The sequence below is a fragment of the Deinococcus sp. LM3 genome, assembly GCF_002017875.1.
GTDB lineage: Bacteria > Deinococcota > Deinococci > Deinococcales > Deinococcaceae > Deinococcus.
In genome coordinates this window covers 1-57671 of the sequence record NZ_MUFV01000002.1, presented here as the reverse complement: position 1 = coordinate 57671, position 57671 = coordinate 1, and the positions used below count along the sequence as shown (strand labels likewise).

Genomic DNA, 57671 nt, shown 5'->3' with positions numbered 1-57671 from the left:
ACCGTGCCGCTGGGCCGCTCGCTGGGCGCGGCGCTGGCCGGCGAGTACCACGACGCGCCCACCAGCGATGGCGCGCGCAGCACGCAGGGACAGGTCAGCGCCGCCCTGAACGTGAACCTGCAACCCGTCACGCTGGGGCTGGGCGTCCGGCAGCAGTTCGGCGCGACCACCGGTACCAGCCTCACCGCCAGCGCCGGGTACCACGCCGCGCCGCTGGACGTGGACGTCACGCACGCCCAGCCGGTCGGCGGAAACGCCAGCCCGCAGACGACCCTGAGCGCCCGCTACGCCCTGACGACGCAGGTCGCCGCGACGCTGGGCGGCGCCGTCACCTGGCCCGGCGGGAGCGCCACGCCGGGTCAGGCACTCAGCTTGGGCCTGGAATCCCGGCTGGGCGGCACGAACCTGAAAGTCGCCTACGAACTGCCCACCGCTGGCGGCGGCGGCAACCGCGCCCGCTTCGGCGCGGACACCACCCTGCCGCTCGGGCCGAACCTCAGCGCCTCGCTGGGCGGCGGCCTGCTGCAGGAACTGCCCGGCGCGGGCCGACCCGACCCGGCGCGTGAATTCAACCTGAACGCCGCGCTGCGCTACCAGGACACCCGCCTGAGCGCCTCGGCCGGCAGTGACTTCGCCGTCAAGAACGGGCAGCTGCGCACCGTGCTGCGCGGCGGCGCCGCCCTGCGCGTGAACGATCAGGTGACGCTCAGCGCCAGCGCCCTCAGCGAGTTCGGCCCGTCACGCGGGGACCGCCTGACGCTGGGCGGCGCGCTCCGCAAGAACCAGTGGCAGGGCCTGCTGACCGGCAGCTTCGAGCGCGGCAGTCTCAGCAGCGCCGGGAACGGCACCCTCAGCGGCAGCGCCGAACTGGCGTACCACGCCGCCACCTGGGCCGTGCGCGGCGGACTGGCGGCGCGCGCCACGCCCGGCGATCCCGGCAGCCTGACCGTGCAGCCCAGCCTGAGCGGGTCGTACTACCTGGGTGACCGCTTCGCGCTCGGCGCGGCCCTGCACACCCAGGTGCAGCCCCTGAGCGGCGTGGTCCGCACCGCCACCGGCGTGGAGGGCAGTTACCGCGCCCTGCCCGGCACGTGGCTCACGCTGGGCTACAACCTGACCGGCTTCGACTCCATCAGCACGCAACCCACCCGGCGCGGCGCGTACCTGCGGCTGGACCTGAGCGCCGACGAGCGCCTCGGCGACCTGCTGAGCGGACTCACGAAGACCCCCGCACCGACCCCTGCACCGCAGCCCGGCGAACCCTCTCCCACTCCCCCCACCGAGGACACTCCCTGATGCGCGCTCCCCTCCGTCTCCTGTCCCGCCGCGCCCTGCGCCTGATCGTCCCGGCGCTCGCCGCGCTGGCCGGGACCGCCGCCGCCGCCCCGAGCTACTGCACGGCCATCTACGCCACCGCCAACCCGAACGCCAGTTCTGGCGGGAAGTCCCGGCACCTGTTCCTGAACACCGTCAGCGGCACCACCGCCGCGTACGACCTGATCAACGACGCGCCCGTGGGGACCGGCACCGCCTACCAGTACAACGCGAGTTCCATCAACCCGGTCGACGGCCTGCTGTACTACGTGGAACGCACCACCGGCACCCTGCTGAAGTACAACCCGGTCACGCGGCAGACCACGCGGGTCGGCCAGAGCCCCGACCTGGTCAACAACAACAACACCTTCGGGTCGCTGGTGGGCAGCGCCATCGAGGAGACCGGGCGCATGTACGTGTACCACAGTTACGGACTGGTCTCGGTGTTCCGCACGTCGGACGGGGGGGTCATCTCGCGCCCGACGCCCATCACGTTCCCGCCCTCGTTCGTGAAGAGCACCACCACCAACGGGGACATCGTGCTGGGAGCGGGCAACCAGCTGTACATCATCGTGGAAGGCAGCCTGAACGGCGGCGCAGTCGGCAGTCACCTCGTCGCCATCAGCGACCAGCTGGTCGCGGACCCCGCCCGGATCGTGCCCATCCGCGTGGGCGGCACGCCACTGAGCACCGTGAACGGCCTGGCGATCGAACCGTTCCGGACCCTGCCGGACGGCACCACTGTCGTCGGCGAGACCTTCTACCTCTCGACGAGCAGCGCCGTGTACACCATGACCTCGGACGGGCAGGCCACGAACATCGAGAACGGCAACCAGGGCATCGTGGACCTCGCGTCGTGCAACGTCATCCCCGACCGGCCCACCCTCAGCAAGGTGTTCGAACCGCCGTTCGTCAGCGCCGCCGGCGGGACCAGCCGGCTGACCATCACGGTCGGGAACAACAACCGCGGCCCGATCGCGCTGTACACCGACCTCGTGGACCGCCTGCCCAGCACGCCCGCGCAGATGACCTTCGCGGCGACGCCGAACATCAGCGGCACCTGCGACAACAGCCGCATCGTCCTCAGGGACACGACCCCGCCCGAACTGCGTTTCCTGGCCGGGTCGTACATCCCGGTGGGCGGCTGCACCCTGCAGGTGAACGTGACCGTTCCGCAGCCCGGCACGTACCGCAACACCATCGTGGGCAGCACCGTCATCACCAGCGCGGACGTCGTGCAGGAATCCGCGACCGCCACGCTGTACACCGCGCTCGTCGTGACCAAGACCTTCGACCCGCCGCTGCGCCTGCCGGGGCAGACGACCACCCTGACCGTCACGCTGACCAACCCGAACAGCGCCGACACCACCAGCCTGAACTTCGAGGACCGCGTGGCCGAGACGACCGGCGTGACCGGCCTGACCCTGGGCAGCGTGCAGAGCAACTCCTGCGGCGGCACGGTGGGCACGGCCGGAGGCGTCCTGAGCGTCGGCGGCACCACCCTGCGCGCCGGGGCGAGTTGCAGCGTCCGCCTGCCCGTGACCCTGCCGGCCAGCCTGCCCGGCGGGACGTACACGAACACCATCCTGCCCACGCAGGTGAGTGCGACCTTCAACGACGGCGTGCGGACCTCCACCGTGTACGGCGCGCAGACCGCGACGGCCAGCGTGACCGTCACGCCGTTCGCGCTGGTCAGCAGCGCCCTGCGGACCACGCAGAGCCCGTCCACCGTCACGAACCCGCACCGTCTGACGCCCGGCGTGACCGGCCCCGTCACGTTCAGCCTGACCCGCCCGCCCGGCGCGCGCTTCCAGTACCTGCTGTGGCACGACGTGAACGGCGACGGGCAGGTGGACCCCGGCGACGCGGCGATCATCCCGGCCGGACAGACGACCGGCACCCTGACCGTCACGGACGCCTTCCCGAAACGCCCGGACGGCACGCCCGCCGACGTGAACCTGCTCGTGCAGGTGCTCGTCCCGCCCGGACTGGCGCAGGGCCTGACCGAGACCGTCACCCTGGCCGCGCAGCAGACGACCGGCGGCGCGACCCGCACGGCCTCGCTGACCGACACGACCGTCATCGGGCAGAGCGGCGGCGAGGGCGGCAGCCTGACCCTGGTCAAGTTCGTGCGGAACGTCACGGCCGGCGGTCCGTTCAGCCTGAACGCCAGCACCGGCGGCGTGAACGAGCAGCTGGAGTACTGCATCAACTACCTGAACCAGGGAACCGGCACCCTGAGCGAGGTCGTGATCACCGACCCCATTCCGTTCTTCACGCAGCCCCTCGGGGACGGGTACGGCCCCGGTCAGGGCGTGCGGCTGGTGCGCGGCGCGTCCGTGCAGGCCGGGCAGACCACCACGCCCGGCACGGACGCGAGCAACCTGAGCAGCGCCGCCGACACCGACGCCGGAACACTGGGCAGCAACCGCCTGAGCGTGACGGTCGGCACGCTCGGCGGCGGCGAGCAGGGCAGCGCCTGCTACCGCGTGCAGATCCGCTGAGGCCGCTCAGCTCATACGGACTCCGATTGAAGGGGCTATAAAGACCCTTCAATCCGAGCGGATGCGAGTGGGAGCGGGGCGGGTTCCGGACGTGGAGCTGGCAATCCGGTGAAGTCCCGGATTGTCAGCGAAACAAACGGAATCCGTATCAGCTGGCGTTCTCGTTCATCTGCGCCTGCAGCTGCGCCAGCAGTCCCTCGCGCGGCAGGTCCGGGTGCTGCTGCCGCACGAGGTCCAGCAGCCGCTCCAGGCGCGCGCCGTCCCCCGCCAGCCGCGCCAGCACCTGCTGCTCCAGCGCCGACGGCGCCTCACGCGGGGCGGCGCTCAGTTCCGCGTCACCGGCTGGAGGCGCGGGGGCTCGCCTCGCCCGCCAGAACATCAGGACAGCCAGCAGGGCGATACCAGTCAGGGCGGACAGGAGCAGCAGTTCCACCCGCCCAGCATAGGGCAGCGCCGCGTATGACGGCGCCGTAACCGGGCGGCCTCCGCTGCCGGGTTACGGCCGGAGGGCCGGGCGACCACCCTCCCCACCGGGTGGGCCGGAGTGCCGGTTTTTTCGCAGTGGGCGCGGCCCGGCGGGTGCTACCTTCGCGCACCGATGGCCCGAAGAAGCAAAAAACGCAAGGACTGGCGGCAACGTGATGACCGCTGGGTGGTGCACCTGTCGAACGTGCTGCTGTGCGTGAACGTCCTGCTGCTGTTCGCCCTGATCCGCCCCGGCAGCTGACGCCCAGGCCGTCAGGGAAGGCGGCGGGCGGCTTTCATGTCGTACATGCGGGCGTCACTCAGGTGAATCAGGTCACCGGCCGTCTGCGCCTCGTCCGGTGCGCGGGCCACGCCGGCACTGGCAGAAGCGCCGCCGAATCCCGCCTGCTGCACCGACCGGGCCGCGCGGACCACGCCGCCGAGCGCCCAGGCGATGGCAGGCACTCCGGGCACGATGACCATGAACTCGTCCCCGCCCAGCCGGAACACCGACGCGCCGGGCTGGAAGGTCGCGCGCAGCGCCGACGCGAAGGCGCGCAGCAGGGCGTCGCCGCGCGGGTGGCCCTCGGTGTCGTTGACGCGTTTCAGACCGTCGAGGTCCGTGGAGATCAGCAGGCACGGCCCGGCCTGCAGGGAATCCCGCAGCGCCCGTTCGAACGCACGGCGGTTCCCCAGGCCCGTCAGCGGGTCCGTGGCCGCCTCGGTCTGCAGGCGTTGCAGGGATTCCAGACGGCGGTGCGCGACCTGCACGGTCCGCGCGGCGGCGAACAGCATGTCACGTTCGCTGTCCGTCCAGACGGGCGGATCCGAACGGTACACCGTGAGGATGCGCGGGCCGGTCACGGCGTCCAGCGTGACGGGCATCATCGCGGCGGCCTGCAGGCCCAGGGCGCGCACCGCGCCGGGCAGCTGCTCCCCGGACAGGAAGACGGCCTGACCGGCCAGCAGCGCCTGCCCGTACCGGTCCGAGTCCGGAATGCCGCGTTCCTGAAAGGCCTGCAGGGCGGGCGGCGCGTCACCGTGCGTGACGATCAGCCGGAACCAGCCGGGCACGTGCGTCCACAGCGCCGCCCAGCCGGACCCGAAATGCGTGACGATCAGCGCCAGGACGTCCTGCGCGGCGCGGCTGAGGGTCTGCTGGTCGTCCAGCACCCGCGAGAGCTTCAGCAGGGTTTCCGCCTGCCGCTGCGCCGTCTGGGCCGCCTGCCTGGACTCCAGCAGTTCCGTCACGTCGTAGCCGATGCCCAGCACGCTGCCCGGCCGGTCCGGGGGCGGCAGCGGCAGGTACCAGGACTCGAAGGTGCGCGGCCCGACCTGCACGAGGTCGTTCACGGTCTCCCCCTGCTGCGCGCGGCGCACGAGATCCGGGACCCTGGGAACGCCGCTGAGCAGGTCGTGGATGGACCGGCCTTCCAGCTGCCCGGCCCGCAGGTGCAGCGCCGCCAGTCCCCGCCCGGCGGCCAGTTGCACCGTGCCGTCCGGATCGGCCGCCCACAGCAGCAGCGGCGCGGTGTTCAGGGCGAGCTGCAACTGACGCTCCAGCGCCTCGACCGTGCGGCGCTGCTGCCGGCGCACCTCGATCTGCCGCAGCAGCTGACCCAGCGTCCGGAGCAGCGCCTGATCCTGCGCCGTCCAGGGCCGCTGCGGGTCCTGCCGGACAGCCAGCCACTCGGCACTCTCGCAGCAGGGCACCGTGAACGCCAGCGTCACTGCTCCCTCCGGCAAGGGAGCGGCGCTCAGCTCGGCGCAGACGGCCCACAGCGGCCGCCCGCCGCCTGACTGGACGATCAGATCGGCACGCAGCGCCTCACCGAGCAGGGTCGCAGCGGCGGCCTGAATATCGGTCAGGTCAGCCGGACCGTCCAGCAGTTCACCCAGCTGCGCCAGCCGCTCCAGCACACCGGGCGTCCCGGTCGGCAGGGCCTGCGATCCGGGATGCTCGGCGCGACCGGAACCGTTCATCTCTACGGCTGACAGTACGCCCTGACGGACTGGCGCGCGCAGAGGGACGCTTCATGCTACGGCGGGTGCAGCCCCCAAGGTTCCGTGAGCGTACAGCGCGGAAACTGCACACCCTGGCCGGGACCGGTCGGTTAGACTCGTCGTGGTCCTTTTCCCCGTGATGGGCGTCTGGCCCGACTGTCCGGACAGGGAGCGTGTCCCTGGTCGCCGTTCCTTTCTCGCGAGGCCACCTGATGAGTAACGAATCTTCACCGAACTGGGAGACGGGCCTGACGGCCCTGGAAGCCCTGCACGACCCCGGTCAGATTCAGCAGCAGGTCCTTCTGGACATCCTGCGGTACGCGGGAGCGTGGGGCGGCCTGCTCGCCATGACCGGCCGGGACGGCGGGCCCTTTCAGGTGCTGTGCACGCAGCACGTCCCTGCCGCGGTCCTGAACCGCCTGCCGGAGATCACCCTCATGGACGGCAGCGCCTTCGCGGCCGCCATGCACGCTGACCGGCCCTTCCGGCTGGGCGACACGATCAGCGTCCCGCTGACTGCCGCCCCCCAGGCAGGCGACCTGAGCGGGACGGTGATCGTGCCCGTGCATGACCGGGACGGCCCGGTGGCGCTGCTGGCGCTGTACGCACCTCACGGCCTCGGGGACGCGCAGCTGGCCGGGCTGCAGCGGCTGGGCCGTCAGGTGCTGCCGGCCCTGCAACGCGCGCAGCTGCTGCGGGCCCTGCGCAGCAGTGAGGCGCAGGCGGCGACCATGCTGGAAGTCCTCGAGGAAGGCGTGATGCTGGTCGACCTGAGTGGCCGCCCCGTTCAGGCGAACGCCGCCGCGCACCGCATCACGGGCCTGACGGACCTGCGGGAGTTCCCGAACGTGTTCGACCCCGCGTGGAAACTGATGGACCCGGCCGGATTCCCGCTGCCCACCGGGGCGTACCCGGCCGTGCAGGCCCTGCGGACCGGCGTCACGGTGCACGACACGCAGGTGCTGTTCACGCGGCCGGACGGCGAGTGGATCATCGCGTCCCTGAACGCCATTCCGCTGCTCGAAGGTGGGCAGCAGGCGGGAGCGGTCGTGTCGTTCACGGACGTGACCGCCAGTTACCTGCTGCAGCGGCAGCTCGAAGCGCAGGCGCTGCACGACCCGCTGACCGGACTTCCCAACCGACGACAGGTGACGACTCTGCTCAAACAGCTGTGCGGCGAGCGGCCACCGCCGCCCACCGCCGTGATGATCCTCACCCTGCACAACTTCCCGAATCTGCTCGACCGGATCGGAAGGCAGGGCGCCGACCGCCTGATCCAGCTGGTCGCCCAGCGACTCGAAGACGCCGTGAGCGACCGTGGTGTGGCCGCGCACCTGACGGAACACGAGTTCCTGCTGCTGCTCACCCGGCCCGGCCCGCCGGAACCCGCCGGCCCGGAGTTGCTGTCAGGTCCGGAGTCGCTGGTGGGTCCGGAGTCGCCGGGTGAAACGGACCGGTCCGACGACCCGGCCGGCCAGTGGGCCGCGCAACTCCTGGACCGCCTGAACGGCACCTTCGACCTGGACGGACAGGCGGTGCACGTCACGTTCCGGCTGGGGTACGCGCTGCATCCGGAAGACGGCCGAACCCCGGCCGAGCTGCTGCGTCACGCCGACCTCGCCCTCAAGCACACCGGGCACAGCCCCGCCGCGCGCCGCTTCGAGCCGGTCATGGCCGCCGACGTCGAGCGGCGACTGCGGCTGGAAGAATGCCTGCAACGCGCCGTGGCGACCGGTACGCTCAGCGTCCACTACCAGCCGGTCATGGCGGTCCCGCAACGCGAGATCCGGTCACTCGAAGCCCTGCTGCGCTGGCAGGACCCCGTGCTGGGCACCGTCAGTCCCGCCGAGTTCATCCCGGTCGCCGAGAGCAGCGGCCTGATCAACGACCTGGGCACGTTCGTGCTGCGCGAAGCGCTGTGTCAGGCGGTCCGCTGGAACGCCCGCCGCCGCGCGCCCCTGAGCGTGAACGTGAACGTCAGCGTCACGCAGTTCAGCAGCGGCACCTTCCCGGACGTGGTGCGCGACGCCCTGCACCGGACCGGCGCGGACCCACGCTGGCTGACCCTGGAAGTCACCGAGGCGGTCGCCGCGCAGGACCTGCCCAGCGTGACGCGGCAACTGCACGCCCTGAAAGCGCTGGGGGCCCGCATCGCCCTGGACGATTTCGGCACCGGGTACTCCAGTCTCGCGCTGCTGAGCCAGCTGCCGATCGACTTCCTGAAACTCGACCGGCTGCTCGTCCAGGGCGTGCATCTCGACCCGCGCCGGCAGGTGCTGCTGCGCAGCGTCGTCCACCTGGGCCTGGAACTGGGCTTCGTGGTCGTCGCAGAGGGCGTCGAGCTACCCGAGGAACTCAGCTTCGTGCAGGCCTGCGGCTGCGCGCACGTGCAGGGCTTCCTGCTGGCCCGCCCGCAGTCCCCGCAGCAACTGAACCTGAACGCGCCCCACCACTGATACGGACTCCGATTGAATGGGCTGCAAAGCCCATTCAATCCGAGCGAAGCGAGTGGGAGCGGGGCGGGTTCCGGACGTGGAGCCGGCAATCCGGTGAAGTTCCGGATTGTCGGCGAAACAAACGGAATCCGTATGAACCGGCCGGGTGACCCCGCAGGCCACCTCGACCGGCGTGCGGGTCATACGGACTCCGATTGAATGGGCGGCAAAGCCCGTTCAATCCGAGCGGACTCGTAGAGCTGCGCAGCAGAGCGAGTAGGAGAAAAACGGGCTCCGGGCGTGGAGCTGGCAGATCGGTGGTGTTCCGATCTGCCAGCGAAACAGACGGCAGTCCGTATCAGTTCACGGGCAGGTCCGGAAGGCGCAGCACCTGTCCGTCGGCGGCGCGGGCGGTGAGACTGCCGGTGCCGGCCTGCACGGTGACGGTCCCGGCGGGGACGCGCAGGAACCCGTACTGGCCTGCTCCGTCAGTCTGGGTGCGGGCCACGACCTGTCCGTCGGCGGCGCGCAGCGTGACCTCGTGTCCGCCGGGGGGCAGGTCACCGCTGACGGTCACGCGGCCGCTCAGGGCGCGCAGCTGACGCGGGTCGGGCTTCGTCCAGGGGACGGGCCGTTCGAAAGGAGCGCCGGGCGCGGTGAGTCGGGCGGCCAGTTCCGGGAACACCTGCGCCTGCGTGCGCTTCCCGGCGTTCACGTCCAGGTCCGGCGTGCGGTACGAGTACCCGGCCCAGCCATCCAGGCCGGCGTCCAGGGTCTTGCGGACCTGCGTGACGCTGCTCGCCTGATCGTTCAGGTAGATGGCGGCCCCGCTGACCTGCGCGGCGTGCGGGTACGCGGCGCGCAGCCGGGCGGCGAAGGCGTTCCACTGCCCGAACCACAGCGCCTGATCCGGCACGAAATCGCGCTTGTAGTTCATCATGACGTTCAGGTCCAGGTAGCCCTCGCGGACCCAGGTGAGCCAGTCCTGCTGCACTTCCAGGGCGGTGCGGGAGGCGGCGAAGGCGGCCTCGTCGGCCGGGCCGGCGCCGTAGGTGATGGTGGCGGCGTTCACGCTGATGTCGGGCCGGACAGCCTTGACCGCCAGGGCGGTTTCGCGCACGAGGTTGGTGACCTGCTGCTGCCGCCACGCGGTCCAGCTGGGATCGCCGGGGTCGGGCGTGCCGGTCTGGCCGGTCTCGGCGCGGTAGCGTTCGAGCGCGGTCGGGTTGTAACCCCACTGGCCGGGACCGCCGGCCGGGTTGTAGTCCGGGTAACGGACCCGGTCGAACTGCACGCCGTCCACGGGGTAGTTCCGGGCGACCGAGACGTACATCTCGCGGATGTACGCGGCGGCGTCCGGATGGCCGGGATCCATCACCCAGTCGGCGCCGCCGCGGGTGCTGCCGTCGGCCTTGACGGTCAGCCAGAAGTCGCGCCCGCTGGCGGCGGGGCCGTGCGCGTGGAAGGCGTGGGCGGGATCGCGGGGCGGCGTGGCCGAGTTCCACAGGGCGGTCGTGATGATCCAGGCGTGCACCTGAATGCCGTGCGCATGCGCCTTGAGCAGCAGGTCGTCGAGCGGGTCGAAGCCGGGTGGGACGGCCGGGTCGTCGGTGCGGGGCATGGCGGCCCGGTTGCAGTAGCAGTCGCCGCGCCGGCCGATCTGGGCGAACAGGACGTTCACGTTCATGGCGCGGGCGTCGCGGATCAGCGTGTCGATCTCGGCGGGGGTTTTCAGGCCAGGGCCGAAGGCGTCCACCCACAGGCCGCGCAGTTCTCCGCGCGGGGCAGTCGGGGCGGGGTCGCTGGTGCCGGCGCAGCCGGCGAGCAGCACCGGAGCGAGCAGCAGCGCCCCGGACAGCAGCGCGGTGGTCCTGATGGAAGCGGGCAGGCGGCGGGCGGGGACGGGCAGTGCGGAGGCGGGTCTGGGCATACGGGCGCTCCTCGGGTGGGATCAGCGGGCGTAGAGGTGGTGGGGCCGCAGGGTGCGGGCGTGCGCGCGGGCGGCGGCCTGCCACGCGGCGGCGGCGTGCAGGGCCGCTCCGGGCGTGGCGGGCAGGTCGCCGGACGGGACGCCCAGGAGTTTCTGCAGCCAGTCGGCGTTGCGGGCGGCGCCCTGTTCTTCCAGGGCGGTCAGCAGGGCCAGCCCGAGCGGCAGCAGGTCGCCGGTGGGGCCGGTGCGGTGCAGGTGCACGCCGGCGCAGCGTTGCCCGGCGTGTTTGCTGGTGGTGGGCGTGAAGTGGGCGGGGCGGGCGGTGACGCCCAGGTTCAGGGCGTTCAGGCGCGCGGCGAGGGCCTGGGCGTCCAGGCCGGGCGCGCCGAACAGCCGGAACGGGAGGGCAGTGCCGCGTCCCTCGCTGGCGTCGAGGGCCTCCACGAGCGCCCCGGCGGGGTACAGGGCGGTCGCGTCGAGGTCCGGCAGGTTCGGGCTGGGCGGTACCCAGGGCCGCTGCGGGTGCCAGGCGTCCGGGGCGTCGGTGGGGATCACGTGGACGGGGACGCCCTCGGCGGCGGCGAGGACGCGGGTGACCTCGCCGATGGTCAGGCCGTGGCGCAGCGGCAGCTGGGCGCTGATGCCCACGTACGATTCGAAGGCCGGGTCGAGCAGCGGCCCCTCGACCGTGAAGCCCAGCGGGTTGGGCCGGTCGAGGATCACGATCCGCAGCGGGCGGAGGCGCGCGGCGCGCAGGACGTCACGGACGGTGCTGACGTAGGTGTAGAAGCGCACGCCGACGTCCTGCAGATCCACGATCAGGGTGTCGAGGCCCGCGAGGCGGCGGGCGGTCTCCTCGGCGCTCAGGTGGTACAGGACGGTGGTGGGCAGGCCGCTCGCGGCGTCCCGTTCGAGTTCCGGGGCCTCGCCCGGGGCGCCGCTGCCGTCCACGCCGTGTTCGGGACCGAACAGGCGTTCGGGGGTCAGTCCGGCGCGGGCGAGGGCCACGGCGGCCGGCGTGAGGTCACGGGTGACGCCGCTGGGGTTGGTGAGCAGTCCGGTGCGGCCCCACCCGGCGGCCTGCCCGGGCCGGGCCAGCAGGTGCTCCAGCCCGACGCGCGGACCATCCGGAGGGGAGGCGTGCATCTGCGCGGCGTTCACCGCTCGAAGACGGAGTAGTTGCTGCTGATGACCGCGCCGCCCCCGACGTAGTAGTTGCCGATGCGGGCGTGGAACGCCGCGACCGAGTCGGGCTTGGCGATCAGGATGACCGGCAGGTTCTTCGCGAACAGCAGTTGCCACTCGTTGTAGAGCTTGCGGCGCTGCGCCTGGTTCCCGAGCGCCTCGGCCTGCGCGAAGATGTCGTAGGTGCGCCGCTCGCTGGGGGTCATGGCGGCGAGGTTGGGCACGCCGCCCTCCTGCGCGGGTTGCAGGCTGCGGCGCCAGTAGTGCAGCGCGCCGCCGGGCTGCCAGATGTCCTTGCGCAGCTGCGGGTCCGGCTGGTCCCCGAAGGTGGACAGCACCGATTCGAAGTTGCCGCTCAGGGCGGTGGACAGGACGGTGCTGCCCGTGATGCCCTGCAGGTTCACCTTCACGCCGATCCGCGCGAGGTCGCTCTGGAGGATCGTGCCGATGCCGGGCATGGTGGCGCTGTCGGCAGCGTGCAGAACGTTGAATTCGACGTTCGGGCCGCCGCCGGGGAAGTTGCGGATGCCGTCGCGGTTGGTGTCGCGGTACCCGAGGCTGTCGAGGCGCACGGCGGCCTTCTGGAGGTTGTAGCCGCCCAGGTACCCGCGGGTGTTCGTGTACCACTCGCTGATGGGGGCGACGCCGTGACCGGGCAGGCTGGCCAGCCCGTTGAAGACCGTGTCGATGATGCGTTCGCGGTTCACGGCGAACTGCATGGCCTCGCGGAACCGCAGGTCGCTGAAGGCCTTTTTCAGCCAGGGGTCGCGGCTGTCCTGGTTCAGCGCCCAGTGGACCGGGGGGTTGTTCAGGCCGACGCCACGCACCACGCGGAAGTTCGCGCCGGCCACCTCCTGGCGTTTCAGGTCCGGGAACTGCGCGCCGGTGATGGGCGCGGAGTCCAGCTGCCCGGCCCGGAACGACGCGATCTGCGCGTCCGGGCTCTTGATGATCAGGTACTCCAGGCGGTCCATGTACGGCAGTTGCGTGCCGGCCGGGTCGCGCCGCCACGAGTGCGGGTTGCGGGTCAGCGTGACCTTCTGGTCGACGGTGTAGCTGCTGAGCATGAACGGCCCGGTGCCCACGATGTCTTTCAGGGGCGTGTTCGTCGCCCAGGCCTTCATGAAGCCGTCCGGGTCGCGCTGCGGGTTGAAGCGCGCGAGTTTGTGTTGCGGGAGGATCGGCACGAAGGTCAGGGCCTGCAGCATCGCGCCGTACGGGCGGGGCGCGCTGACCTTCACGGTGTAGGCGTCCACCTTCGCGAAGGTCAGGGGGTCCCGGCCGACGCGGAACACGGCGGACTGGTTGGCTTTCAGGCCGGTGTTCGCGGCGACGTCGTTCAGGGTGAACAGCACGTCGTCGGCATTGAAGTCCTGGCCGTCGCTCCATTTCACGCCGCGCCGGAGTTTCAGGACGGCGCTGCGGCCATCCGGCGCGAAGGTCCACGATTCGGCCAGGGCGGGGTACAACTTGTTCGTCTGGGGGTCCAGGGTGATCAGGCGGTCGAGGACGTTGTTCATGACCGTGTACGAGTTGTTGTCGAGCACCGCGAAGTAGTTGAAGCTCTGGGGGCTGCTGACGAGCGGCAGGGTCAGGGTGCCGCCGCGTTTGCCGGTGGTCTGGAACAGCGAGGCGGGCACGTTGGCCTTGCCCTGCGCGGCGGCGGTAGGCAAGGCGGCCAGGGCGAGGAGTGCCGTGAGGGCGCTCAGGTGGGCGGGCAGGGAGCGGGTGGGCATGGTCTGAACCTCCAGGGGGAAGTGGAAAAGTAGAGAGCGGGAAGACGGGGGAAGTCGGGAGGAGGGGGACCTTGCCGGCACCCTCGGCGGGCGCCGGCGCTCGGTCAGCGGCTCTGGGTGTCGGCGGCGTCGCGCAGGGCGTCGCCCATGAAGTTGAAGGCCAGCACGGAGATCACGATCAGCACGCCGGGCAGCAGCAGCCAGGGGTACAGGTTGAGGGTCTCGAAGTTCTGCGCGTCTTTCAGTAGCAGGCCCCAGCTGGTCATGGGTTCCTTGATGCCCAGGCCCAGGAAACTCAGGGCGCTCTCGCCCAGGATGTAGCCGGGCAGGGCCAGCGTGGCGGTCACGATCAGGAAGGAACTGAGGTTGGGCATGATGTGCCGCAGGATCACGCGCAGGTCGCTGCTGCCCAGCGCGCGGGCGGCCTGCACGTAGTCCACGGTGCGGGCACTCATGACCTGACCGCGCACCACGCGGGCCAGTCCGGCCCAGCCGATCAGCGCGAGAACCGCCACGATGCCCAGGTACACCCAGGTGCTGGGCCAGCGGGCCGGGATGATGGTGGACAGCGCCAGCAGGATCGGCAGGCGCGGGAAGGACAGCAGCACCTCGACCAGCCGCTGGATCAGGTTGTCGACCCAGCCGCCGAAGTAACCGCTGACGCCGCCCAGCACGATCCCGATGGAGAACGAGATCAGGATGCCGATCACGCCGACCGTCAGGCTGACCTGCGAGCCGACCAGGGTGCGGGACAGCAGGTCCCGTCCGAACTTGTCGGTGCCGAGCGGGAAGTAGTAGCCGCCTTTCACACCGAACAGGTGCCACTGGCTGCGGAACACGCCCAGGAAGTTGTACGCGGATTCGGCCGCGTCGTCGCCGCGCACGAACAGCAGGATCGGCAGCGGGCGGCTGCGGTCCTCGCTGAAGGTGCTCAGGAACGTGACGGGATCGCGCTGCTTCGTGAAGCCGTACACGAACGGACGCATGAGTTTGCCCTCGTGGACGATGTGGATGGGTTGCGGGCGCTGGTAGGGGTACTCCTCGTGCTGCGCGGTGATGGAGTACGGCGCGAGGAACCCGGCGAGCAGCGCCACCGTGTACAGGGCGGCCAGCACCCAGGCGCTCAGGACACCCAGGCGGTTGCGGCGGAAGCGGCGCAGGGCCATGCCGAGCGGCGTCTGCCGGACCTCCTGGGGCGCGCTCAGGGCGGTCATTCGAACCTCACGCGCGGGTCGGCCCAGGCGAGCGCCAGGTCCGAGAGCAGGTTCCCGATCAGCAGCAGCAGCGCGCTGAACAGCAGCAGGGTCATGGCGACGTACTGGTCCTTGTTCAGCAGGCTGTCGTACAGGAACGGGCCGATGGTGGGCAGGTTCAGGACGATGCTGGCGATGATCGTCCCCGAGATCAGGCTGGGCAGGCTCAGGCCCGCGAGGCTGATCAGCGGGTTGACGGCGTTGCGGACCGCGTGTTTCCACAGGACCCGCCGTCCGGCGAGGCCCTTGGCGCGGGCGGTGCGGACGTAGTCCTGGCCGATCACGTCGAGCATGGAGGCCCGCATCTGGCGCATCAGGCCCGCCACGCCTTCCAGGCCGATGGCGATCATGGGAATCCACAGGTGGCCCAGCAGGTCCATGACCTTCGCGCCGCTCCAGGGGGCGTCGATGAACTGCGGGCTGAACAGGCCCCCGACGTTCGTGCCGCCCATGTTCAGGACGAGCGCGATCAGCAGCAGCGCCACCAGGAAGTCCGGCGTGGCGAGGCTGACGTACCCGAAGAAGTTCAGGGCGACCGAGCGTTTGCTGTAGCGGTTCAGGGCGGTGTAGATGCCCAGCGGCACGGCGATCGCCCAGGAGACGATCAGGGTCAGCAGGGCCAGGAACACCGTCCAGCCGAGCCGCTCCCAGATCAGGCTGGAGACGGGGCGGCCGTTCACGAAGGAGTACCCGAAGTCGCCCTGCGTGACGATCCCCTTGATCCAGGTGAGGTACTGCACCCACAGCGGCTGGTCCAGGCCCAGCTGGCGGGTGACGCTCGCCACGGTTTCTTTGGTGACGCGCGGATCTTCGAGGTACTGGTCGAGGAACGAGCCCGGTTGCAGCTGGATCACCGTGAAGCACACGACGCTGATCAGCAGCAGGGTGGGAATCATGCCCAGGATGCGGCGCAGGGTGTACGTCAGCATGGGCGGGCGCGGCGCGCGGGGGGCCGTGAAGGCGGGACAGGGTGGATCAAGGGCGGAACTCCCGGTGGTGGAATGAAGGCGTGAGTGCGTGCCGGGGCGGGCCGTGTCATACGGACTCCGATTGAATGGCTTGCAAAGCCGTTCGATCCGAGCGGATGCGAGTGGGAGTCAAGCGGGTTCCGGACGCGGAGCTGGCAATCCGGTGAATTTCCGGATTGTCAGCGAAACAAACGGAATCCGTGTCAGGGCCTGCCCCGCCCGCCGGTGCCGGGGGGCGGCCCAGTCAGGAGAACGGGCCGGTCAGGAGAAAGGGGCCGGGGATGGAGGCCGGGTCACTTCTGGTAGATCAGCGGGACGGGGTTGTAGCCGGGGATCACGCCGAGGTTGTAGATGTAGTTGCCGTATTTGTTGCTGACCGCGCCGATGTTCTCGGGCTTGGCGATGGGTGTGACCGGGAGGTTCTGCGCGAACAGCAGCTGCCAGCGGGTGTACAGGGCCTTACGGGCGCTGGCGCTGGTGGTGGTGGCGGCATCCTCGAAGATGGTGTAGATCTCCTTTTCCCAGCCGGTCATCTTCGCGACGTTGGGTTTGTCGCCGTCACGGGCGGGCTGGAGGCTGCGGTGCCAGTAGTACAGCGCGCCGCCGGGCTGCCAGATGGGTTTACGCAGTTCCGGGTCCGGCTGGTCGCCGAAGGCGTGCAGGATCATCTCCCAGTCGCCGCTCTGGCCGGTGGAGAGCAGTTTGCTGCTCAGGATGCCGCGCAGGTTGACTTTCACGCCGACCTTGGCGAAGTCGCTCTGGATGATGGTGGCCATGGCGGGGTAGGTGCTGGAGTCGGTGCCGTAGGTCAGGTCGAATTCCAGGGGCCTACCGTTCGGGAGCAGGCGGATGCCGGCGCTGTTCTTGCTCTTCAGGCCGAGCGCGTCGAGGGCCTGTCCGGCGGCCGCCACGTTGAAGCTGCCGAGCTGCGGTTTGGTGTTCGCGTACCAGTCCTTGTTGACGGGCGCGACGCCGTGACCCGGCAGGCTGGCCAGGCCGTTGTAGACCGTGTCGATGATGCGTTCGCGGTTGAGCACGCCCTGCATGGCGCGGCGGAAGCGTACGTCGCTGAACAGTTTCGCCAGGGCGGGGTCCTTGGCGTCGAAGTTGTACGCGACGAAGGGCGGGCTGCCGAACAGGGCGGTGGAGCGCGTGACGCGGAAGGGCGCGCCGGACACTTCCTTCTGTTTCAGGTCCGGGAACTGCGCGCCGCTGATGTTGAGCTGGTCGAGGTTGCCGGCCAGGAACTGCGCCACCTGCGCCTGCGGGTCGCGGATCACCAGGAATTCCAGGCGGTCGAGGTACGGGAGTTTGGTGCCCTTGCCGTCCACCTTCCAGTAGTTGGGGTTGCGGGTCAGGGTGACCTTCTGCCCGGCGGTGTACGTGGCGAGCCGGAAGGGGCCGGTGCCGACGACCTCGCTCTCGGCGACGTTGGTGGGCCACGCGCCGTTGATGTCGCTGGCCTTGGCACCGCCCTCGACGGAATACTTCAGCAGCTTGTGCTTGGGCATGATGAACGAGCGCATCTGCAGCAGGAACGCGGGGCTGGGGCGCGGCAGTTCGAACCGGACCGTGTACTGGTTGACGCGGCTGATCTCGACGGGTTTGCCGTCGAGTTTGAAGCTCGCGGCGTCCCCGGCGCGCGCCTCGGGGTTCATGATCATGTTCTTGAAGGTGAACACGACGTCGTCGGCGTCGAAGGTCTGACCGTCGCTCCACTTGACGCCCTGGCGCAGCTTGAAGGTGTAGGTCCGGCCGCCCTCGCTGACCGCGTAGCTCTCGGCGAGTGCGGGCTCGAGTTTGTAGGTGGCGTAGTTGAATTCGAGCAGGCCGTCGAACAGCTGCTGCGAGATCAGGCCGAGGTTGTTGTCGATGACGCCGTAGTAGAACAGGCTCTGGGGGCTGTCGCCGAGCGGCAGGGTGTACGTGCCGCCGGGTTTGCCGTCGGTGACGCCCAGGCTGCCGTAGCCGCTGACCTTCTTGGGCGCGGCGAGGGCGCCGCCGAGCAGGGCCAGGGTGACCAGGGACAGGGCGGCGGTGCGGGCGGGGCGGTTGGATCGGGTCATGGAATCCTCCGGTGCGTGGCGTTCGGCCGGCCGCCTGGGTGGGGCCGTGTCAGGGGAGTATGAGGCGGGGCGCGGAAGTGGGTTGTTTCTTACCCTGCTAGCCTAATACCACTTGTTGTCCACTTGCAACCCTGTTGCAAATTGGTATGAGGGTGGTATGTTCGTGGGGATGCCAGAACCCATCTCCACCTGGGCCATCCCGCTGGACACCGGGAGCGCCACACCCGTCTACGTCCAGGTCGCCCAGGGCCTCGCCCACCGGATCGAGAGCGGCCAGCTGCGGCGCGGCAGCGCCCTGCCCGCCGAGCGCGACCTGGCCGCCACGCTGGGCGTCTCACGCGTCACGGTCCGTCAGGCGCTCGCGCTGCTCTCCCAGCAGGGCCTGCTGTCCCGCCGGCACGGCAGCGGCACCTTCGTCACGCCGCCCGCCCAGCCCGGCGACCTGCCCAGCCGCCCACTGTCGCTGCTCGCCTCGTTCTCCGAGGACGTCCGCTCGCGCGGTCAGACACCCGGCGCGCGGGTCCTGAGCTTCGAACGCGCCCGCCCCACCGCCCACGAGGCCATGAGCCTCGCCCTGTCCCCCAACGAGACCGTGTACCGCCTGCGCCGCCTGCGCACCGCCGACGGCGAGGCGCTGGCCATCGAGGACTCCACCCTGCCCGCCTCGCTCGTCGGGGAACTCGACGAGCGCGCCGTGCAGGACGCCAGCCTGTACGCCCTGCTGCAGGCGCGCGGCCTGAGCCCGGTCCGCGCGATCCGCCACCTGCGCGCCGTGAACGCCGACCTGCACCTCGCGCCGCTGCTGGGCGTCAGCGTGGGCGCGGCGCTGCTCGCCACCGACCGCGTCTCGTGGCTCGAGGGCGGCCGCCCCATCGAGTACGCCCGCGCCCACTACCGCGGCGACCGCTACGACTTCGTGATGGAACTGCGCGGAGACGCCCGGTGAACTCCCGCCCGCCGCGCGTGCTGGGCCTGATGAGCGGCACCAGCGCCGACGGCATCGACGCCGCGCTGCTCGAACTGCCCGGCTGGCCCGCCCTGGGCGGCGTGGGCGGCGCGGAACGCGGCGGGTCCCCCATGCCGGCCCTGGCCCGGCTGGGTGACGCCCCGCGCGGGCAGGTGATCGCCCACACCTTCACGCCGTACCCGCCCGCCCTGCGCGGCGCCGTGCTGGCCGCCATGCGCGGCGAGGCGAGCACCGCCGACCTGACACAGCTGCACTGGCAGCTGGGGGAGGCGCTGGCCGCGGCGGCCGCGCCGCACGCCGCGCAGGCCGACCTGATCGCCAGCCACGGCCAGACCGTGCAGCATCATCCCCGGCCCGACCCGGCGCGCGGCTGGGCGCGGCCCGCCACCCTGCAACTCGGCGAGGCCGCCGTGATCGCCGCCCGCACCGGCCGCCCGGTCGTCTCGGACTTCCGGCCCGCCGACCTGGCCGCCGGGGGCGTGGGCGCGCCGCTCGTGCCGTTCGCGGACTGGGCGCTGCTGGCGCAGCCGGGCGTGACCCGCGCCGTGCTGAACCTGGGCGGCATCGCCAACGTCACGCTGCTGCCGGGCCTGGACCCCGGCGCGGTGCAGGCCTTCGACACCGGCCCCGCCAACTGCCTGCTCGACGAGATCGCCGCCCGCGCCGGACAGACCCACGACGAGGGCGGCGCGCTGGCCGCCGCCGGGCAGGTCCACGCGCCCACCCTGGACCGCTGGCTGGCGCACCCGGAACTCGCGCAGCGGCCCCCCAAGGCCACGGGCCGCGAGGTCTGGACCCTCGACCGCCTGGACGCGCCGCCCCTGAGCCTGCCGGACCTCGCCGCGACCGCCACCGCCCTGAGCGCCCGCTCGGTCGCCGCCGCGCTGCGCTTCCTGAACGCCCCGCCCGGGGAGGTCGTCGTGGCGGGCGGCGGCGCCCGCAACCCGGCGCTGATGCGGGCGCTGCGCGAGGCGCTGCCCGTCCCGCTGCGCACCTTCCGGGACGTGGGCTGGGAGGACCGGGGCTTCACGGACGCCACCCGCGAGGCCGCCGCCTTCGCGTTCCTGGGCTACGCCCACGCTCAGGGCTGGCCGAACACCCTGCCGCACACCACCGGCGCGCGCCACGCCGCCCTGTGCGGCAAGTGGACGCCCGCCCCCCCTCACGCCCCCGCAGGAGACCGCCCATGACGCACGCTGACGTTCCCTCCCCCGATCCGACCACCCAGCCCGGCGGGGCCACGGCCGACCCGCGCCGCACCGAGGGCGTCCACCCGGACCACCCGGACCTCGACCGGCTGCCGCTGGGCGACCTGCTGGACGTCCTGACCGACGATCAGCTGGGCGCCGTGCAGGCCGCGCGCCGCGCCGCGCCCGCCCTGGCCGGCGCCGCCGCCGCCGCGCTGCCCCGCCTGGAACGCGGCGGGCGGCTGGTGTACGCCGGGGCCGGCACCAGCGGCCGCCTGTGCGTGCTGGACGCCACGGAACTCACGCCCACCTTCTCGTGGCCGCCCGAACGGGCCGTGCCGCTGATCGCCGGAGGGGAGCGCGCCATCCGCAGCGCCGTCGAGGGCGCCGAGGACGACCGCGCGGCCGGTGAGCGCGACGTGCGGGCCACCGGCATCGGCCCGGACGACGTGCTGATCGGCGTGGCCGCCAGCGGCACCACGCCGTACGTGCTGGGCGCGCTGCACGCCGCGCGGCAGGCCGGGGCGCTCACGATCGGCCTGTCGAACAACCCGGACACGCCGCTGCTGCGCGAGGCCGAATGCGCCGTGCTGCTCGACACCGGCCCGGAAATCATCAGCGGCAGCACCCGCCTGAAAGCCGGAACCGCGCAGAAGATCGCGCTGAACAGCCTCTCGAGCGCCCTGATGGTCCGGCTGGGCAAGGTGTACGGCAACCTGATGGTGGACCTGCGCGCCAGCAACGAGAAACTCGAGGGCCGCGCGCTGCGGCTGGTCATGTACGCCACGCGCGCCCCGGAACCCGACGCCCGCGCCGCCCTGCTGGACGCCGGGGGTCAGGTGAAGGTCGCGGTGGTCGCCCTGCGCCTGGGCGTCAGCGCCGCCGAGGCGACCCGCCGACTGGACGCCGCGCACGGTCACGCCCGCACCGCGCTGGGCGAGGCCTGACGTGATCGTCCCGGCCCGCACCCGCGCGCTGCTGGACGCGGCCGTGCAGGACCCGCAGGGCCCGTCCGCCGCCGCGCTCGGCGTGGTGAGCGCCGCCGGGGAGCGCGTCACGCTGCACCTGGGCCGCCCCCGCCACGCGCCCGACGCCCCCCCGCTGAGCGGCGGGGACTGGTGGGACCTGGCCAGCCTCACCAAGCCGCTGCTGACCGCCCGTGAAATCCTGCGCGCCGCCGGGGACGGCCTGCTGGACCTCGACGACCCGCTGTCCCGGCTGCTGCCGGACCTGGCGTGGATGCAGGACACGCCGCTGCACGGACGCACGCCCCGCCAGCTCCTGACGCACACCGCCGGGCTGGGCGCCTGGACGCCCCTGTACACCTGGGGCGACCCCGGGACCATCCGCGCCCGCTTCCTGCAGGAACCCTGGGAGGTCACGGAGCCCGGCCCGGTCCGCTACTCGGACCTGGGGTACGTGCTGCTGGGCCGCGTGCTGGAACGCGCGCGCGGGCAGCTCCTGAGCGACTTCACGCTGGACGCGGGCCTGACCTTCACGCCGGACCCGGCCCGCACCGTCTCCACCGAGGTCTGCGCGTGGCGCGGCCGGCTCCTGACCGGCGAGACGCACGACGAGAACGCCGCCGCGCTCGGCGGGGTCGCCGGGCACGCCGGGCTGTTCGGCACACTGGACGGCGTGCTGGATCAGGCCGAACGGCTGCTGCGCGGCGGGTGGCTCCCGGCCGCCGCGCAGGCCCTGGCCCTGCGCCCGCACGCGCCGGAACGCACCCTGGCGTTCGTGCACGCCTGCCCCGGCTGGAGCGGCGGCAGCCTGTGCAGCCCGCAGGCGGCCGGGCACACCGGCTTCACCGGCACCGGCCTGTGGGTGGACCCCGGCCACGGCCTCGCCTGGGTGCTGCTCACCAACCGCGTTCACCCGACCCGGCACACGCCCTTCGACATTCAGGGCCTGCGCCGCGCCGTGGGCAACACCCTCCAGGCAGCCCTGGCCGCGCCCTGAGCGCAGCGCATACGGGAGCGGGCATACGGGAGAGGGAGGCCACACCGGCGCGTGTGACCTCCCTCTCCCCCGCTGCTTGCGTCCGTCTTCAGTCGGCGGCGTTCACGGCCTGGGGCACGCCCTTCACGAGGGGCAGGCCGTCGGCGCCGAGGGGTTTTTTCAGGATGCCCAGCATGACGGTGCTGACCACGGTGCCGGCCAGGATGGCGACCACGTACATGGGCAGGTTCGTCACGGCGTTCGGGATGAACAGCACGAAGATCCCGCCGTGCGGGGCGCGCAGCAGGCACCCGGCCGCCATGCTGATCGCGCCGGCGGCGGCGCTGCCGGCCATCAGGGCCGGAATGACGCGCAGCGGGTCACGGGCCGCGAAGGGAATGGCGCCCTCGGTGATGAACGACACGCCCAGCACGCCGGCCGCCTTGCCGGCCTCGACCTCGTCCTTCGTGAAGCGGTTTTTGAAGACCAGCGTCGCCAGGAACAGCGCCAGCGGCGGGGTCATGCCGGCCGCCATGACGGCCGCGATGGGGCCGTACACCTTGGCGCCCAGCAGGCCGGTGCTGAAGGTGTACGCGGCCTTGTTGATCGGGCCGCCCATGTCGAAGGCCATCATGGCGCCCAGCAGCGCGCCCAGCAGGCCGGCGCTGGTGTTGCCCAGGCCCTGCAGCCAGGTGGTCAGGCCGGTCAGGGCGGCCGCGACAGGCTGGCCGATCACGAACATCATCAGCAGGCCCACGGCCAGGGTGCCCAGCAGCGGCAGCAGCAGCGTGGGTTTCAGGCCCTCGAGGGTGCGGGGCAGCCGGATGGAACGGGTCAGCCACAGCACGACGTACCCGGCCAGGAAGCCCGCGATGATGCCGCCCAGGAAGCCGCTGCCGGTCAGGCCGGCGAGGAAGCCGCCGATCATGCCGGGCGCGAGGCCGGGCCGGTCGGCGATCGAGAACGCGATGTACCCGGCGAGGACCGGCACGAACAGACCGAACGCGCCGTTCGCGCCGATCTTGAACAGGGTGTTGCCGAGCGTGCCGGCGTACTTGTCCTCGTAGATGAAGATGCCCTGATCCCCGAACTGGAATGAGCCGATGGCGAACGCCAGGGCGATCAGCAGGCCGCCCGCGACCACGAACGGAAGCATGTGCGACACGCCGGTCATCAGGTGCTTGTAGAAGGCGGGCACGCCCGCGTTCTTGCTGGCCTTCGCGGCGGCGGCCTGCGCCACGAAGTCGGGGTTGCCGGCCGCCGCGCCGCCGCCGGCCGGCCCGCCGTGCACGGTCGCCTGGGCGAGGGCGGTCGTCACGACGGCCGCGCCGTCACGGATGGCGGGTTTGGTGCCGGTCACGTACACGCGCTTACCGGTAAAGCGGCTCAGGTCCACGTTCGTGTCGGCGGCAATGACGACCAGATCCGCGCGGGCGATGTCGTCGGGTGTCAGGGCGTTGCCGGCGCCGACGCTGCCCTGCGTCTCGATCTTGACGGTGTGCCCGAGTTTCTTCGCGCCGCCTTCCAGGCCCTCGGCGGCCATGAAGGTGTGCGCGATCCCGGTGGGGCAGGCGGTGATGCCGACCACGTGCAGCGGGCCGCCCGTGGAGGCCGTGGCGGGAGCGGGCGTGGGGGCCGGGGCGGAGCTGCCGGTCGCGGCGCGGGTGATCAGGGCGGCGGCGTCCGCGATGACCTCGCGGGTGCTGGCGCGGATGATGATCTTCCCGGCGAAGCGCCCCTCGTCGACGTTCACGTCGGCGGCGAGGATCACGGCGTCGGCGGCGGCGATCTCGGCGGCGCTCAGGGCGTCCTGCGTGCCGACGCTGCCCTGCGTCTCGACCCGCAGGGTATGACCGGCGGCCTGGGCGGCGCGGCGCAGCGCCTCGGCGGCCATGAAGGTGTGGGCGATGCCGGTGGGGCAGGCCGTGACTGCGACGATGTTAGCCATGGGGGAACTCCTGTGGACGGAACTGGAAAAGGGGCGGGGCAGGCAGACGGGAGGATCAGGCGGGCGTGACCTCGACCTGCGCGGTCAGGTCGGCCAGTTCGGCGGGGGCGGGCAGGTGCGGGCCGAGGCGGGTGATGGTCCCGGCGCTGAAGCCCGTGGCACGCCGCGCGGCGCCTTCCAGGCTCAGGCCGCTCAGGTGGGCGCTGACCAGTCCGGCGACCATGGCGTCCCCGGCGCCGACGGTACTGACGACCGTGACGCGCGGCGGCCGGGCGAACACGGCCCCGGCGTCCGTGACGATCAGCGCGCCGCGTTCGCCCTGCGAGACGGCCACGATCCGCGCGCCGCGTTCCAGCAGGGTGCGGGCGGCGGCGAGGATCCCGGCGTCGCCCGTCAGGGGGCGGCCCAGCGCGGCCTCCAGTTCGTGGATGTTGGGTTTGATCAGGTCCGGCAGAACCGGCGCGGCCAGCGCGGCGGTCAGGGCCGGGCCGCTGGTGTCGAGCGCGACGAACACACCGGCGCGGCGCAGCCCGGCCGTCAGGGTGGCGTAGTGGTCGGCGGGCACGCCGGGCGGGAGGCTGCCCGCCAGCACGACCACGTCGGCGTCGGCACCCAGGCGGGTGAGGACCGCGCCCAGTTCGGTCAGCGTGTCCGGCGTGGCGCTCAGGCCCGGCAGGTTGAGGTCGGTGGTTTCCTGCGCCGCGCCGTCCACGAGTTTGATGCCCACGCGGGTCGCGCCGCTCACGCGCACGAAGGCGTCGGTGACGCCCTTGTCGCGCAGCAGGGCCTCGAAGGGCGCGGCGTTGTCCTGTCCGAGCAGGCCGGTGGCGGTGACACTCAGTGGTTCGCCCGGCCCGGTGCGGTTGCAGTCGGCCCGGCTCCAGTCCGCAAGGATGCTGGCGACGTTCACGCCCTTCCCCCCGGCGGTCTGGTGCAGCTCCTGCCCGGCGTTCACCTGCCCGCGCTGCCAGCCGTCGGCGCGCACGGTCAGGTCCAGCGCCGGGTTCAGCGTGAGGGTCACGACCCGGCCGGGGCGGGCGGTCATGCGCGGCCCTTCCCGGTGCCGGCGTGCACGAGGGCGCGCACGGCCTCGGCGTTCGGCTGGCCGAGTGCCTGGGCGGCCAGGGCGCGCAGGGCGGGCAGGTCGTGCTGGCGCAGCGCGGCCTTCACGGCCGGAATCTGCGGCGGGCTGACCGACAGTTCCCGCACGCCCAGTCCGGTCAGGATCAGCGCGCCGACCTCGTCCCCGGCGGCGCCGCCGCACACGCCGACCCACCGGCCGTGCGCCTCGGCGGCGTCCACGGTCAGCTTGATGAGTTGCAGCACGGCCGGGTGCATGGCGTCGGTCTGGCGGGCCAGTTGCGGGTGCAGGCGGTCCATGGCGAGGGTGTACTGCGTCAGGTCGTTCGTGCCGACGCTGAAGAAATCCACCTCGGCGGCCAGCAGCGGCGCGAGCAGCGCGGCGGACGGCACCTCGATCATCACGCCGAGCGGGATGCGGCCCACGCCGAGTTCCTCGCGCACGCCGTCGAGCAGGGCGCGGGCGCGGCGGAAGTCCTCGAGGGTGCTGATCATGGGGAACATGACGTGCACGTTCGGGTGGTCCTTGGCCACGCGGGCGACGGCGCGCAGCTGCGGCATGAACAGGTCCGGGCGTTCGAAGCACAGGCGGATGCCGCGCAGGCCCAGGAAGGAGTTGTCCTCGCGTTCCAGGCCCAGGTACGGCACTTCCTTGTCGCCGCCGATGTCCAGCGTGCGGATGATCAGGGGCCGTCCGTCCATGGCCTGCGCCATGGCGCGGTACTCGCGTTCCTGCTCGTCCTCGGTCGGCACGCTGTCGCGTTCCAGGAACAGGAACTCGGTGCGCATCAGGCCCACGCCCTGCGCGCCGGCGTCCAGCGCGGCGGGCGCGTCGGCGGCGCGGTTGATGTTCGCGGCGATCTCGACGGGCGCGCCGTCACGGGTCGCGCCGGGTTCGTGGCGGGCGGCGCGGGCGCGGTCACGTTCGGCGTTCAGGACGCCCTGACGGTCCCGCGCGGACTGCAGGTCGGCGTCGCTGGGGTTCAGGTACAGGCGTCCGGCGCTGCCGTCCAGGATGGCGGGCGTACCGTCGGGCACGTCCAGCAGGCCGGTCCCGGCAGCGACCACGGCGGGCAGGCCCAGGCCGCGCGCGATGATGGCGGTGTGGCTGGTCGGGCCGCCCTGCGCGGTCACGAAGCCCAGCAGGGCGTCCGGGCCCAGGCGGGCGGTGTCGCTGGGCGTCAGGTCCGGGGCGAGCAGGATGGCGGGGCCGCCCTCGTGGGCGCGTTCCTCACCCAGGCCCAGCAGGTGGCGCAGCACGCGGCGCTGCACGTCCCCGAGGTCCACGGCGCGGGCGGCGAGGGTGGGGTCGTCCAGGCGTTGCAGCTGCGAGACGCGGTCCTGCGTGACCTGCTGGTACGCCCAGGCGGCGCCGCGCCCGTCGAGGATCAGCGCGACGGTGTCCTGCACGATGCCCTCGTCGGACAGCAGTTCGCGGTGCGCCTCGAAGATGGCGGCCTTGTCGGCGCCGTAGCGTTCGCGGGTGGCGGCGATGGTCTGGTCGAGTTCCCGCCCGGCCGCCGTGAGGGCCTGATCGAGCTGCGTGGCGGCCTCCAGGGGTTCGCCCGGCGTGTCCGTGACGGTCAGTGGCCGCGCGGCGTACTGGCGGGTCTCGCCGATCACCAGACCGTCGGCGGCGGGGACGCCCTCGATGGTCGCGCCGACGTGGGCAGGCTGCCAGTCGGGTTCGCGGCGCGCGGCGGGCGCGGCGACCGGGGCGCTCAGGTCGTCGCCCAGTCCGGCGCGGATGGCATCGGTGACGGCGCGCAGGGCCGCCTCGCTGTCGGCGCTGACGGTGAAGGTCGCGCCGCGCGTCAGGCCCAGGCTGAGCAGTTCCATCAGGCGCAGGGCGTCGGCGCGGCGGTCGCCGTGCGTGAGCTGCACGCGGGCGCCCAGGCGGCGGACCAGGGTGGCCAGGGCGGTGCCGGGGCGGGCGTGCATGCCCTGCGGGTTGGGCAGCGTGACCTGCGCGCTGAACGGCAGGGCGGGCGCGGTGGCCGGGGCGGGCTGGGCAGGCGCCACCGGGGCGGACTGGCCGGTCAGGGCCTCGCGCAGCTGGGCCGGGTCGCGGGTGACCGACAGCCGCTCGACGAGGGCGTCGTCGGACAGAACGCGGGTCAGGCGGCGCAGGATGTCCAGGTGCTCGTCGCTGGCGGCGGCGATGCCGATGACCAGCCGGACCTGTTCACCGCCCTCGCCCCAGACGACGCCCTGCGGGAGTTGCAGGACCGCCAGTCCGGTGCGGTGGATCAGGTGGCGGGTGTCGGGCGTGCCGTGCGGAATGGCGATGCCGCTGCCGAGGTAGGTGTTCGCCTGGGTCTCACGGGTCAGCATGCCCTGCAGGTAGGCGGGGTCGGTGTAGCCGGCGCCGCTGAGGAGGGCGGCGACCTGGGTGATGGCGTCTTCCTTGCTGGTGGCGTGCGCGCCCAGCTGGATCAGCCTGTCGGGAAGTTCGGTCATGTGTCCTCCTTCGGGTCGGGCCGCCTGCCGCGCGGCCGCACTCAAGTTCTGGTGATTCCTGACGAATCATGATTAATTTTGAGCAATTCAGAGCATACGACCCGGCCGACCCGGCGGACAAGTGGCCTGCACCACCATTGCCCAGACAGCCCGCAAAACCCGACAGCAGCGACCTCTACCAGCCTGCCAGCCCACGCCGCCCGCCTGACCGACCTGAACAGAACTGCTCAGCACTGCGCTACAGTGGTCACCGATGAACGCACCACTCGCGGAGGACCGCCTCCAGCGCATCCTCGACCTGCTCGCCCGGCACGGCAGCCTGCGCACCACCGCCCTGACCGAGGCCCTCGGGGTCAGCGGCGCCACCACCCGCCGCGACCTCGACACCCTCGAACGGCGCGGCCTGATCCGCAAGATGCACGGCGGCGCCGCCCTCGCCAGCCAGGATCAGGGCTACCAGGACCGCGCCGCGCTGCACCAGGGCCGCAAGACCGACCTCGCCCAGACCGCCCTGGGCCTGATCCGCCCCGGCCAGACCGTGTACCTCGACGCCGGCACCACCGCCCGCAGCGTCGCGCAGGCCCTGCGCCGCACGCCCGAACTGACCCGCACGCTGCGCGTCGTCACGCACGGCATCGACGTGGCCTACGAACTGAACGGCGAGTGCCCGCTGTACGTCGTGGGCGGCGAGGTGTACGGCAGCACCTTCAGCCTCACCGGGCCCGACGCGCTGGACACCGTCCGGCGCTACCGCTACGACCTGTTCCTGGTCGGCTGCACCAGCATCGATCCCACGCGCGGCCCCACCAACAGCAACCTGATCGAGGCGCAGCAGAAGGCCGCCATCATCGCGCAGTCCACCCGCACCGCCCTGATCGCCGACAGCAGCAAGTGGGGCCCGCCCGGCTTCGCCACCTTCGCCCGCTTCGACCAGCTGCGAGACTGGGTCACCGACCACGCCCCCGCCGACGCCCGCACGACCTTCGAGGCGCACGGCGTGCAGGTCCACCAACCCCAACCCCGATAGTCCCGTGACTGCACCGCCCTGATGCGGATGGCCCCTGGGGGGCCGGGGGCCAGCGGCTAGCGGACCTGCGTGCGGAAGCACACGCTGCCGCCCGCACCCGCCGCGAGGTTCGTGGTGTACGTCAGGCCACTGGCGCTCAGGCTGGCGGCGTCGGCGTCGGCGGCGGCCGTCAGGTCCGTTCCGGCGGGCGTGGACTCGCCCGACTGCACCTGCTGCGCCGAGAGACGCACGCCCAGTGGCGCGCCCTCCGGGGCCGGCGAGGTGCCGTACGCGGCCGGCAACGCCAGCGAGTTCGCCGGGATCGTGTCGCGCAGCGTGAAGTTCGTCGCGACGTACCCGCCGTCGTTCCGGAAGGCGATGCAGTACTCCAGGATGTCGCCCGGCTGCCCGCCACCCTGCGTGCCGAAGGGCGTGGCGCGCGTGACGTTGCGCACCCATTTCTGCAGAGGCACGCGCGGCGGCGAGAACACCGTCACGTCCTCGGCGCCGCTGCCCAGCGGGTCGAAGGTCGCCGTGGCCGTTCCGGCCGCCGAGGTCCGCGCCGGGTCGAGGTAACTGGCCTGCGCGGCATTCTGGTACGTGGCCGGGGCCGGCGAGGCGAGCGTCACGTCGAAGGTGACGCTCACGCTCGCCCCGGCCGGCAGGGTGAACGTCCCCCACGCCGGGGCGGCGCTGCCGGGCGTGGGGTCCGTGACGACCGTGCGGGTCGCGCCGCCGTCCAGCGTGACCGCCTGCGTCCGCGCGAACGTGAAGCCAGCCGGGAGGGCCGGGTCCTGCACGGTCACGTCCGTCGCCTCGCTGCGCCCGGCGGCGTTACTGACCGTGATGGTGTACGTGGCGGCCGTACTGGTCGTGAAGCGGGTGGGGGTCGCGGTGGTCTTGGTGACGGTCAGCGCGGGCGTGCACAGGCCCGGCAGCGGCGCCGTGTCGTTCGCGTAGACCAGCTGCCCGTTTCCGCCGGCCCCGGCCCGCGAGCCGTACGAGTTGCTCAGGCCAGCCGCCGGGGAGTTCAGTCCGGCGGCGCCGCCACTCACGTCGGCGCTGCCCACCGTCACGCCCTGGGCGAGCAGGACCGCGCCGCCGCCACCGCCCGCACCGGGGCCCTGGGTCTCACCGGCCCGCAGCGGCAGTCCGGACGTGCCCCCCGCACCGCCGCGCACCTGCACGTTCAGACCTGACACGGCGCCGGCCGGGATGTCCAGCGCGACGGTGCCGCCTGCGCCGCCGCCGCCGCCCGCGTCGCGTCCGCCGGGCTCGCCGGCCTGCCCGTTGGCGAGCAGGGTGCCGCTCCCTGTCACGCCGCCCGCGCGGATGAAGATCACGCCGCCGCCCGCGCCGCCGCTGCCCTGCGCGGTTGTGGCGGCGTCGGCGGCGTTGTTGCTGTCGCCCGCGCCGCCCCCGCCGCCCGCGAACAGGCGCGTGGCGTCCGGCGCCAGGCCCTGCCCGCCCAGGCCACCCACGTCGCGCGACCCGTCGCCCTGGCAGGAGTAGTAGGTGGTCGTGCCGGACGTCAGGGTGCGGCAGGCCGCCTTCACGTTCGCGGCCAGCGCGTCGTACTGCGCCTGGGTGCGGTACACGCCGTAACTCCAGCCGCCGGTGCCGCCGGTCCCGACGTTCCCACCGCCGCCGCCACCCGCGTTGTGCTGGGTGCCGCCGCCGCCCGCGTTGCCGGGCGCGCCGCGCGCGACGGTCAGGCCGCCGGGGTAGCCCAGGTCGCCGGCCGCCAGTCCGGACGGCGTGCCGGTGTACCCGCCGGTCACGGCCGTGCCGCGCACCAGGGTGGGCGTCCCGGCGTACCCCTCGGCCTTCATGGCCCCGCGCGAGGTGGTCGTCGTGTACAGCGCGGCGTAATCCTGGATGTTCTGCCCGGTCAGCGAGCCGCCCACGAACGAGCCGCCGCCCCGGTACCCGGCGGCGCTGGCGTCCACGGTCGCCCCGCCCAGGTTCAGGGTGCCGGCCACGTCGAACACGACGACGCCGCCCGTCTCGCCGTTCCAGGCGGGGGGGCGGACCGTGCCGCCCAGGGTCAGCGCGGAGTGCTGCGGCACCCGCAACACCTGGAAGGAACGGCGCGCGGCGCTGGCGGTGGCGGGACCGGATTCGTAGGTGTAGCGCAGCGGGTCGCGCAGCGTCACGACCGAGCCGCTGACGGCCGTCACGACCCCGAACTCGTAGTGGCCGGCGTCGCGCAGGTCGGTCACGCCCCGGCCGGTGCTGCCGTTGCCGTACGCGACCGAGTTGGAGTTATTCAGCACGCCGTCCTGCATCTGGATGATAAACACCAGGTCGCCGGGCGTGAGGGGCGCACTCGCGGCGTCCGTGCCGCCACGCAGAGTGCCCAGGTTGAGGGTGCGTCCCGCCGCGCTGGCGGTGCCGCTGCCGGGGTAGTAGGTGTTGCGCACGTAGGTGGGGCCGTCGCGACCCGGCAGCGCGCAGGCGGCGCTCTGGGCGGCGGCCAGGGATGGCAGCAGCAGTCCCCACAGGGCAACGATCAGCAGGGCAGGGCGGGCAAGACGCATATACCTCCCAGTATGTCTCTGGACTCTGACAACCGTCTTCCTCAAGACCGGCCGGCGGGTCGGTGTTCCTGCGCCGGACACACCTGCGGGCCTTCACAGAATGAACCTGATTCCCGTACAGTGAAACTCAAGTTCACCAGCTGAAAATCTGATACCGATCTCACCGTTCCCAGGAGACCCCCATGACCCAGCCGAACACCCTGACCGACCTGCCCGCCGGCATGACCATCACCGCGCCCGTCACCGACGCGCAGCGCGAGATCCTGACCCCCGAGGCGCTGGCGTTCGTGGCCGACCTGCACCGCCGCTTCGAGGGCCGCCGCCGCGAACTGATGGCCGCCCGCGAGGCCCGCCAGGAGCGTCTGGACGCCGGGGAACGCCCGGACTTCCTGCCGGAGACCGCGCACGTCCGTGAAGGGGACTGGCAGATCGCGCCGCTGCCGGCCGACCTGCACGACCGCCGGGTGGAGATCACCGGCCCGGTGGACCGCAAGATGATCATCAACGCGCTGAACAGCGGCGCGCGGGTGTTCATGGCGGACTTCGAGGACGCCAGCAGCCCCACCTGGGAGAACTGCGTGGACGGCCAGATCAACCTGCGCGACGCCGTGCGCCGCACCATCCGCCTGGAAACGAACGGCAAGACGTATGTGCTGAACGAGAAGACGGCAGTGCTGCTCGTCCGCCCGCGCGGCTGGCACCTGCCGGAAAAGCACGTGCAGGTGGACGGCCAGACCGTGTTCGGGGCCTTCTTCGACTTCGGCCTGTACGCCTTCCACAACGCGGCGGAACTGCTCACGCGCGGGTCGGGGCCGTACTTCTACCTGCCCAAGATGGAGTCGCACCTCGAGGCGCGGCTGTGGAACGACGTGTTCACGCACGCCGAGGCCACACTGGGCCTGGATCACGGGGTCATGAAGGGCACGGTGCTGATCGAGACGATCCTCGCGGCGTTCGAGATGGACGAGATCCTGTACGAACTGCGCGACCACTCGGCCGGCCTGAACTGCGGCCGCTGGGACTACATCTTCAGTTACATCAAGAAGCTGCGTAACCAGCCGGGGCACGTGCTGCCGGACCGCGCGAAGGTCACGATGGCCGTCCCCATGATGCAGGCGTACAGCCGCCTCGCCATCCGCACCTGCCACCGGCGCGGCGCGCCCGCCATCGGCGGCATGAGCGCCTTCATCCCGGTCAAGGGCGACGAGGCCAAGAACGCCGCCGCCTTCGAGCAGGTCCGCCTCGACAAGGAGCGCGAGGCGACGAACGGGCACGACGGCACCTGGGTCGCGCACCCGGGCATGGTGGCCCTGGCGACCGAGGTGTTCGACCGCCTGATGCCCGAACCCAACCAGATCAGCAGCGGCAAGCAGATGGACCTGACCGTCACCGCCGACGACCTGCTGACCCCGCCGGGCGGCACGGTCACCGAGGCCGGCGTGCGCGTGAACATGAACGTGGGCATCCAGTACCTCGCGGCGTGGCTGCGCGGCTCGGGCGCCGTGCCCATCCACAACCTGATGGAGGACGCCGCGACCGCCGAGATCAGCCGCGCGCAGCTGTGGCAGTGGCGCGCGCAGGGCGTGACCCTGGACGACGGCCGCACCCTGACCCCGGACCTGTTCGACGCGCTGTACGAGGAAGAGAGCGGCAAGCTGGGCACAGACTTCGCGGACGCCGCGCGCCTGTTCCGGCAGACCGCCACGCAGTCCCCGCTGATGGACTTCCTGACGCTGCCCGGCTACGAGGCCCTCGCCTGAAACGGATTCCGTCTGTTTCGCTGACAATCCGGAACGTCACCGGATTGTCAGCTCCACGTCCGGAACCCGCTCGGCTCCTACTCTGCGGGGCAGCTCTACGAGTCGCATCCGCTCGGATTGAAGGGTCTTCGCAGCCCCTTCAACCGGAGTCCGTATGAGCAGCGACGAACCCCGCGCCCGCGCGGGCCGGGCGCGCGGTACGGACGCGCCGGGCAGCGTGCGCACGCTGGAACGCGGGCTGGGCGTGCTGTGGGCGCTGGCCGGACTGCGCGAGGCGTCGCTGACGCAGGTGGCGCGCGCCGCCGGCCTGTCGCCCAGCACCGCCTCACGGCTGCTGGAGACGCTGCGGCAGCAGGGCTTCGCAGACTGGGACGAGGCGTCCGGCCTCTACCGGGTGGGCCTGCGCGCCTATCAGGTGGGCATGGCGTTCGACGCGGCGCAGGCGCTGACCGGCGCTGCGGGGGCCGAGATGCGCGCCCTGGTCGCCGCGCTGGGTGAGAGTGCGAACCTCGCGGTGCTGCGCCCACACGGCGAGGCAGGCCTGGAGGCCGCGTACGTGTATCAGGTGGAGGGACCGCAGCTCGTGCGGATGTTCACGCAGACGGGCGCGAGTGCGCCGCTGCACGCCTCGGGTGTGGGGAAGGTGCTGCTGGCCGCGCGCGATCCGGCCGAGGTGCGCGCCGCGCTGGAAGCCGCAACGCTGGTGGCGTTCACGCCGCACACCCTGACCACGCCGGACGCCGTGCTGGCCGCGCTGGACCGCGTGCGAGAGCAGGGGTTCGCGCTGGACGATCAGGAGCGAGAACTGGGCGTGCGCTGCGTGGCCGTTCCGGTGCGCGGCGCGGGCGGCGAGGTCGCGGCGGCCCTGAGCATCTCGGCGCCCACCTCGCGCCTGACGCCGGGGGACGTGCCGCGCTTCCTCTCGGCGGCGCAGGCAACCGCAGCGCGGATCGGGGCGCGGCTGGGCTGGGCGGGTTGACCGGACGGCGCGAGTGGACCGGGCTGGACGGGTTGATCCCGGCCCGCCGCGCGCGGCCTATGCTGCGGCGCATGGCGATCCCCCCCACCGGCGGGCGCACGTGAGCGCCGCGCCCCTCCTCTCCCCCGCCGCCCGCGAACTGGCCGCGCAGCTGCACGCGGCCCTGGCCGACCGCTGGGCCGACCTGGACCGCACCGACCAGAACCGCGCCGACCTGGACCACACCACACCGACTGCCCCCGCGCCCCTCCCGGACTACCGCGCCGCGCCCGTCCCCGCCGACCTGCGGCCGGGCCGCGCGGAACTGATCGTGGAGGCCAGTGACCTGCACGCCCTGCGCGCCGCCCTGGTCAGTGGAGCGGACGCGGTCGTGATCGACTTCGACGATACCTTCTCGCCCACCCACGCGAACGTGGCGGCGGCCTACGGGGCGCTGCCCGAGTGGCTGGCGGCCGGTGTCCCGCTGCTGGCGCGGCCACGGGCACTGTACGCGCTGGAGGCGCACGAACCTTTCGGCGGGCAGCCGGGCCGCGCGGCACTGTGTGACCTCGCCGCCCTTCTGACCGCCAGGCCGGGCCGCGCGCCGCACCTGTACCTGCCGAAACTGGAGTCCGTGGCGCAGGCGCAGGTCTGGGCCGACGCCCTGGCGCTGGCCGAGGCACACCTGGGCCTGGGGCGCGGCACGCTGCGCGTCTGCCTGCAAGTCGAGACGTTCCCTGGCCTGCTGGCCGCCGACGCGCTGCTGTTCACGCTGCGTGACTGGGCGTTCGGGCTGAACGCCGGGCGCTGGGATTACGTGTTCAGCCTCGTGAAGACGGTGGGCGCGGACCTGGGCCGCCCGGTCCCGCCGCGCGCTGGCCTGAGTATGGACCTGGACGCCATGCAGGCCTACGCGCAGGCGCTGGTGGACGTGTGCCGGGCGCGCGGCGCGCAGGCGGTGGGCGGCACGGCGGCCGTCGCCCCGGACCCCCGCGACCCGCAGCCCGCGCTGGACGCCGTGCGCGCCGACAAGGTCCGCGAGGCCGCGCAGGGCTTCCAGGGCGCCTGGGCGGGCCTGCCGGAGCTGCTGGACGCTGTGCGTGAGGGCCTGCGCGCCCCGCCGGCCGCCCCGGATGCCGTGCCGGTCACGCGCGGGCGACTGCTGGACCTGCCCCACCCTGGCCCGCTTGAGGGGGCCGAGGTGCTGGACACGGCGGGCCTGGCGCTGGACGTGTTCCGCGCGTGGCTGGCCGGGCAGGGCGTCGTGACACGCGGGGGGCGTATCGAGGACACCGCCACGGCGGAACTCGCGCGTGCGCTGCTGTGGCAGTGGGTGACGGTCCGCGCGCCCCTCGGCGGGGGCGGCACCCTCACGCCCGGGGCGTACCGCGCACTGCGCCGCCGCCTCGCCCCGAATGACGCGCCCGAGGCGCGACTGCTCGACCACCTCGTCCTGAGCGCCGCGCCGCCCGCGTACTTCCCGGCCGAGGCGGCGCGGTTGAACCTTACCGACCCACCTGAAAGGATGCCGCATGACTGAAATCGACCCCATCGCCGGGCTGGCCGGGCGCGCCCGCGCCGCCTGCCTGGATCTCGCGCGCCTGACCGAGGTGCCGGGCGAGATCACCCGCACGTTCCTGAGCCCCCCCACGCGGGACGTGACCGCGCACCTGAGCGCCTGGGCCGCCGAACTGGGCCTGAGCGTGCGCGTGGACGCCGCCGGGAACCTCCGCGCGCGCCGCGAGGGACCCTCACCGGACGCGCCGACGCTGTACCTGGGCTCGCACGTGGACACCGTCCCGAACGCCGGGGCGTTCGACGGCGTGCTGGGCGTCACGCTGGCCTTCGCGGTGGCGGGGGCGCTGCGGGACACGCCGCTGCCGTTCGCGCTGGAACTGCTGGCGTTCAGCGAGGAGGAAGGCGTGCGCTTCGGCGTGCCGTTCATCGGGAGCCGCGCCCTGACCGGCACGCTGGACCCGCTGCTGACCCTGGAGGACGCGCGGGGCGTGAGCGTACGCGGCGCCCTGGAAGCGTACGGCCTGAGCCCGGCCGATCTGCCCGGCGCGCGGGTGACCGGCCCCAGCGTGGGCTTCCTGGAATTCCACATCGAGCAGGGCCCGGTGCTTCAGGCGGCGGGGGCCAGCGTGGGCGTCGTGAGCGCCATTGCCGGGCAGGACCGGCTGCTGCTGGACTTCGTGGGGCAGGCATCGCACGCCGGGACCACGCCCATGGCCCACCGCCGGGACGCGCTGGCCGCTGCGGCGCGCTTCGCGGTGGCCGCCGAGGACCTCGCGCGCTCCGTGCCCGGCCTGGTCGCCACGGTCGGCGTGATGACCGCCCGGCCCGGCGCGATCAACGTGATTCCCGGCGAGGCGCACTGCACGCTGGATATCCGCCACGAGCACGACCCGGTGCGCGCCGGGGCGCTGGACACGCTGCTGGCGGATGCCCGGCGCTTTGCCGGGGAGCGCGGCGTGACCCTGACCGTCACGCACAAGATGGCGCAGCCGGCCGTCCCGATGGACCCCGCCTTCCGCGACGGCCTGCGCCGCGCCGCTGCGCAGGTCGGCCAGTCCGCTCCGGACCTCGTGAGCGGGGCCGGGCACGACGCCATGATCCTGGCGGACGTGATGCCCGCCGCGATGCTGTTCCTGCGCTCCCCGAACGCCCTGAGTCACCACCCGGACGAGATGGCCGAGCAGGAGGACGTGGAGGCGGCCCTGCGGGTCGGCGTGGCGTTCGTGCAGGACCTTGCCGCCCAGGGAGGGCGCTGATGGCGCTGGACCTGCTGATCCGGGGCGGCACGCTGGTCACGCCGCACGGCCCCCTCCAGGCCGACCTGGGCGTGCAGGACGGGCGGATCGTGAGCCTCGCGCTGGACGTGTTCGCGCCCGCCCGCACCGAGATCGACGCGACCAGCCTGCACGTCTTCCCCGGCGTGGTGGACGCCCACGTGCACCTGAACGAACCGGGCCGCACCCACTGGGAAGGCTTCGACACCGGCACGCAGGCGCTCGCGGCGGGCGGCGCGACCAGCCTGCTGGACATGCCGCTGAACTCCAGCCCACCGCTCCTGAACCGCGCGGCCTTCGACGCGAAACGCGCGTCGGGCGAGGCGCACGCCCGGCTGGACTTCGGGCTGTGGGGCGGCCTGACTCCTCTGAACCTGGGCGAACTGGACGACCTGGCCGCCTGCGGCGTGATCGGGTTCAAGGCGTTCATGAGCCACAGCGGCCTGGATGAATTCCCGGCCGCCGACGACGCCACGCTGTTCGACGGGATGCGCGCCGCGCGGCGCCTGGGACTGATCGTCGCCACGCACGCCGAGAGCGACGGGTTCACGCGCACGCTCTCGCAGGTGGCCCGCGCGCACGGGCGGCTGGGCGTGCGCGACTACCTGGACTCCCGCCCGCCCGTCACGGAGGCCGAGGCGGTGGGCCGCGCGATCCTGTTCGCCGAGGAGACCGGCGCGGCCCTGCACCTCGTGCACCTCAGCACCGCGCGCGGCGTGACCCTGGCGGCCGAGGCCCGCGCGCGCGGCGTGGACGTCACCGCCGAGACCTGCCCCCACTACCTGCACTGGACCGGCGAGGACGTCGAACGCCTGGGCGCGCTGCTCAAGTGCGCGCCGCCCATCCGGGACGCCGGCACCCGCGAGGCCCTCTGGGCGGCGCTGAAGGCCGGGCAGATCGACACGGTCGGCTCGGATCACTCGCCAGCCCCGCACGAGCTGAAGACCGGGGACGACTTCTTCGCCATCTGGGGCGGCATCAGCGGCGCGCAGTCCACCCTGAACGTCCTGCTGGACGGCGGGTACCGGGCGCGCGGCGTGCCCCTGGAACTGATCGCGGCCGTCAGTGCCCTGAACCCGGCACGGCGCTTCCGCCTGAGCGGCAAGGGCGCGCTGGAAGTCGGTCTGGACGCCGATTTCGCCCTGGTCGACCTGAACGAGACCTTCCAGCTCACCGATCTGTTCGACCGCCACCAGGGCAACCCCTACCGGGGCCAGACCTTCCAGGGCCGCGTGCAGGCCACGTACCTGCGCGGCCAGCCGGTCTTCACGCAGACGCCCACCGGCGCGCAGTTCGGCGACACCGTGCGCGGGCAGCTGCTGACGCCCGGCATTCATCCCACAGGAGAGGCATGAAACACCTTGGTTCCACCCGTTCCGCGTTGCGTGAGGCGCACGCGGTGATCACGCCCGAAACCTTCGTCCGCACGGGTCTGGCCGAATGGCCGGGCAGCGCGGTCGTGCTGCACATTGCGCCCGTGATGGGCCTGGGCGCGCGGTTCGTGCAGTTCACGGCCGAGATGCCCGCCGGGGCGCAGGCGCGCGAGTCGGCGCACGGGTACCAGCGCTTCGTGTTCGTGCTGAGCGGCGAGGTGGATGTGCAGGTAGAGGGCGGCGAGGCGCGCACGTTGCGCGAATCCGATCACGTGTTCTTCCCTGCGGGCGTGGCGCACACCCTGACGGCGCGGGAAGCCGCGCGACTGGCGGTGTTCGAGAAGCCGTTCGAGGCCGCGCCGGGCGTGGACGCCCCCCCGGTCTGCTGGGGGAACGAGCGGGAGAATCCGGGTGCGCCGTTCGAGGGCGACGAGGGGCTGATCGCCCGCAAGTTGCTGCCGGACGACCCGCGCTTCGATTTCATGATGAGCACCATGAGTTTCGCGCCGGGCGCGACCCTGCCGTACCCCGAGATTCATTACATGGAGCACGGCCTGCTGATGCTGGAAGGCGAGGGCCTGTACAAGTTGCAGGAGGCGTATTACCCAGTGCAGACCGGCGACGTGATCTGGATGGGCGCGCACTGCCCGCAGTGGTACGGCGCGCTGGGGAAAGTGTGGAGCAAGTACCTGCTGTTCAAGGACATGAACCGCCACCCGCTGACCGTCCTGCCCGGAGGAACCCGATGAGCCGACGCACCCTGCCCCTGACCGACCATTACGACGTGAAACGCGGCGAGGACGGCCACCGCCGCCTGCATCCGCTGGTGCGCGGCTTTCCGCTGCTGCGTTACCCGCTGCTGAACAAGGGCACGGCGTTCACCGAGGAGGAGCGCGTGGCGCTGGGCCTCGACGGGCTGCTCGCGCCGCAGGTGGACACCCTGGAGGCGCTGGTGGAGCGGCAGTACGCCGAGTACCGCCTGATCGCGGACCCGCTGGACCGGCACGTGTGCCTGCGTAACCTGCAGGACCGCAACGAGGTGCTGTTCTACGCGCTGCTGTCCGCGCACGTCGAGGAGATGCTGCCGGTCGTGTACACGCCCACCGTGGGGCTGGCCGTGCAGAAATTCAGTCAGATCTACCGCTACCCGCGCGGCCTGACGCTCAGCACCCGCAACATCGACCGGGCCGCGCAGGCGCTGGCGAACGTGCCGCTGAACGACGTGCGGATCATCGTGGCGACCGACTCCAGCGCGATTCTGGGCATCGGGGATCAGGGCTTCGGGGGCATGGCGATCTCTATCGGGAAACTCTCGCTGTACACCGTCGCGGGCGGCGTCGGGCCGGACAAGACCCTGCCGGTGGAACTGGACGTGGGGACCGGCCGCGCCGACCTGCGCGAGGACCCGGCGTACCTGGGCGTGAAACACGACCGCCTGACCGGGGGCGAGTACCTGGGCTTCATCGACCGCTTCGTGGAGGCCACGCTGGAACGCTACCCGAAGGCGATCATCCAGTGGGAGGACTTCTCGAAGGACGCCGCCTTCACGGTCCTGCACCGCTACCGGCGGGTCGTGCCGAGCTTCAACGACGACATTCAGGGCACCGGCGCGGTCGTGCTGGCGGGCGTCCTGAACGCCTGCCGACTCAAGGGCGAGGCGCTGAAGGATCAGGTCGTGGTCGTGCACGGCGCCGGGGCGGGCGGCGCGGGCGTGGCCGCCGCCATCCGCGAGGGCATGCGCCGCGAGGGCCTGAGCGATGAACAGATCGCCGCGCGGGTGTTCGTGCTCGATTCACGCGGCCTGCTCACCGACGACCGCTCCATGGAGGACTACAAGAAGAGCCTCGCCACGCCCCGTGCCCGCACCGAAGGCTGGGCCGGACTGGACCTGGAAAGCGTGATCCGCGAGGGCAAAGCCACCGTGCTGCTCGGCCTGAGCGGACAGGCGGGCATCTTCAGCGAGGCCGTCGTGCGGGCCGCGCACGCCAACACGCCCCGCCCACTGGTGTTCCCGCTCAGCAACCCCACCGCCTTCGCCGAGGCGCTGCCGGCCGACATTCTCGCCTGGACGGACGGGCAGGCCATCGTCGCCACCGGCAGTCCCTTCGACCCGGTCACTCACGCGGGCGTCACGCACGAGATCGGGCAGGGCAACAACGCCTTCATCTTCCCCGGCCTGGGCTTCGGCGCGGTCCTCGCCCGCGTGCGCGAGATCACCGACCCCATGGTCACTGCCGCCGCCTACGCCCTCGCCGACTACACCCAGACGCACTGGCCCCACCGCACCTACCCCCCCGTCGCCGAACTGAGTCACGCCAGCATCCATGTCGCCGTGGCCGTCATCCGGCAGGCCATCACCGACGGCGTCGCCACCGAATTCAACCTCCGCGACCTGAACGACACCGAACTGCTCGCCCTCGTGAGACGCAAATTCTGGCAACCCACGTACCTGCCGTTCCGCACGGACGATTGATGGTTGATGGGCGGCCCCACTCGCGCGGGGCCGCCCATCGGTGATTCGGAGATCATACGGACTCCGATTGAATGGGCTGCAAAGCCCGTTCAATCCGAGCGAAGCGAGTGGGAGCAACACGGGTTCCGGACGTGGAGCCGGCAATCCGGTGAAGTTCCGGATTGTTGGCGAAACAAACGGAATCCGATCAGGCCGTCAGGACCTGTTCAATGCGTTCCAGTGCCCAGTCGAGGTCCTCGCGGCTGGTGACCAGGGGGGGGGCGAGGCGCATGGTGGTCTCGTGGGTTTCCTTGCACAGCACGCCCAGGTCGCGCAGCGCCTCGCAGTACGGGCGGGCCGGGACGTGCAGTTCCACGCCGATCAGGAGGCCGCGCCCGCGCACCTCCCGCACGAGCGGGCTGTTCATGGCGCGCAGGCGGCCGCGCAGGTACTCGCCGAGTTCCTCGGCGCGGGCGGGCAGGCCCTCGTCTTCCAGCACTTCCAGGCTGGCCTGCGCGACGGCGGCGGCCAGGGGGTTGCCGCCGAAGGTGCTGCCGTGATCGCCGGGACGGAACAGGTCCATCAGGGCGCGGCTGGACAGCACCGCACTGACCGGGTACACGCCGCCGCCGAGTGCCTTGCCCAGAATGACCATGTCCGGACGGACGTGCTCGTGGTCCACGGCCAGCCAGCGGCCGGTGCGGCCCAGGCCGGTCTGGATCTCGTCGGCGATCATCAGGATGCCGTGACGGTCACACACGCCGCGCAGCGCGGTCAGGAAACCCTCGGGCGGCACGATCACGCCCGCCTCGCCCTGGATGGGTTCGAACAGCACGCCCGCCGTGTTCGGCGTGATGGCGGCCTCGATGGCGGCGGCGTCACCGTACGGGACGCGCACGAATCCGGGCGTCAGGGGACCGAAGGCGTCCTTGTACTGTCCCTCGCTGCTGAAGCTGACCAGGGTGGTGGTGCGGCCGTGGAAGTTGCCGTCCATGACGATGATCTCGGCCTGCCCCTGCGGGACGCCCCGGACCTCGTACGCCCACTTGCGCGCGAGTTTGATGGCCGTCTCGACCGCCTCGGCGCCGGTGTTCATGGGAATCACAGCCTCGAAGTTCAGGACCCGCGTGACCGTCTCGTAGAACGCGGCGAGGCGGTCGTTGCGGAACGCGCGGGAGGTCAGCGTGACCTGCTGCGCCTGCTCGGTCAGCGCGCCGATGATGCGCGGGTGGCAGTGGCCCTGGTTCACGGCGCTGTACGCCGAGAGGCAGTCGAGGTAGCGGCGGCCGTCGGTGTCCCACACCCAGGCGCCCTGGGCGCGGTGGATGACCACGTCGAGCGGTTTGTAGTTGTGCGCGCCGAGGGCGTCCTCGCGGCGGAGCAGGTCGGCGGCGTTGGAGGTCGGGCGGGTGGGTTCGAGGGTGCTGGTCATGGGGTTCTCCTGGGTCGGGGCGCGGGCGGCGGGCGCGGCGCTCCGTGAATGCAGTGTGGGGGGGAGTCAGAACGGAGTGTCCCCAGCCTACCCGCAAAGTGGTTGCCCCGGAAGTGCCAGAATCAGCCAAAATGAACCAGCCAGTTGAGGTGACTGCTCGTGCCGACCACAGGCGAGGCGGCCGGCTCCTCTGGGAAACCGGCCGCCTCGCCTGCACTGGGTTGCCCCTGCGTTCAGTGGCCCAGGATCTTGCTCAGGAAGGTCCGCGCCCGTTCGTGCTGCGGGTTCTGGTAGAAGTTCTCGGGCGTGGTGTCCTCCACGATGTTCCCCCCGTCGAAGAACAGGATGCGGTCGGCGACCTCGCGCGCGAAGCCCATCTCGTGCGTGACGACCAGCATGGTCATGCCGCTGCGCGCGAGTTCCTTCATGACGTCCAGCACTTCCTTGATCATCTCGGGGTCCAGCGCCGAGGTGGGTTCGTCGAACAGCATGACCTTGGGTTCCATCGCCAGGGCCCGCGCGATCGCCACGCGCTGCTGCTGCCCGCCGGACAGCTGCGCCGGGTACTTGTGCGCCTGCTCCTCGATGCCCACGCGGCGCAGCAACTCCAGGCCGCGTTTCTCAGCGTCGGCGCGGCTGGCCTTGCGCACCCGGATGGGCGCCAGGGTGATGTTCTCCAGCACGGTCAGGTGCGGGAACAGGTTGAAGGACTGGAAGACCATCCCGACCTCGCGGCGGATGGCGTCGAGGTTCCCCTTGCCGTTCAGGGGAATGCCGTCCACGGTGATGGACCCGGCGTCGTGGGGGTCCAGGGCGTTCAGGGTGCGGATGAAGGTGCTCTTGCCGCTGCCGCTCGGGCCGATGATCACGACGACCTCGCCGGGCTGCACGGTCAGGTTCACGCCGCGCAGGGCGTGGAAAGAACCGAAGTGCTTGTGAACGTCGTGGGCCTCGATAATCGCCGTCATGGGGGCTCCTTTGGTCATCAGCGCGACACCACCTTGAGGCGGCGCTCGAGCTGGTCGGTGAAGAGGGTCATCACGGTGGTCAGGGTCAGGTACACGGCGGCGACGGTCGTGAGGACCGGGATGGGCAGGAACGTCTCACTGCTGACGCGCGAACCGGCCAGCGTGAGTTCCAGCAGCGAGATGGAACTCGCCAGCGAGGAGTCCTTGAGCAGCGCGACCATGTTGTTCACCAGGGGCGGCGTGACGATCCGCAGCGCCTGCGGCATGACGACCGTGACCATGGTCTGCGTGCCGCTCAGGCCGAGCGAGCGCGCCGCCTCGTTCTGCCCGCGCGGCACGGCCTGCAGCCCGGCGCGGATCACCTCGGCGTTGTACGCGCCGACGTTCAGGGCCAGCGCCAGCACCGCCGACGAGAACTCGTTCAGCTGGACGTTCAGGCCCATGGATTCCAGGATGGCGGGCAGCGCGTTGTACACGAACAGCAGCTGCACCAGCAGCGGCGTGCCGCGAATCACCCAGATGAACAGCGAGGCGGGCAGGCGCAGCAGCCACAGGTGCGAGGTGCGGGCCAGCCCGACCAGGGCGCCCACGCCCAGCCCGAACGCGCCGGAGATCAGCGTGAGCAGCAGCGTGGTGCGCGCGCCCTCCACGAACAGGTCGGCGCGCGGCCCGATCGGGTCCGGCATCTGCCCCAGCACGAAACTGATCAGCCAGAACAGTCCGTAGAAGGCGGCGACGCCCCCCACGACCCACGCGGCGGTGGTCAGCAGCGGGTGCCGGGCCGGGGCGGATTTCAGCGACACCGGACGTCCTGCCCGAAGTGGCTCTTGGAGATCTTCGCGTAGGTGCCGTTGGCCTGCACGGTCTTCAGGCTGGCGTTCACGGCGCCGAGCAGGGTCTTGTTGCCCTTGGCGACCGCCATGCCGAGTTTCTCCTGGAACAGCATCTCACCCTGCTGGAGTTTCTTGCCGTTCAGTTTCAGCGCCTCGAGGCTGTAGAACTTCTCGTTGACCATGGCGTCCACGCGGCCGCTCATCAGGGCCTGCAGCGCGCCGGCGTTGTTGGGGAACAGGCGCAGGTTGCGGTCGCCCGTGACCTTCTTGATCTGGTCGACGTAGGTGGTGCCGACCTGCGTGGAGACGGTCTTGCCTTTCAGGTCGGCCGCGGTTTTCGGGCCGCCGGGACGGCTGAGGATCACGCCGCCGCTGCAGTAGTGCGGGAGGCTGAAGTCCACGGCCCTGGCGCGTTCGGGCGTGATGCCGTGCGAGGAGATCACGAGATCGAAGCGGTTCTGGTTCAGGCCGATCAGCAGGTTGTCGAAGGGCTGGTTGATCCACTCGGCCTTCACGCCCATCTGCCTGGCGATGGCGTTGCCGAGGTCGTACTCGAAGCCTTTCATGGTCTTGCCCTCGAAGTAGGTGAACGGTTTGAATTCGGCGTTCGTGCCGATCTTGAGGGTACCGGACGCCTTGATCTCGGCCAGCGTGCGCGCCTGCGCGGAGTTCATGGTGGCCGCGCCGAGCAGCGCGCCCAGAGCGAGCGTCAGGCGGGTCAGGGGCAGGCGGGTCAGGGGCAGGCGGGTCGTGGTGTGGGTCATGAAGTCTCCAGTGTGGCGGCGGAAGCTGGGTTCCGGGTGAAAGTCAGCGGGTGAGGGCTGGCCGGCGCAGGTGAAACCGGGCGGGAATCGCGGGTGGGAACGCGGCGCGTCCCGGCATGAATGTGGTTGACGGAGGTTATAGCCGTGGTCTGGCCGGTACACAAGGCCAGATACGAGGATTCAGGAGCAGCCAGTTGCCTGTCCCCGCCCCCCGGACATCCCAGCCGGGGCTGGCCAGGGAGCGCGTCCCGTCGCCGGGCACGCACGGGATCATAGCGGTCCCGGCTCCCGCCAGGGCCACGCGGTCCAGATCATGCGCGGCGGCGGGCGTTCCCCCCGTCCCCCGCCGCGTCGGCCAGCGCCCGCGCCAGCAGTCCGGCCGCGCGCCGCACCTGCGGGAGGTCCAGGCCACCGTAGCCGAGCAGCAGACCGTTGCGGTCCGCGCCGCCCAGGTAGTACGGGGTCAGGGTGGGCACGACCACGCCCAGCGTCCGCGCGCGCGCACTCACGTCGGCGGCGTCCAGCGCCGGGTCGAGTTCCAGGTGGGCGTGCAGGCCGGCCTCCAGGCCCATCAGGCGGGCGTGCGGGCGGCAGCCGCTCAGGGCGCCGCTCAGGGCCGCGCGGCGCGCCGCGTAGGTCTTGCGCATCCGGCGGATGTGCCGCTCCAGGTGCCCCTGCGTGATCATCAGGGCCAGGGCGCGCTGCACCGGCCAGCTGGTGTGCGCGTCCAGGCGGCTCTTGACGCGCAGCAGCCGCTCCCGCAGCGGCCGGGGCGCGACCAGGTACCCCACCCGCACCGCCGGGGACAGCACCTTCGAGAAGGTGCCCAGGTACACCACGTGCCCCGCGGTATCCAGCGACGCCAGCGACGGCAGCGGCGCCGCCCCGTACCGGAATTCGCTGTCGTAATCGTCCTCGATGATCAGGGCGTCGTGCGTCTGCGCCCATTCCAGCAGCGCCAGCCGCCTCGGGATGGACAGCCGCACGCCCAGCGGAAACTGGTGGCTGGGCGTGGTGTACACCAGCAGCGGCGCGTCCGGCCCGCCCGGCAGGGCGTCCAGGCGCAGGCCGTCGTTGTCGACCGGGAGCGGCGTGATCCGCGCGCCCCGCTCCTGGAAGATCTGCCGCGCCAGCCGGTAACCGGGGTCCTCGAAGGCCACGTGGTCACCGGCAGCCAGGACGGCCTGCGCGATCAGGTCCACGCCCTGTAGCGCCCCGGACGTGATGATCACGTCGTCCGGGTCGCACACGAAGCCCCGCGCGCGTTTCAGGTACGCCGCGACCGCGCCGCGCAGCTCCGGGTCGCCCGCCGGGTCCGCGTAATCGCCGGGCAGCGGCGCGTCGGCCACCGCGCGCCACACGCGCCGCCACTCGCCGCGCGTCAGGGCGTCCGTGTCGGTCTGCCCCACCCGGAACGCCAGCAGGTCCGGCGGTCCCGGATGTTCGACCTGCGGTTCCGGCACGTCCCGCTGCAACCAGCGGGCGCTGCGGCTGGGGGCCGGGCGGGCCGCGCCGGGCGCGTGGTCCACCGCGAGGTCCGGCGCGACGAAGGTCCCGGACCGGTCCCGGCCGATCAGGAACCCCTCGGCCAGCAGGTCCTCGTACGCCTCGAACACCACGTTCCGTCCGACGCCCAGCGCCAGCGCCAGCGCCCGCGTGGACGGCAGCCGCTGCCCCGGCTCCAGCGTCCCGCCGGACGCCGCCGCCCGCAGTTGCGCGGCCAGCTGCCGGGCCAGCCCCACGCCGGAGGCGCGGTCCAGCGAGAGCGGCAGGTCCACCGGGGCCGGGGCCGGGGCCGGGCGTCCGGCAGGAGGTGAGGCGTCCATCACCGCCCATTCTTACCACGCGGCCCGGCCGGATCGCGGGGGCCGGCCGGGCCACGCCGGGTCATACGGACTCGTAGAGCTGCGCCGCAGAGCGAGTAGGAGCAAAACGGGTTCCGGGCGTGGAGCTGGCAATCCGGCGATGTTCCGGGTTGTCGGCGAAACAAACGGCAGTCCGTATCAGCGGTTCTGCGGGAAGCCCAGGTCCACGCGGCTGCCCGCCGGGTCGGGCCAGCGGGACGTGATGACCTTGGTACGCGTGTAGAACTTGATGCCGTCCGGGCCGTACATGTGCGTGTCCCCGAACAGGCTGGCCTTCCAGCCGCCGAAGGAGTAGTACGCGACCGGGACGGGAATCGGCACGTTGATCCCCACCATGCCGACCTGACAGTCGAACTGGAACTGCCGGGCGGCGCCGCCGTCGCGGGTGAAGATGGCGGTGCCGTTCCCGAACTCGTTGTCGTTGATGAGTTTCAGGCCCGCCTCGTAGCTGGGCACCCGCACGACGCACAGGACCGGCCCGAAGATCTCGTCGCGGTAGGCGTCCATGTCCGGCGTGACGTGATCGAGCAGCGACACGCCCAGGAAGAACCCGTTCCCGTCGAACGTCTGCGCCCGGCCGTCCACCACGACCGTCGCGCCCTGATCGGCGGCGCTGCCGATGTACCCGGCCACGCGGTCGCGGTGCTCGCGGGAGATCAGCGGCCCCATCTCGTTCGCGGCGTCACTGCCGGGGCCGACCTTCAGGGCCGGGAGGCGTGAGGCGATGGCGTCCACCAGTTCATCCCCCACGTCCCCGACGGCCAGGACCACGCTGATCGCCATGCAGCGCTCCCCGGCGGACCCGTAGGCGGCGCTCACGGCGGCGTCGGCGGCCATGTTCACGTCCGCGTCGGGCAGGACCAGCATGTGGTTCTTCGCGCCACCCAGCGCCTGCACGCGCTTGCCGTGCTCGGTGCCCTTGCGGTAGATGTACCGCGCAATGGGCGTGCTCCCCACGAAACTGACCGCCGCCACGTCCGGGTGCTCCAGCAGCGCGTCCACCGCCTCCTTGTCCCCGTGAATCACCGTGAACACACCGTCCGGCAGCCCGGCCTTCTGCAACAACTCCGCGATGAACAGGCTGGCGCTGGGGTCCTTCTCGCTGGGTTTCAGGATGAAGGCGTTCCCGCAGGCCAGCGCGTTCGCGATCATCCACAGCGGCACCATCGCCGGGAAGTTGAACGGCGTGATGCCCGCCACCACGCCCAGCGGCTGCTGGATGGAGTACACGTCCACGCCGGTACTCGCTCCCTCGGAATACCCGCCCTTGAGCAGGTTGGGAATCCCGCACGCGAAATCCACGTTCTCGATGCCGCGCGCGATCTCACCCAGCGCGTCCGCGTGCACCTTCCCGTGCTCACGCGTCAGGATGCGGGCCAGATCGTCGCGGCCCGCGTCAAGCAGCGCCCGGAAGCGGAACATGATCTCCGCGCGCCTGCTCAGCGGCACGCTCCGCCACGCCCGCGCGGCAGCCGTGGCCGCCTGAACGGCCGCGTCGATCTCCTGGGTACTGGCGAGGTCCACGAAACCCTGCACCTCCCCGGTCGCCGGGTTGAACACCTTCGCGCTGCGGCCCGACGTGCCGGGCGTCAACTTGCCTCCCAGCCAGTGGTTGATAGGGGCGGGCTTGGTCATCGTGTCAGTCATGGGAACTCCTGTGGAGGGGAAGGCGGGGAGGGAGAGCGTCAGTCGGCGGCGACGGGCGAGCCGATCATCTGATCGACCAGCGCGAGGGCTTCCTCGTAGGCGGCGAGGCCCTCGTCGAGTTCCTCGCGGGTGACGACGAGGGGCGGGCAGACCCACAGGAAGTTGAAGCGGCTGTACGCGTACACGTGGCGGCTCTTGAGGTGCGCGGCGAGGCGACCCATCTCGGGTGAGGTGCCGTTGAAGGGCGCCAGCGGTTCCTTGGTGGCCTTGTCCCGCACGAGTTCCAGGACGCTGAACAGGCCCTTGTAGCGCACGTCGCCCACGCAGGCGTACTTCGCCTTCATGGCTTCGAGGCGCTGCCCGAGGTACTCGCCGAGGTCGCGGGTGTGCTCGAAGAGATGTTCGTCCTCGTAGACTTTCAGGTTGGCGACGGCGGCGGCCAGCGAGACGGGGTGCCCGCTGTACGTCAGGCCGCCCGCCAGGAAGTGCGTCTCGAAGTACTCGGCGATGGCGTCACTGACGACCACCGCGCCCAGCGGCATGTACCCGCTGGTCAGGCCCTTGGCGCAGGTGACGATGTCGGGCTTGATGCCGTAGTGCTGCGTGGCGAGCCACGTTCCGGTGCGTCCGAAGCCGCTCATGACCTCGTCGTCGATCAGCAGGATGCCGTACTTATCACACAGGGCGCGCAGTTTCGGGTAGTAGTCGTCCGGCGGGACGAGCAGGCCGTTGCTGCCGGTGATGCCCTCGACCATGATCGCGGCGATGGTGTGCGGCCCTTCCATCTGGATGATCTCCTCGATGTGCGACACGCACTCGCGCCCGCAACTGTCCGGCGTCTTGCCGAACGGGCAGCGGTAGCAGTACGGGTCGAAGGCGCGCACGATGCCGGGCACGCCGGGCTCGACCGGCCAGCGCCGGGGGTCGCCGCTGGCGGTCATGCTGCCCATCGTCGCCCCGTGGTAGGAGCGGTAGCGGGTGATGATCTTGTCGCGGCCGGTGTACAGGCGGGCGATCTTCATGGCGTTCTCGTTCGCCTCGCTGCCGCCCAGCGTGAAGAAGCTCTTGCCCAGGCCCGTCACCTCACGCAGTTTCTGCCCCAGCTGCGCGCGGACATCCGTGGCGAAACTCGGCCCGGCGAAACACATGGTGTCCACCTGCGCCTTGATGGCCTCCAGCACCGCCGGATGCTGATGCCCGACGTTGATGTTGATCAGCTGGCTGGAAAAGTCCAGCCACGTGTTGCCGTCCCCGTCGAAAAAGTGGCTGCCCTTGCCGCCGGTCATGTGGATGGGGTTCGTCTGGGTCTGCACGCTCCACGAGAACAGGGTGTGGTCACGGTTCGCCTGGATGATGTCGTGCGTGTCGGGATGCGGGTCGGGCATGGGCGGAACCTCCGGAATGACAGGGCGAACCCGGCAGTGTGCAGGGCGCAGACTTCAGAAAGAAGAGCGGAAACCGAATGTTAACCGAAGTGTAGTTTTTTGCGTGCTGGAGCGGCAAGAGACAGTCTGTCCAGTCGCCTGTCTACGTCCGCTCGGCGGCGCTGAGCGCCTCGCCCGCCTCGCTGCGCGTCAGTTCCAGCGCCAGATGCAGGCCCAGCTGCCGCCGGGGTTCGTCCAGATCGGGCAGCATGGCGCGCAGCTGCTCCAGGCGGTAGTACACCGTCTGGCGCCGCACGCCCAGGCGCCGGGCGGTTTCGGCCATGTTGAAGTTCGTGGTCAGCAGGGCGTCCAGCGTGCCCAGCAGTGTCGAGCGGGGCCGGGCGGGCAGGTTCAGCAGCGGCCCCAGCTGCGCACGCAGGAACGCCACGCTGCGCCCCGTCTCGGCCAGCGCGTCCAGTAGGGGCGCGAGGCTCGGGTCCAGCGCCGGGCCGCCGTGGTTCAGGATGCGGGCGTGCGCCGCGCGGGTCAGGGCCGCGAAACTCACCTCCTCGCGGAACACGATCAGCGGCAACCCATGCAGGCGCGACGCGCCCAGCAACGCGGGCGGCACGTCGCGGAACACCTGCACGAGTTCCAGCGCCAGCCCGTGCGCGCCCCGCTGCGCCAGCGACGCCACGAACCCCTCCAGTTCACCCTCGTTCATGCGGGCCAGCAGCGACCCGGTCGAGAGGAGCAGTTCCCCGCCGGTCAGGAACCGCGCGGCGTCCGCCACCTCTGAGACATGCACCCAGGTCACGGGCTGGGTCAGGTGCGCGTGCCCACTCACGACCTCCGCGCCCGCGAACGCCGGAAGCGTCAACAGTTCCGCCAGCGTCGGCAACATCGGATCCTCCAGTCGAACAGGGGTCATGGTGGCTTCAGTGTGCGCCTTTCCGGCCCGGACGTCAGGTGTTCCGGGCAATCCAGTCCATCGTGCGGGTGGTGAGTTCATCCAGGGCCTGCACGCTCAGGGCGATGTGGTCCTCGCGGGTGTCCTCGATCCTGTTGTGGCTGATGCCGCGCAGGGACTGCACGAACAGCATGACGGTGGGGACGCCCGCGCGGGCGACCTCGGCGGCGTCGTGGAGCGGCCCGCTGGGGAGGCGGTGCGTGGTGGGCGTGACGGTGAGGATGCTGGCCTCGGCGGCGTCGATGAGCATGGGGTGGAAGGGGATGGGTTCGATGTTCCAGAGGTACCCGAAGGTGACGGTGCAGCCCGCCTCCTGCGCGAATTGCGTGGCGGCGTCCTGCGCGTCCTGCCACATGGCGGCCAGTTTGCCCGCGTCGAGGTGCCGCTGGTCGAGGGTGATTTCGCAGGTTTCGACGACGCTGGTGACGATGCCGGGCAGGGTCTTCACGCTGCCGACCGTGCACACGCCCCCGTGCCGCGCGGCGATGTCATAGATGGCCTGCCCGAAGCGTCCAGCGGCGAGGAAAGCGTCGCGGCGGACGTTCATGGGCGTGCTGCCGCTGTGCGCGGCCTGCCCGTGGAAGGTAATGGTGTGCCGCTCGACGCCGACCGTGCCGAGGACCGCGCCGAGCGGCAGATCCATGTGTTCGAGGACGGGGCCCTGTTCGATGTGCAGTTCGAGGTACGCGGCGGCGTCCTTCAGTTCCGCGCGGGCATCCGGGGCGTCCGCGAGGGTGATGCCGACGCGTTGCAGGGCGTCTTCGAGGCTCACGCCGTCACGGTCTTTCAGTTTGCGCATCTCGGTCACGTCGAGCTGGCCCCCGGCGGCACTGGACCCGTACAGGCTGCGGCCGAAGCGCGCGCCTTCCTCGTCGGCCCAGTCCACGAGTTTCAGCGTGACCGGTGGGCGCCCGGCGTACTGTTCGTTCACGCGGCGCAGGACTTCCAGGCCCGCCAGGACGTTCAGGCAGCCGTCCAGCCACCCGCCATTCGGGACGGAGTCGAGGTGCCCGCCGATCAGCAGGGCGCGCTCGCTCTCGCCGGGCAGGGTCGCCCACCAGTTCCCGGCGGCGTCCATGTGCTGCGTGACCGGCAGAGCGTCCAGCCGCTCCTTCAGGAACGCGCGGGCGGCGACCCAGGTGTCCGTGAACGCCACCCGCTGCGCGCCGTGCTCGTCCCCGGTCAATTCTCGCAGGGCTTTCAGGTCGTCGATGGTTCGTTGTGGATCAAGCATGAGTCTCCTTCGGAGACAGTTGAAAGTTGATGGTTGACAGGTGATGGAACCACCCTCTGTCAACCTTCAACCATCAACCATCTACTTCTTCCCGGTGGCTTTTTCCCACACTTTGTACGTGACGGCGGCGGGGCTGGGGTCAGCCTTGAGGATGCCGAGGCTTTTCAGCAGCGTGACGTTGGCCTTATACGTGGCGGGGTCGAGGTACCCGGCGCGGCCCTTCAGGGTGGGGCCGGCGTTGTACAGCTTGGCGACTTCGGCCATCTGCCAGGTCTGGTGGCCGGCGGCGCTGGCGCGGGTGCCCGACCCCTTGCAGGTGTTGCCGCAGTTGATCAGGACGGTCTGCACGGCTTCCTTCTGGTTCTTCACGGCGTAGTTCCAGCCTTTCAGGGTGGCGCGCACGAGTTTCGCCGCGATGTCCTCGCCGCTCATGCCGCTGCCCTTGAAGTTCTTGTTGGCCAGGGTCCGTTCGGTGGTGAAGATCAGGTCCTCGAGGAGGTTGATGCCGTAGTCGCTGGCGTTGAAGATCTGGAGTTTGTCGAGCGGGTAGCCCAGCCCGACGATCTGGTTGACCTCGTTGTAGGTCATGGCACTGACCAGATCGACCTTGTCGGGGAAGACGATGCTGGGGTCGAAGGGGTACGTGACAGCCTGCACGCTGGGATTGCTGACGGAAGAGTCGAGGCTGGTGGTCAGGCCGTACTTCTTCAGCAGCGCCACGGCGGGGTACTCGTTCCCGCTGGGCCACACGCCCACGCGCTTACCCTTGAAGTCGGCCGGGGTCTTGAGACCGGCGGATTTCAGGGACACGAGGGTGTAGCCGCTCTTCTGGAACAGCTGCGCGATGTGCACGACCGGGATGCCCTGCTGCCGGGCGGTCAGCAGGTCGGTGATCCAGGTGGTGCCGAAGTCGGCGGTGCCGGTGGCGACCGTCTGGATGGGGCTCTGGTCGCCGGTCGGGAGGAACTGCACGTCCAGCCCTTCGGCTTTGTAGTAGCCCTTGGCCTGCGCGACGAAGAACCCGGCGAACTGCGCCTGCGGGAACCACTTGAGCTGCACCTTGACGGGCACGAGTTTCTGCGCGGAAGCGCTGGAGGCGGTGGTCAGGAGCAGGGCGGCCAGGATCAGGGTGCTGCGTTTCATGGGAACCTCCGGGGAGTGGGGAGCGCGTTCGGGTGAAACGGGGTCGGTCAGGAGCGGCGGGGCAGCAGCCGCGCCTCGGCGGCGCTGACGAGCGCGAAGAAGGCCATACCGGCGATACTGGCGAGCACGATGGCGGCCCACACGACGTCCAGTCCGAAGCGGCCCACCTCGATCTGGATGCGGAACCCCAGGCCGTGCCCGTTCGTGCCGAAGAACTCGGCGACGATGGCGGAGATCAGGGCCAGGGTGCTGGAGACTTTCAGCGCGCCGAACAGGAACGGCAGCGCGGTGGGAATCCGCACGTCCCGGAAGGTCTGCTCCGGGCGGGCGGCGTAGGTGTGCATCAGGTCCAGGTGCAGCGGCGCGGCGCTCTGCAGGCCGCGCACGGCGCCCACCACGACCGGGAACAGGACCGTGACGGCCACGACGACCGTCTTGCTGGGCCAGTCCAGGCCAACTGCTTTCACGATCACGGGGGCCAGCGCCACGATGGGAATCGAACTGAACAGCGCCGCGTACGGCAGCAGCCCGAGTTCCAGGAAGCGGAACCGCACGACCAGCAGCGCCAGCCCCAGCCCCAGCGCGGTGCCGGCCAGGAACCCCAGCAGCGCCTCCAGCACGAAGGTGGTGTAGGTGTCCTGAAGCAGGACGCTGCGGGCGGTCCACAGCGCGCTCAGCACGCGCCCCGGCGTGGGGATCAGACCGGCCGGGACGGCGTAGGCGCGCAGCAGGGCCTCGGTGCCCAGCACGGCCAGGATCAGCGTGAGCGTGGCGGGCAGGGTGCGGGCGGCGCGGGACTCGCCCTGCGCCGCGCCGCGCACGCCCAGGGCGCCCACCGCCAGCAGGGCCAGGATGCCCGCCAGCCACGCCCGCGCGTCCGGGGGCGTGCCCTCGCCGGGGCCGGGAGGGTCAGGCACACCAGCAGCAGGCCTCCCACGCCGACCAGCAGCGCCGCGGCGGTGGACAGGGCCGCGCCGGGGCGGGCGGCGACGGTGCGCACAGCGGTCATCGTCTGCTCCATGGCGTCACCCACCTCTCCAGCACGTTCACCAGGGCGACCAGCGTCACACCGAGCACCGCGCCGTATCCCATGATCACCCACAGGGCCACCGTGTCACTGGCGCGCGAGTTCTCGGCGAGCATCTTGCCCAGCCCGGAGAACGAGATGGTGCTGATCTCCGCGACGATGCTGCCCACCAGCGCCGCCGTGACCGACACCTTCAGCGCCGTGAACAGGTGCGGGAGGCTGGCCGGGAACCGCAGTAGCCGGAAGGTCTGCGCGCCGCTGGCGTGGTACGTGCGCATCAGGTCCAGGTGGAGGGGATCGGCGCTGCGCAGGCCCCGGCTCATGCCGACCGCGACCGGGAAGAACGCGATGTACGCCGCGATGATCGCCTTGGGCAGGAAGCCCTGCACGCCGTACTGCCCGAGCAGCACCGCCAGCATCGGCGCGATCGCCACGACCGGCACGGTCTGCGACGCGACCAGCCACGGCAGCGTGGCCCGCTCGAACGAACGGCTGGCCACCAGCAGCAGCGCCAGCCCCAGCCCCGTCACGGTCGCCAGCAGCAGGCCAGCAGCGTCTCCCCGGCGGTCACGCCCACGTTGTACGGCAGCGCCAGCGGCGACGTGACCGGCGTACTCAGGCGCACGAAGCCCTGCGCGAGCTGCGCCGGGGCGGGCACCACCGGGTTGCGCAGCTGCGAGGCGCAGGCCAGCGCCGTCCGGCAGTCGAGTTCCGCGCCGCTCGCCAGGGTCCGCCCGGCCGGGCCGACGTTCGCGGCGAGCATCAGCGGCCAGTACAGCGCCGCCGCGATCAACGCCACGACCAGCATCGGCCCCAGTCCCGCCATGCGCGGGGCCGCAGGGTGGTCATGACCTCCCCCGTTCATGCGTGCCCCTTCTTCAGCAGTTCGCGGATCTCGGTGGCGTGCGTGAAGAAGCGCGGGTCCTCGCGGGTGTCGTCACTGCGCGGGTGCGGCAGGTCGATGTCCACGATCCCCTCGATGCGGCCAGGGCGGGCGGTCATGACGACCACGCGGGTACTCAGGAACACCGCTTCCGGGATGGAGTGCGTCACGAAGATCACGGTCTTGCCGGTCTCACGCCACAGCCGCAGCAGTTCCAGGTTCAGGTGCTCGCGGGTGATCTCGTCCAGCGCGCCGAACGGTTCGTCCATGAACAGCAGCGGCGGGTCGAACGCCAGCGCGCGGGCAATACTGACGCGCTGCTGCATCCCGCCGGACAGCTGCCAGGGGTAGTTCCGCTCGAACTTCTCCAGGCCGACCAGTTTCAGCATCTCGCGCGCCCGCGCTACCCGGTCGCCGGCACGTTCATGACTTCCAGCGGCAGCAGCACGTTCTTCAGCACGGTGCGCCACTCCATCAGCGCGGGCGCCTGGAACACGTACCCGTACTGCCGCTCACGGCGGGCCTCGTCGGCGGTGCGGCCCGCGATCAGCAGTTCCCCGGCGGTCGGCTGTTCCAGGTCGGCCATCAGGCGCAGCAGGGTGGTCTTCCCGCAGCCGCTCGGGCCGATCAGGCTGATGAACTCTCCCTTCTGGATGCTGAGGTTGGCGTCCTTCAAGGCGACCGTCTGCCCGCCGGGCACCGGGAAGACCTTCTGCAGGTCGCGGATGGACACGATGGGCGGCTCATTCAGGGGCGGACTGGCCTGCGGGCTGGGGTTGGTGTACGTCACGTCTCCTCCTTGGAACTCCGGACCCTGTCCGGTTCAGCGTGCCTGGAACCCTCTGCCCGTTCCTACCGCCGCAGCAGTTGCCCGCGCGCCGGGTCGCCCACGAACTCACCGCCCTGCACGGCCACCTGACCGCGTACCGTGACGACCTCGGGGCGCCCGTCGATTTCCCAGCCCTCGTAGCCGCTGTAGTCGTTGTTCATGTGGCTGGTCCCGGCGCTGATGGTGCCCCGGTACGCGGGGTCGTAGATCACCAGATCGGCGTCACTGCCCACGCTGACGGTGCCCTTGCGGGGGTACAGGCCGAAGATCTGCGCGGCGCGGGTGCTGGCGGCGTCCACGAAGCGTTCGACGCTCAGGTTGCCCCGGCTGACGCCCTGGGTGTACAGGACGTTCACGCGGTCCTCGATGGCGGGAATGCCGTTCGGGATGAGCGTGAAGTTCCCGTCGCCCATGTGCTTCTGCGCCACGTCGAAGGGGCAGTGGTCGGTGGCGACCGTGGCGATCTCGCCGCGTTCCAGCGCCGCCCACAGCCGGGGCTGGTTGCCTTCTCGCGCAGGGGGGGCGACATGACGTACTTGGCGCCCTCCACGCCGGGCCGCTCGGCGTACGTCTTTGTCGAGCGTCAGGTGCGGAATCACGACCTCCACGTCCAGCTTCACGCCGCGCGACCGGGCATCCAGCGCCGCCTCCAGCGCGCGGGCGTTGCTCAGGTGCACCACGTACCCGTGCGCGCCCGTCATCTCCACGAACGTCGCGAAGTGCGCCGTGCCCTCGGCCTCCACGCTCTCCGGACGGCTGGGTTCGTGCCACTCGGGTCCAGTCTTGCCTCCGCGAGGAGTTTTCTGCTGCAACTCCGCGACCAGATCCGCGTTCTCGCAGTGCGCAGTGACCACCACGCCCAGTTTCCGCCGCCAGACGGCACACCCGGTACAGCGCCGCGTCGTCGATCCCGAACGCTCCCTTGTACGCCAGGAACACCTTGAAGGACTTCATGCCCTGCCCCACCAGGTCGCGCAGGGTCGCCTCGGTCGGTCGTCCCAGCGGGTCACGCCGATATGAAAGGTGTAGTCGCAGGCGCTGTTGCCTGCCGCCATGCCCGTCCAGGTGCGCCAGCCGTCCATCAGGTCCTCACTTCCGGCCGGGGCGAGCATCTCGATGAATGTCGTCGTCCCGCCGATCAGCGCCGCCTGCGATCCGGTCGCGTGCGTATCCTTCGCGAACGTGCCCATGAACGGCAGGTGGATGTGCACGTGCGGGTCGATGAAGCCGGGGAACACGAACTTCCCGCTCGCGTCGATCACGGTGGCCCCCTCGGGCACCGCGAGGTTCTCGCCGATCTGGGCGATGGTTTCCCCTTCCACCAGCACGTCCGCCCTGAAACGCTTACCGTCCGTGACAATCTCGCCGTTCTGAAATCAGTAGGATCATGCGTGCAACTCTCAATGGGTGTGATGTGGACGGTGCGCGACCGGAGTCCGCCTCAGTGGATCTCGATGCCGACTTCTTCGCGGTAGGGCTGCATGGCGGCCCAGCTCTGGGCGATTTCGGGGCGCTGGGCGGTCAGTTCGTCCCAGGTGATGCTCTCGCGGCCGCTGGGACGGTAACCATGGTGATGCAGCCGTCGACGGGGCAGACGTTGGCGCACAGGGCGCAGCCGACGCAGTCGCTTTCGCGGACGACGGGGCGGGGGCGGGTGTCGGCGACCTGCCGGCCGTTGGTTCTCATGTCGTAGCCGGGGTCGACGGTGACGCCGCCGGGGCTGACGAGGTCGATGCACTGGTGGGCGGTGTCGTTACAGGCGGCGTAGCAACAGGTCGCAGCCGATGCATTTGTTCTGGTCGATGCGCGCGACGGACTGGTGGGACAGGTCGAGGCCGCCGAAGGTGCTCATCTGCGGCAGTGATTTCCCGGTCACGTCGGCGATGGTCTTGAAGCCGTGATCGTCCATCCAGTTGCTGAGGCCGTCGGTGAGGTCCTCGATGATGCGGTAGCCGTGTTGCATGGCGGCGGTGCAGACCTGCAGGCTGGTGGCGCCGAGGAGGAGGAATTCGGCGGCGTCGCGCCAGGTGGCGATGCCGCCCATGCCGCTGATGGGGACGCCGCTGCGCAGCACATCTGGGTCGGTCATGAGTTCGGTCAGCATGTTCAGCGCAATCGGCTTGACGGCCGGGCCGGCGTAGCCGCCGTGCGTGCCGCGTCCGCCGATGCTGGGCGAGACGAGCAGCGTGTCGAGGTCGACGCGGGTGACGGAGTTGATGGTGTTGATGAGCGAGAGCGCGTGGGCGCCTCCGGCCAGCGCCGCGTGGGCGGGTCGACGATGTGGGTGATATTCGGCGTGAGTTTCACGATGACGGGCAGGCGGGTGACGCTGGTGACCCAGTGGGTGTTCAGCTGGCACATCTCGGGCACCTGGCCGACGGCGGCGCC

46 protein-coding genes and 2 pseudogenes (1 of these 48 running past the window's edge) are annotated in these 57671 nt (G+C 71.4%); 16 read left to right on the top strand and 32 right to left on the bottom strand.

Going from position 1 to position 57671, the window contains the following annotated elements; all coding sequences use genetic code 11:
• On the top strand, positions 1-1296 hold the 3' end of the coding sequence (locus BXU09_RS14595) for a DUF11 domain-containing protein (RefSeq protein ID WP_078305088.1). It extends 3660 nt beyond the left edge of the window; 1296 of the gene's 4956 nt are visible here — the last part of the coding sequence; the start codon falls outside the window, past its left edge; the stop codon is at positions 1294-1296.
• Positions 1296-3818, top strand: coding sequence for a hypothetical protein (locus BXU09_RS14590; protein ID WP_078305087.1), 2523 nt, complete (start codon positions 1296-1298; stop codon positions 3816-3818). Before BXU09_RS14595 ends, BXU09_RS14590 begins: the two co-directional genes overlap by 1 nt.
• 148 nt (positions 3819-3966) lie before the next feature.
• On the opposite strand, the gene BXU09_RS14585 is transcribed toward BXU09_RS14590, so the two are convergent.
• Complete coding sequence (locus BXU09_RS14585; protein WP_078305086.1) at positions 3967-4251, bottom strand: hypothetical protein; 285 nt, start codon at positions 4249-4251, stop codon at positions 3967-3969.
• Positions 4252-4416: 165 nt separating this feature from the next.
• Here BXU09_RS14585 and BXU09_RS21965 point away from each other — a divergent pair, with 165 nt between their 5' ends.
• Positions 4417-4545, top strand: a complete 129-nt coding sequence (locus BXU09_RS21965) for a hypothetical protein (protein ID WP_255674888.1) — start codon at positions 4417-4419, stop codon at positions 4543-4545.
• 11 nt (positions 4546-4556) lie between these two features.
• On the opposite strand, the gene BXU09_RS14580 is transcribed toward BXU09_RS21965, so the two are convergent.
• Positions 4557-6266 carry a diguanylate cyclase gene (locus tag BXU09_RS14580; protein ID WP_078305085.1) on the bottom strand — a complete coding sequence of 570 codons (1710 nt, stop codon included), beginning with the start codon at positions 6264-6266 and terminating at the stop codon, positions 4557-4559.
• Between the two features lie 233 nt (positions 6267-6499).
• On the opposite strand from BXU09_RS14580, the gene BXU09_RS14575 reads away from it, so the two are divergent.
• On the top strand, positions 6500-8743 hold the full coding sequence (locus BXU09_RS14575; protein ID WP_144012248.1) for a GGDEF domain-containing phosphodiesterase: 2244 nt from the start codon (positions 6500-6502) through the stop codon (positions 8741-8743).
• A 337-nt stretch (positions 8744-9080) separates the two neighbouring features.
• Here BXU09_RS14575 and BXU09_RS14570 read toward each other — a convergent pair whose 3' ends face one another.
• The 6 genes from BXU09_RS14570 to BXU09_RS14545 form a co-directional block, all read right to left on the bottom strand.
• A complete protein-coding gene (locus BXU09_RS14570; RefSeq protein WP_078305083.1) occupies positions 9081-10652 on the bottom strand; it encodes a family 10 glycosylhydrolase in 1572 nt (523 codons plus the stop codon).
• A gap of 21 nt (positions 10653-10673) precedes the next feature.
• Positions 10674-11798 carry a DUF1343 domain-containing protein gene (locus tag BXU09_RS14565; RefSeq protein ID WP_078305321.1) on the bottom strand — a complete coding sequence of 375 codons (1125 nt, stop codon included), beginning with the start codon at positions 11796-11798 and terminating at the stop codon, positions 10674-10676.
• Positions 11799-11809: 11 nt separating this feature from the next.
• The gene (locus tag BXU09_RS14560; RefSeq protein WP_078305082.1) at positions 11810-13573 is read right to left on the bottom strand and encodes an ABC transporter substrate-binding protein; all 1764 of its coding nucleotides are present in this window, start codon (positions 13571-13573) and stop codon (positions 11810-11812) included.
• A 104-nt stretch (positions 13574-13677) separates the two neighbouring features.
• On the bottom strand, positions 13678-14787 hold the full coding sequence (locus BXU09_RS14555) for an ABC transporter permease (protein ID WP_078305081.1): 1110 nt from the start codon (positions 14785-14787) through the stop codon (positions 13678-13680).
• A complete protein-coding gene (locus BXU09_RS14550; RefSeq protein WP_078305080.1) occupies positions 14784-15755 on the bottom strand; it encodes an ABC transporter permease in 972 nt (323 codons plus the stop codon). Before BXU09_RS14550 ends, BXU09_RS14555 begins: the two co-directional genes overlap by 4 nt.
• 332 nt (positions 15756-16087) lie before the next feature.
• Entirely contained in the window at positions 16088-17860 is a 1773-nt protein-coding gene (locus BXU09_RS14545) for an ABC transporter substrate-binding protein (protein WP_078305079.1), read from the bottom strand.
• 169 nt (positions 17861-18029) lie between these two features.
• Between BXU09_RS14545 and BXU09_RS14540 the strand changes: the two genes are divergently transcribed.
• From BXU09_RS14540 to BXU09_RS14525, 4 genes are read left to right on the top strand one after another with little or no spacing between them, the layout of a single operon-like run.
• The gene (locus tag BXU09_RS14540; protein ID WP_144012246.1) at positions 18030-18806 is read left to right on the top strand and encodes a GntR family transcriptional regulator; all 777 of its coding nucleotides are present in this window, start codon (positions 18030-18032) and stop codon (positions 18804-18806) included.
• Positions 18803-20017 carry an anhydro-N-acetylmuramic acid kinase gene (locus BXU09_RS14535; protein ID WP_276205847.1) on the top strand — a complete coding sequence of 405 codons (1215 nt, stop codon included), beginning with the start codon at positions 18803-18805 and terminating at the stop codon, positions 20015-20017. Before BXU09_RS14540 ends, BXU09_RS14535 begins: the two co-directional genes overlap by 4 nt.
• Positions 20014-20961: an N-acetylmuramic acid 6-phosphate etherase gene (locus BXU09_RS14530; protein ID WP_078305077.1), complete on the top strand. Its 948-nt coding sequence runs from the start codon at positions 20014-20016 to the stop codon at positions 20959-20961. Before BXU09_RS14535 ends, BXU09_RS14530 begins: the two co-directional genes overlap by 4 nt.
• 1 nt (position 20962) lies before the next feature.
• Positions 20963-21976, top strand: a complete 1014-nt coding sequence (locus BXU09_RS14525; RefSeq protein ID WP_240501379.1) for a serine hydrolase — start codon at positions 20963-20965, stop codon at positions 21974-21976.
• Positions 21977-22064: 88 nt separating this feature from the next.
• Here the strand turns inward: BXU09_RS14525 and BXU09_RS14520 are convergent, their stop codons facing one another.
• Genes BXU09_RS14520 through ptsP form a run of 3 tightly spaced genes read right to left on the bottom strand, consistent with a single transcriptional unit; the run spans position 22065 to position 27443 of the window.
• Positions 22065-23903: a PTS fructose-like transporter subunit IIB gene (locus tag BXU09_RS14520; RefSeq protein WP_078305076.1), complete on the bottom strand. Its 1839-nt coding sequence runs from the start codon at positions 23901-23903 to the stop codon at positions 22065-22067.
• A 55-nt stretch (positions 23904-23958) separates the two neighbouring features.
• Entirely contained in the window at positions 23959-24948 is a 990-nt protein-coding gene (gene pfkB, locus BXU09_RS14515) for a 1-phosphofructokinase (RefSeq protein ID WP_078305075.1), read from the bottom strand.
• Positions 24945-27443, bottom strand: a complete 2499-nt coding sequence (ptsP, locus tag BXU09_RS14510; protein ID WP_078305074.1) for a phosphoenolpyruvate--protein phosphotransferase — start codon at positions 27441-27443, stop codon at positions 24945-24947. The genes pfkB and ptsP overlap by 4 nt, the downstream gene beginning before the upstream one ends.
• Positions 27444-27696: 253 nt before the next feature.
• Between ptsP and BXU09_RS14505 the strand changes: the two genes are divergently transcribed.
• Positions 27697-28470 carry a DeoR/GlpR family DNA-binding transcription regulator gene (locus tag BXU09_RS14505; RefSeq protein WP_078305073.1) on the top strand — a complete coding sequence of 258 codons (774 nt, stop codon included), beginning with the start codon at positions 27697-27699 and terminating at the stop codon, positions 28468-28470.
• Positions 28471-28526: 56 nt separating this feature from the next.
• Here BXU09_RS14505 and BXU09_RS14500 read toward each other — a convergent pair whose 3' ends face one another.
• A complete protein-coding gene (locus BXU09_RS14500; protein ID WP_078305072.1) occupies positions 28527-30989 on the bottom strand; it encodes a DUF11 domain-containing protein in 2463 nt (820 codons plus the stop codon).
• Between the two features lie 182 nt (positions 30990-31171).
• Between BXU09_RS14500 and aceB the strand changes: the two genes are divergently transcribed.
• The 7 genes from aceB to BXU09_RS14465 all read left to right on the top strand — a co-directional run bounded on the left by aceB (position 31172) and on the right by BXU09_RS14465 (position 40345).
• Complete coding sequence (gene aceB / locus BXU09_RS14495; protein ID WP_078305071.1) at positions 31172-32749, top strand: malate synthase A; 1578 nt, start codon at positions 31172-31174, stop codon at positions 32747-32749.
• A 154-nt stretch (positions 32750-32903) separates the two neighbouring features.
• Entirely contained in the window at positions 32904-33728 is an 825-nt protein-coding gene (locus BXU09_RS14490; protein WP_078305070.1) for an IclR family transcriptional regulator, read from the top strand.
• A 100-nt stretch (positions 33729-33828) separates the two neighbouring features.
• Positions 33829-35247, top strand: coding sequence for a malate synthase A (locus BXU09_RS14485; RefSeq protein WP_078305069.1), 1419 nt, complete (start codon positions 33829-33831; stop codon positions 35245-35247).
• The gene (locus BXU09_RS14480; protein WP_078305068.1) at positions 35240-36481 is read left to right on the top strand and encodes an allantoate amidohydrolase; all 1242 of its coding nucleotides are present in this window, start codon (positions 35240-35242) and stop codon (positions 36479-36481) included. Before BXU09_RS14485 ends, BXU09_RS14480 begins: the two co-directional genes overlap by 8 nt.
• Positions 36481-37854 carry an allantoinase gene (locus tag BXU09_RS14475; RefSeq protein ID WP_078305067.1) on the top strand — a complete coding sequence of 458 codons (1374 nt, stop codon included), beginning with the start codon at positions 36481-36483 and terminating at the stop codon, positions 37852-37854. Before BXU09_RS14480 ends, BXU09_RS14475 begins: the two co-directional genes overlap by 1 nt.
• Entirely contained in the window at positions 37851-38621 is a 771-nt protein-coding gene (gene allE, locus BXU09_RS14470) for a (S)-ureidoglycine aminohydrolase (RefSeq protein ID WP_078305066.1), read from the top strand. The genes BXU09_RS14475 and allE overlap by 4 nt, the downstream gene beginning before the upstream one ends.
• The gene (locus BXU09_RS14465; RefSeq protein WP_144012245.1) at positions 38618-40345 is read left to right on the top strand and encodes an NAD-dependent malic enzyme; all 1728 of its coding nucleotides are present in this window, start codon (positions 38618-38620) and stop codon (positions 40343-40345) included. Before allE ends, BXU09_RS14465 begins: the two co-directional genes overlap by 4 nt.
• A gap of 187 nt (positions 40346-40532) precedes the next feature.
• On the opposite strand, the gene rocD is transcribed toward BXU09_RS14465, so the two are convergent.
• The 20 genes and pseudogenes from rocD to BXU09_RS14385 all read right to left on the bottom strand — a co-directional run.
• Entirely contained in the window at positions 40533-41756 is a 1224-nt protein-coding gene (gene rocD / locus BXU09_RS14460; RefSeq protein ID WP_078305065.1) for an ornithine--oxo-acid transaminase, read from the bottom strand.
• Between the two features lie 233 nt (positions 41757-41989).
• Positions 41990-42724, bottom strand: a complete 735-nt coding sequence (locus BXU09_RS14455) for an amino acid ABC transporter ATP-binding protein (protein WP_168174622.1) — start codon at positions 42722-42724, stop codon at positions 41990-41992.
• Between the two features lie 17 nt (positions 42725-42741).
• On the bottom strand, positions 42742-43527 hold the full coding sequence (locus BXU09_RS14450) for an amino acid ABC transporter permease (protein WP_230273356.1): 786 nt from the start codon (positions 43525-43527) through the stop codon (positions 42742-42744).
• The gene (locus BXU09_RS14445) at positions 43518-44321 is read right to left on the bottom strand and encodes an ABC transporter substrate-binding protein (protein ID WP_078305063.1); all 804 of its coding nucleotides are present in this window, start codon (positions 44319-44321) and stop codon (positions 43518-43520) included. Before BXU09_RS14445 ends, BXU09_RS14450 begins: the two co-directional genes overlap by 10 nt.
• Positions 44322-44632: 311 nt before the next feature.
• On the bottom strand, positions 44633-46147 hold the full coding sequence (locus tag BXU09_RS14440; RefSeq protein WP_078305062.1) for a PLP-dependent aminotransferase family protein: 1515 nt from the start codon (positions 46145-46147) through the stop codon (positions 44633-44635).
• 177 nt (positions 46148-46324) lie between these two features.
• A complete protein-coding gene (locus tag BXU09_RS14435; RefSeq protein WP_240501377.1) occupies positions 46325-47833 on the bottom strand; it encodes a CoA-acylating methylmalonate-semialdehyde dehydrogenase in 1509 nt (502 codons plus the stop codon).
• A gap of 38 nt (positions 47834-47871) precedes the next feature.
• Positions 47872-49218: an aminotransferase class III-fold pyridoxal phosphate-dependent enzyme gene (locus BXU09_RS14430; RefSeq protein WP_078305061.1), complete on the bottom strand. Its 1347-nt coding sequence runs from the start codon at positions 49216-49218 to the stop codon at positions 47872-47874.
• A 142-nt stretch (positions 49219-49360) separates the two neighbouring features.
• Entirely contained in the window at positions 49361-50128 is a 768-nt protein-coding gene (locus BXU09_RS14425) for a PucR family transcriptional regulator (RefSeq protein ID WP_240501376.1), read from the bottom strand.
• Positions 50129-50162: 34 nt separating this feature from the next.
• The gene (locus BXU09_RS14420; protein ID WP_078305059.1) at positions 50163-51401 is read right to left on the bottom strand and encodes a hydantoinase/carbamoylase family amidase; all 1239 of its coding nucleotides are present in this window, start codon (positions 51399-51401) and stop codon (positions 50163-50165) included.
• 81 nt (positions 51402-51482) lie between these two features.
• A complete protein-coding gene (locus BXU09_RS14415; RefSeq protein ID WP_078305058.1) occupies positions 51483-52544 on the bottom strand; it encodes an ABC transporter substrate-binding protein in 1062 nt (353 codons plus the stop codon).
• Between the two features lie 47 nt (positions 52545-52591).
• Positions 52592-53461 carry an ABC transporter permease subunit gene (locus tag BXU09_RS14410; RefSeq protein ID WP_078305057.1) on the bottom strand — a complete coding sequence of 290 codons (870 nt, stop codon included), beginning with the start codon at positions 53459-53461 and terminating at the stop codon, positions 52592-52594.
• Positions 53462-53549: 88 nt separating this feature from the next.
• Positions 53550-54101 carry an ABC transporter permease subunit gene (locus BXU09_RS14405; RefSeq protein WP_240501374.1) on the bottom strand — a complete coding sequence of 184 codons (552 nt, stop codon included), beginning with the start codon at positions 54099-54101 and terminating at the stop codon, positions 53550-53552.
• The gene (locus BXU09_RS21590; RefSeq protein WP_240501372.1) at positions 54098-54436 is read right to left on the bottom strand and encodes a hypothetical protein; all 339 of its coding nucleotides are present in this window, start codon (positions 54434-54436) and stop codon (positions 54098-54100) included. Before BXU09_RS21590 ends, BXU09_RS14405 begins: the two co-directional genes overlap by 4 nt.
• Entirely contained in the window at positions 54433-54843 is a 411-nt protein-coding gene (locus BXU09_RS21960) for an ABC transporter ATP-binding protein (protein WP_276205846.1), read from the bottom strand. The genes BXU09_RS21590 and BXU09_RS21960 overlap by 4 nt, the downstream gene beginning before the upstream one ends.
• Positions 54844-54857: 14 nt before the next feature.
• Positions 54858-55244 (bottom strand): ATP-binding cassette domain-containing protein, encoded by a 387-nt coding sequence (locus tag BXU09_RS21955; RefSeq protein WP_276205845.1) that lies wholly within the window; start codon positions 55242-55244, stop codon positions 54858-54860.
• 62 nt (positions 55245-55306) lie between these two features.
• Positions 55307-56140: an amidohydrolase family protein gene (locus tag BXU09_RS21585; RefSeq protein WP_240501369.1), complete on the bottom strand. Its 834-nt coding sequence runs from the start codon at positions 56138-56140 to the stop codon at positions 55307-55309.
• 93 nt (positions 56141-56233) lie between these two features.
• On the bottom strand, positions 56234-56611 hold the full coding sequence (locus BXU09_RS21580; protein ID WP_078305055.1) for an amidohydrolase family protein: 378 nt from the start codon (positions 56609-56611) through the stop codon (positions 56234-56236).
• A 113-nt stretch (positions 56612-56724) separates the two neighbouring features.
• Positions 56725-56889, bottom strand: coding sequence for a hypothetical protein (locus BXU09_RS21575; protein ID WP_240501367.1), 165 nt, complete (start codon positions 56887-56889; stop codon positions 56725-56727).
• 3 nt (positions 56890-56892) lie between these two features.
• Positions 56893-57017, bottom strand: a pseudogene (locus BXU09_RS21570) (hypothetical protein); the annotation flags it as partial.
• 19 nt (positions 57018-57036) lie between these two features.
• Positions 57037-57671: pseudogene (locus BXU09_RS14385) on the bottom strand (hypothetical protein); the annotation flags it as partial.

Excerpts from the sequence above, each read along its gene's own strand:
- BXU09_RS14590 (WP_078305087.1), top strand. The coding sequence starts at position 1,296 with ATGCGCGCTCCCCTCCGTCTCCTGTCCCGCCGCGCCCTGCGCCTGATC.
- BXU09_RS21965 (WP_255674888.1), top strand. The coding sequence starts at position 4,417 with ATGGCCCGAAGAAGCAAAAAACGCAAGGACTGGCGGCAACGTGATGAC.
- BXU09_RS14580 (WP_078305085.1), bottom strand. The coding sequence starts at position 6,266 with ATGAACGGTTCCGGTCGCGCCGAGCATCCCGGATCGCAGGCCCTGCCG.
- BXU09_RS14575 (WP_144012248.1), top strand. The coding sequence starts at position 6,500 with ATGAGTAACGAATCTTCACCGAACTGGGAGACGGGCCTGACGGCCCTG.
- BXU09_RS14570 (WP_078305083.1), bottom strand. The coding sequence starts at position 10,652 with ATGCCCAGACCCGCCTCCGCACTGCCCGTCCCCGCCCGCCGCCTGCCC.
- BXU09_RS14565 (WP_078305321.1), bottom strand. The coding sequence starts at position 11,798 with ATGCACGCCTCCCCTCCGGATGGTCCGCGCGTCGGGCTGGAGCACCTG.
- BXU09_RS14560 (WP_078305082.1), bottom strand. The coding sequence starts at position 13,573 with ATGCCCACCCGCTCCCTGCCCGCCCACCTGAGCGCCCTCACGGCACTC.
- BXU09_RS14555 (WP_078305081.1), bottom strand. The coding sequence starts at position 14,787 with ATGACCGCCCTGAGCGCGCCCCAGGAGGTCCGGCAGACGCCGCTCGGC.
- BXU09_RS14550 (WP_078305080.1), bottom strand. The coding sequence starts at position 15,755 with ATGCTGACGTACACCCTGCGCCGCATCCTGGGCATGATTCCCACCCTG.
- BXU09_RS14545 (WP_078305079.1), bottom strand. The coding sequence starts at position 17,860 with ATGACCCGATCCAACCGCCCCGCCCGCACCGCCGCCCTGTCCCTGGTC.
- BXU09_RS14540 (WP_144012246.1), top strand. The coding sequence starts at position 18,030 with ATGCCAGAACCCATCTCCACCTGGGCCATCCCGCTGGACACCGGGAGC.
- BXU09_RS14530 (WP_078305077.1), top strand. The coding sequence starts at position 20,014 with ATGACGCACGCTGACGTTCCCTCCCCCGATCCGACCACCCAGCCCGGC.
- BXU09_RS14520 (WP_078305076.1), bottom strand. The coding sequence starts at position 23,903 with ATGGCTAACATCGTCGCAGTCACGGCCTGCCCCACCGGCATCGCCCAC.
- pfkB (WP_078305075.1), bottom strand. The coding sequence starts at position 24,948 with ATGACCGCCCGCCCCGGCCGGGTCGTGACCCTCACGCTGAACCCGGCG.
- ptsP (WP_078305074.1), bottom strand. The coding sequence starts at position 27,443 with ATGACCGAACTTCCCGACAGGCTGATCCAGCTGGGCGCGCACGCCACC.
- BXU09_RS14505 (WP_078305073.1), top strand. The coding sequence starts at position 27,697 with ATGAACGCACCACTCGCGGAGGACCGCCTCCAGCGCATCCTCGACCTG.
- BXU09_RS14500 (WP_078305072.1), bottom strand. The coding sequence starts at position 30,989 with ATGCGTCTTGCCCGCCCTGCCCTGCTGATCGTTGCCCTGTGGGGACTG.
- aceB (WP_078305071.1), top strand. The coding sequence starts at position 31,172 with ATGACCCAGCCGAACACCCTGACCGACCTGCCCGCCGGCATGACCATC.
- BXU09_RS14490 (WP_078305070.1), top strand. The coding sequence starts at position 32,904 with ATGAGCAGCGACGAACCCCGCGCCCGCGCGGGCCGGGCGCGCGGTACG.
- BXU09_RS14480 (WP_078305068.1), top strand. The coding sequence starts at position 35,240 with ATGACTGAAATCGACCCCATCGCCGGGCTGGCCGGGCGCGCCCGCGCC.
- BXU09_RS14475 (WP_078305067.1), top strand. The coding sequence starts at position 36,481 with ATGGCGCTGGACCTGCTGATCCGGGGCGGCACGCTGGTCACGCCGCAC.
- allE (WP_078305066.1), top strand. The coding sequence starts at position 37,851 with ATGAAACACCTTGGTTCCACCCGTTCCGCGTTGCGTGAGGCGCACGCG.
- BXU09_RS14465 (WP_144012245.1), top strand. The coding sequence starts at position 38,618 with ATGAGCCGACGCACCCTGCCCCTGACCGACCATTACGACGTGAAACGC.
- rocD (WP_078305065.1), bottom strand. The coding sequence starts at position 41,756 with ATGACCAGCACCCTCGAACCCACCCGCCCGACCTCCAACGCCGCCGAC.
- BXU09_RS14455 (WP_168174622.1), bottom strand. The coding sequence starts at position 42,724 with ATGACGGCGATTATCGAGGCCCACGACGTTCACAAGCACTTCGGTTCT.
- BXU09_RS14445 (WP_078305063.1), bottom strand. The coding sequence starts at position 44,321 with ATGACCCACACCACGACCCGCCTGCCCCTGACCCGCCTGCCCCTGACC.
- BXU09_RS14440 (WP_078305062.1), bottom strand. The coding sequence starts at position 46,147 with ATGGACGCCTCACCTCCTGCCGGACGCCCGGCCCCGGCCCCGGCCCCG.
- BXU09_RS14435 (WP_240501377.1), bottom strand. The coding sequence starts at position 47,833 with ATGACTGACACGATGACCAAGCCCGCCCCTATCAACCACTGGCTGGGA.
- BXU09_RS14430 (WP_078305061.1), bottom strand. The coding sequence starts at position 49,218 with ATGCCCGACCCGCATCCCGACACGCACGACATCATCCAGGCGAACCGT.
- BXU09_RS14425 (WP_240501376.1), bottom strand. The coding sequence starts at position 50,128 with ATGACCCCTGTTCGACTGGAGGATCCGATGTTGCCGACGCTGGCGGAA.
- BXU09_RS14420 (WP_078305059.1), bottom strand. The coding sequence starts at position 51,401 with ATGCTTGATCCACAACGAACCATCGACGACCTGAAAGCCCTGCGAGAA.
- BXU09_RS14415 (WP_078305058.1), bottom strand. The coding sequence starts at position 52,544 with ATGAAACGCAGCACCCTGATCCTGGCCGCCCTGCTCCTGACCACCGCC.
- BXU09_RS21590 (WP_240501372.1), bottom strand. The coding sequence starts at position 54,436 with ATGAACGGGGGAGGTCATGACCACCCTGCGGCCCCGCGCATGGCGGGA.
- BXU09_RS21960 (WP_276205846.1), bottom strand. The coding sequence starts at position 54,843 with ATGCTGAAACTGGTCGGCCTGGAGAAGTTCGAGCGGAACTACCCCTGG.